The following is a 57671-nucleotide window of genomic DNA, read 5'->3' as shown; positions in this document are numbered from 1 at the left end:
GGCGAATTGCAAAATCAACGTTCCGTTCGTCGCATCATTCGTGTTGTAGAACAGAATGTATAGCGGATGTGCAACGGCAGCCATCCCCAATGAGGCTGGTACCATCACAAACGCTAGCAACTTGAACGCGAATTGAATTTGATTACCAATATTTTCACGGTCACCAATCTCTTTAGCTCGTGCCAACATTGGCAAGGCCGTTTCCGCCATACCAACGGCAAGCGAAACAACCAACATAACCAACTTGTTTGAGTTAAAGGCGAATTGCGCAAACATGGCTTGCATCGTATTGTGCGTTGCTGACGTGAACGCCTTCATGATGTGGAAGAACGTATATTGGTCAATCACTTGCACAATCGCAATTGCAGAACCCGCAAAGATAACTGGCAATGACTGGCGTGCCATGCGAATCATGATTTCGCGTGGGTTGAAGTCTGGCGCTGGAATATTCATCGCCATCTTTTCAGCAAAGAACTTACGACGCTTCCAGATACCAAATACCAAGACGATGATTCCGGCTAGCGCACCCCAGAAGGCAGCCAACGTTGATTCAACCGTGGCATCGACCCATGTCCCGTGATGACCAACCATAATCCAGTACGTCATCCCCAACATGTAGGCCACGCGAATCAATTGTTCAACGAACTGTGACAAAGCCGACAGTCCCATGAACTCGAATCCTTGCACGTATCCACGCAACATTGATAGCGTTGGAATCAACACCAATGCAGCTGATAGTGAACGGATAACCGGCACCACGTTCGGATCTCCTTGCGAGAGAACACCGGCTAGCAAGTACAAGATCGCACCAGCAGCGATTCCTAGCACACCACCAAACTGTAAGGCTTGGCGGAAGATGCGACGCACGGCATCATAGTGACGTGAAACGCCATACTCCGCAACCAAACGTGCCAAGACGTTTGGCAACCCAGCCGTCGCAATCAACAAGGCCACACTATAAATTTGGTAACCTTGTGCATACAATGAGTTGGCAGAATTGAAATACACATTTCCAATCATGGCCACCCATGGAATAACATATAAGGCCCCTAGTACACGTGACGCCAAGCTACCAATTGTCATCCAGGCTGAACCACGCAACATACGTGACGCCGCATTACTATCATCAACTAAATCAGTTTCAATTTCTGGAACGGTCGTTAGTTCATCGGCCACCATAATCGGTGTTTCTGCTGATGTATCGTCTTCTTCTGCGAAGGCTTCCGGCAGAACGCTTGGTTCAGATACCGTCGTCGTGTCACTAGTTTGGCTAGCAACCGGCGCAACATCAATTTCACTAGCTGGTTCATCGAATTGACTTGGCAATTCAGAACTTGCTGGCAATGCCACGTCAGCTGCCGCTTCATCAATTGCCTCGCTTGCGACCGACTTAGGCGTGTCCTCACGAACAAATGTATCTGCAACTTGGTGTACCTTAATCGTCGATACGCCTTCAGGTCGCGTTACCACTTCTGCCACTGAGTGCGACTGCGTAGGTGTCGTTGTCGCTTCTGATGTTATCTTTTCTTCATCACGTGCTTCAAAGATATCATCAATAGTGGCCCCATTAAGGAGAGCAGCCAATTCTTCAAACGTTATATCACGTCGGAATGGTGACTCTTCATACTGGGGTGATTTTTCATCAGCCATGTTGACCGTTCCCCTTTCTTTCATACAAAAAAATGACGCTACACAGACTCGAACTGTGATCTAAGACTTAGGAGGTCCTTGTTCTATCCTGTTGAACTATAGCGCCAAAGTATTCCAAATAACTATTATACACAAGAAAACCCGTTGTTTGTAGTTGATATGTAATATCAACCCAACCAACGGGTATTTCATTTAGGCGACAATGTCTCGCCAATTTGCCAGAATAGCTGACAATTCGAAATCTTTGGCGCGTTCTAATGACTTTGTGGCCAATAAACAACGCATTTCATAACTTTGTAACATCGGTTCAAGGCGGTACCACAGGGCATCAGCGTTTTTGGCAGCCAATTCCCCATAAATACCACCTTCCAAAATTTCGACCGCCCCAGTATTATCAGTCGACAGGATTGGCAAGCCAAAACTCATCGCCTCGACCAATACCAATGGCAAACCTTCCCAACGTGATGTGGCGAGAAAAATCGAGGCTTGGCGATAGTGTTCCGCCAGTTCTTCATCATGTAATCCACCACGATAAATAATTTTGTCCGCGACTTCATTTGCTTTAATTAAACGCTCAAATGACGCCATGTCATCCGGTAAGCCCTCACCAGCAATCGCAATCCGCCAATCATCTGGTAATTTCTTAGCCAAATTCAACATAATATCAATTCCCTTATGCTGAATGGCAATGCGACCCGTGAACGCAATCGTATGCTTGGTTAGGTCGGCTCGTCCTGTCACCGGCATCGTCAACGGATTCCAAATTTTAACAGCCCGGTCAGTCACGGTTTGGAAGCCTTCTAAATCAGTTTCCGTCAATGCAACCACTGTATCGGCCGCTTTGACACCCGTCACAAATTCAGCTCGCATGTCACGGTAATACTGATTAAAGTAAGTATCGATATTATTATGCATCCAAGCAATCGTTTTTAATTCAGGGAGTCGTGACTTCAGGTATGGAATAAAACTCGTTAAGATACCTGCATTTAAAATCACGACATCAATTTTCTCTTCTATCAAAATATCAGCCAAATCTGCCATTTGTTGCTGATAGGTGTGCAATGGATCAGGGCCATTCGTTGGCATGACCGGATGAGGCGCTGGAATTAAACGCCCCTTCAACTCGTAGTAAGATGGCACATCAGCCATCTGGTAAAAAGCAACCGTGGCGAATTCAGTCATGGCGTTACCAACAACAGTTGCAGCTCGCTTCATGCCACCCATTCCCAGGTTCTCAACAGCCATCAAAATTCTCTTTGCCATGCCCTGCACCCCCTTGCTTTGCATACTAAAAGAGGAACCCCCACAAACGCGAGAGTTCCTCTTCAGTATAGCCACTATTGTTTAAAAAGTGGGTCTAGATGTCTTAAAACCTGACATGCAGATTACAAAACAACGTTCACCAACTTACCTGGCACAGCGATAACCTTCTTTGGTTGTCCACCATCCAGTTGCTTTTGAACGGCTTCGTCAGCGATTGCCAACTCAGTCATCTTCTCACGGTCAGCGTCCGCAGGAATCGTCAAACGACCGCGAACCTTACCGTTAACTTGCAAAACGATTTCAATTTCGTCTTCAACCAAAGCAGCCTCGTCAAACGTTGGCCATGGTTGGTACGTCACTGATTCGTCCTTGTGCAAGAAGCTCCACAATTCTTCCGTCATGTGAGGGGCAATTGGGTTCAACAACTTGATGAATCCTTCAACGTATTCAACAGGCAAGTTTTCTGCCTTGTATGCTTCGTTGATGAAAATCATCATTTGTGAGATGGCCGTGTTGAAACGTAGACCTTCGTAGTCTTCCGTAACCTTCTTAACCGTCTCGTTGTAGATCTTGTTCAACTTGTGGTCGTTAACCGTCGTGATGTGGTCGCGTAGCTTGTCTTCATCATCGATGAACAAACGCCATACACGATCCAACCAACGACGTGAACCAGCCAAACCATCTTCTGACCAAGCGATTGATTGCTCCAAAGGTCCCATGAACATTTCGTACAAACGCAATGTGTCGGCACCGTATTCTTCAACCACGTCATCAGGGTTAACAACGTTACCCTTAGACTTAGACATCTTCTCGTGGTTTTCGCCCAAGATCATTCCTTGGTTAGCCAACTTTTGGAATGGCTCCTTGGTGTGGACAACACCCAAGTCGTACAAAACCTTGTGCCAGAAACGTGCGTACAACAAGTGCAACACAGCGTGCTCGGCACCACCAATGTACAAGTCAACGTTCTTCCAGTATGTCTCAGCCTCTGGTGAAACAATTTCCTTATCGTTGTGTGGATCCATATAACGCAAGTAGTACCATGATGAACCAGCCCATTGTGGCATCGTGTTCGTCTCGCGCTTACCCTTGCGGCCGTTTTCGTCAACCACGTTTACCCAGTCGTCAACGTTAACCAATGGTGACTCACCAGTACCTGAAGGCATGATGTTATCAACTTCTGGCAAACGCAGTGGCAATTGGTCTTCTGGTACAAGCGTCTTTTCACCGTCTTCCCAGTGGATGACAGGAATTGGCTCACCCCAGTAACGTTGACGTGAGAAGATCCAGTCACGCAAGCGGTAGTTAACTTGCTTGTGACCAACACCTTGCTCTTCCAACCAAGCGATTGCCTTTTCGATAGCTTCTTGCTTACCCATGCCATCCAAGAAGCCTGAGTTAATGTGCTCACCGTCGCCAGTGTAAGCTTCTTCAGCGATGTCACCACCGGCCAAAACTTGGCGCATTGGCAAATCGTACTTCTTAGCAAATTCGTAGTCACGCGTATCGTGAGCAGGAACGGCCATGATGGCACCCGTTCCGTATGAAGCCAAAACATAGTCACCAATCCAGATTGGCAATTCTTCACCATTCATTGGGTTGATAGCATATGCACCAGTGAAGACACCGGCCTTGTCCTTGTTCAAGTCCGTACGCTCCAAATCTGACTTTGAAGCAATTGACTTCTTGAAGGCTTCGATAGCTTCCTTTTGGTCGTCAGAAACAATTTCTGATACCAAAGCGTGTTCTGGTGACAAAACAAGGTAAGTTGCACCGAACAACGTATCAGCACGCGTCGTGAAGACTTCAACTTCAGCATCTGAATCCTTCACCTTGAAGTTTACAGAAGCACCGATTGAGCGACCAATCCAGTTACGTTGTTGTTCCTTGATAGCATCTGGCCAATCAACATCGTCCAAATCTTCCAACAAACGGTCAGCGTAAGCCGTAATCTTCAATGCCCATTGACGCATTGGGACACGGTAAACTGGGAAGCCACCACGCTCCGTCTTACCGTCGATGATTTCTTCGTTGGCAACAACCGTTCCACCATTGTAATCAGGGGCCCAGTTAACCATGATTTCATCTTCGTATGCCAAGCCCTTCTTGTACAATTGCTCGAAGATCCATTGCGTCCACTTGTAGTACTTAGGGTCAGTCGTGTTAACCTCACGTGACCAGTCATATGACAAACCAAGTGTCTTCATTTGGCGGCGGAAGTTCTTAACGTTCTTTGCCGTCACGACACGTGGATCCTCACCCGTCTTGATTGCGTACTCTTCAGTAGGCAAACCGAACGCGTCGAATCCCATTGGGTGCAAAACATTGAACCCTTGCATACGCTTCATACGTGAAACGATATCAGTTGCCGTGTAACCTTCTGGGTGCCCAACGTGTAGCCCTTGCCCTGATGGGAATGGGAACATGTCCATTGCGAAGAACTTTTCCTTTGAGTGGTCTGATGACGTCTTAAAGGTTTGATTCTCTTCCCAGAAGCGTTGCCACTTCTTTTCTACTTCTTTGTGTTGATATGCCATGATTGATAACCTCACTTTAATGTTCTAACTTTAACAAAAAAATGCCGTTCTTTCAATAAATGAGCGGGTTTATACCGGTGTTTCACACGACTAATAATTAATCCAAATTGTGATACACTTAGTTAATGAAAAAGTAGTGAAAGCGGGTGTCCATATGTTTCAAATGCGTAAGTTTGATTATTTTCAGCTTGCGGTTGCCTTTGCGGGGTTAATCCTATTTATTTTATTAGCAATTGGCTATACCCACCATTTGGGTTATATCGATTGGATTGACCAGTTTGGCTTCAAACATATCCGGCAACCAGTCACGCCAGAACGTTCTTGGTTCTTCCGTAATATCACGCGTGCCGGTAACCCGAAGTGGACGTTGATTGTGATGACGGCAACCGCCATTGTGGCGTTGCTGGTTCGCAAAATCGACGTAGCCGTCTTTATCGTTTTGAACGTCGGCGTCTTCGGCCTTGGCGTCATGGCACTACTTAAGCACGTTTTCCACCGCCCACGTCCTGACATTTATCATGTCATCAGCCAAGGTGGGTTTTCCTTCCCATCGGGTCACGCACTCAATGCCGTGCTATTATATGGTTCATTGATTGTTCTCGTACATTATTACTTGAAACAACACGACCAAGTGCGCTATGCCATCATGACATTGTTCGCCGCACTGGTCGTCGCCATCCCCCTCAGCCGCGTCTATCTGGGTGTCCACTATTTGTCAGACATCCTAGCCGGCTTCGGCCTTGGCGTCTTTTTCCTAATTATGTCGAAGGAACTTATTTTCAAATATCAAACACGAGAGGTTTTCGAACATGCGATCAACTCAGAATCTAGCGCAAATCACGCTGAATGAATATTTAGTACCAGGCGACTTGGCCATTGATGCCACGATTCGTCGCGGTGACATCACGCGCTTCCTCGCTAGCCGTGTTGGTGACACTGGTAAGGTCTTGGCCTTTTCAGATGTTAAGGCTGAAATCGATGACGTTGCCACATCACTTTTCTTGAGTGGTCTACACAACCGCGTTGACCTAATCAGCAAGGACTTCTCAGCCGTTACCAACTATTTGGATCCAACAAAGCCAATCGCTGCTGCCTTGTTCCAAGTGGACGAAAACATGGATACTGAGACATTGACGGCGACCGTTAAGACATTGTTGATGGTCTTGAAGACGAATGGTTTGGTGTTGTTGCTAAGTGACAACCCAGCCAACCTAGCCGACGCCCAAGCTTACGTGGCCCAATTGCCAACGGATTCTTACGGTGTCCAAAAATACGAAGACGTCCTAACCGGCGAAACCGCCTTGTTAGTTCAACGTCGTTAATCAAAAAAACTCCCTGAGCCCGCAGCTCAGGGAGTTTTATTTTTACTTATTAATTGGCTCAAACACTGCCACTGCTTCAACGTGAGCAGTTTGTGGGAATTGATCCAATGGTTGAATGTCACCCTTGATGCGGAAGCCCTTGTCGATCAAGTACTTGGCATCGCGCGCCATTGTTTCTGGGTTGCATGACACATAAACAAATCGGTCAGGATTCATGTCCGCAACGGCATCCAACAAGTCTTCCGTCAAACCACGACGAGGTGGGTCAACGAAGATAACGTCCGGCTTCAAGCCACCGTCTTTCCACTTTTGCATTTGTTCAGGTGCATCAGCTGTGACGAATTCAGCGTTCTTCACATTGTTGTTAGCGACGTTCTTTTGCGCGTCAATCACGGCACGCTCAATCACTTCAACACCCAACACCTTGTCAACGCGGTCAGCAACCGTTAAACCAATAGTTCCGATACCTGAATAAGCATCGATAACCGTGTCAGATTCCTTCAACTCCCCCTTCGTTGCGGCCATGTCGTACAACACTTCCGTCGTTTGTGGGTTAACTTGGTAGAACGAATTTGGTCCGATTTCAAAATCGATATCCAACAACTTATCGTGAATGGCGTCAGCACCCCACAATGTGCGATTGTCACCTGACGTCAAAACGTGCAAGCTACGTGGATTGTAGTTCAAGATGATACTCTTGATGCCGTCAACCGCCTCAGCAATGTCAGCCGCAATCGCATCTTCATCCGTCAACGTTGGCGTTTGCGTGACCAACACCACCATGACTTCGTGACTGTAATAACCGCGACGCACCATGATATAGCGCATTTCACCTTCTTGCGTATCGTCATCAAAAACCGATACCTTGTGCGCGTCCAAAATGTCACGCACAATGCCGATGATTTGGTCGATTTTCTCATCGTTAACGAAGTAATCGTCCAATGGTACAATGTCACCAGGCGTACGCTTCTTGATGAAACCGGTCGTCAACTTACCATCAACATACTTCACTGGCACAACCGTCTTGTTACGGTAGTGAGTTGGATTATCCATCCCAATAGTTGGTGCAACGTCGACATCGATGCCGTATTCTTTGTACAACTTTTGCACTTGTTGTTGCTTCAAACGCAATTGCGCATCGTAGGCCAAATTGACGTAGGGTGCAATACCGGCTTCAAGCAAATAGTCCTTGCCAGATGCCACACGGTCTGGTGACGCTTCAAGAATTTCAACAACCTTGGCACGGCCGAACTTACGGTTGACCTGCGTCACCTCAAATAAAATTTTCTCGCCTTCGAAGGCGTTTTCCAAATGAATTGGATAGTCATCAACCATGATGACCCCCAACCCGGTGTAAAGCACGTCGATGACAACACCTTCGCGTTGCTCACCCAGCTTTACCGGAATAATTGTATTACTCATATTTTCTCTCGTTTATCCTTTTTAGTCGCTTTCCATTATAACTGAACTGAATTACTTCGTGCGACCCCACAAGAAATCAATCATGGCACGGTTCACTTGCTGGTTATTCTCGTGCAATTTACTGTGTTGTGCTTCAGGACCGCTAATCAAGCGTTCTTGATATGACTTTGGGCGATCACCGAGCAAGTATTGCAGCGACTTAGCTGACGTCGTTGATACTCGTCCGTCCGAGTGCGTCCCATCATCCAAATCACCATAAATGTTCAACACATCAACTTGGTTCTTTGGATAATTATCGCGTCGCGCTAACAACCAGTCATAGTACGACACCGTCTTTTCAGGCTTGCCAATGCCATTTAAATGATTATCTGCAACTTGCTTATCAATCCCAACAATACCATCGAAGTGACCAGCGATTGAAACCTGTTTGCGTAACTGTGGTAATGACTTATCTTGACCGTACGTCATTTCATACGTCATTAACCCCAGGTTACCCATCGAATGTGCGACGGCATTGAACGACTTAATGTCATACTTGTGTTGCAACGCCACCACGACATTCTTGATCCACTTGGCATCCGTTTGATAATCCGTATTACGATTATCTGAAAAAACCACTTGCACCATGGGATTAAATCGGTTCTTATCCCAATGACCTGACAACTTCACGTGGCCATCTTTCGTCACCCGCGCCGTTAGCATTTTCTTAGCCGCACCAGACTTTTCAGCTGCTCGGACCAAGTCTTTGGTTGAATTTAATGTGCCACCATACCCGTGAATAAATAAGGTTGGTGTGTTCGAATAGACATACTTGTCTGGATTACGTTTTAACCTCAACGAATGGTTTAAAGCAAAAGCGACCGCAAAAATTGCGACCAACCCCACTATAATACTGACCCATCTTTTCATCGTGCCTCCCCCTTTGCATTCCGAATAAGTGTTTAGTTCATTTTTTGTCCGTGTTCAATGATGTAAGCTACCGAAACCGGCATCATCTTGCCACTATATTCTACCGCTAACGCACGTGCCGTTTCGTCTTGTGTTGGTACAACTGCCACAAAAGATCCGTCATCCAAGCGATACATATCCACTAATTGTCCCGCATCGTTCAACAAGAATGAGAAATCAATCAAGTGATTATAATCGTCAAACTTGAACGGGCGCTCATCCACGCGTTCTTCGTGAACTGGTTCGACTGGTTGTTCTGGCATCCCCGCTGCCAATTGGGCAACCAATTCGAAACGCAGGTTCTTCATATCCAACAATTGCGCTTGGAATGAAATTGGCGCTTCATCAACCACCGAACGCACAAACTTAGGGAGCAAGCGCTTTGGACGCGTGATTGGCGCTGATAGTTCTGAGAAGAAAGCATAAATGCTCATCTTACGATCAATCAAATCATCCAACGTCACTTCAATGTGCACATCATCATTTTCAATGCGCCAAGGCAACTCCTGGCCGTTCTTCAAATCGCGGTCTGAAACCAATGGCGCTACCAGCGTGCCAAGTGTAATCATAATCAAGCCATCAACTTGGTTAATCGTCACATCAAATTGCTTGGTTGCATCTTCAAACAGCATCCCCACCGTTCGTGTTGAAAACATGTTCATCATGCGAATATCTGCTAGGATGCCAGTTGCGGCTTCCGCATTCTTGTCTGTAATTAAATCGACCAACTCGTGGTACGTCTCAAGGCTCTCAAAATCAGTTGGCGTTAGGATTAGTTCGCCATAATCGTCAAACATTTCATTTAGTAACATGTAACACCATTCCAAACTCTTCTTATTTATCATTAATGATACCAGCGTTTGCGATGCAATGGTAATCATGAGACACTACAGGTAGATTCATCAGAAAGAGGGGATATTATCGATGACAAAATATGATAAAGAAGCATTACGTCAACGGCTCACACCTGAAGAATACGCCGTCACACAAGAGGCTGCTACCGAAGCACCGTTCACTGGTAAGTACGATGCGTGGTTCGATGACGGTATCTATGTTGATGTTGTGAGTGGCGAACCTTTGTTCAGTTCAACTGACAAATACGACGCCGGCTGTGGTTGGCCATCATTCACTAAGCCAATCGAGAAAAAAGCAGTTAAGTGCCACCTCGACACCTCACATGGCATGTTCCGAACTGAGGTGACATCAACAGACGCTAACTCTCACTTAGGTCACGTGTTTACTGATGGGCCTATTCAAGAAGGCGGATTACGTTACTGCATTAACTCAGCAGCGATGCGCTTTGTGCCAGTTGATGAGCTAGATCAACAAGGTTACGGCGATTACAAATCATTATTCGAATAACACAAAAAAGACGGCATCTCTGCCGTCTTTTTCATTTACTTCACTGGCACCTTCACGTCACCAGAAAGAATTTGCTTCTTGGCTGCTTCGACTGCAGACCATGCCTTATCTGACATGTTACCGCGTGTCACCGCAACACCCTTATCATCCAAGCCGTAAACCAAATGCTTGCCACCTGGGAACTTGTTTTCATCTGCCATCTTCGTCACGTCAGTCACAACCGTGCCGACACCCTTCGTTGCTGACGTCAACGTGAAGTTTGATGCGCCGTCAGTTGCCTTGTAATCACCATCAGCTGATTGATCAATATCAACCCCGATGACCCAAACCTTATCGGCCTTCGTTTGCTTTTCATTCAAGTCCTTCGCCTCAGTAAAGACACCTGTACCAGCGCCACCGGCAGCTTGGTAAATGATGTCCGTACCGTTTTGGTACATTGAAGCCGCAATCGTCTTGGCCTTACCAGCGTCAGCGAAATCACCAACATATTGCACATCAACTTGAATATCAGGGTTAACTGACTTAGCACCGGCAATAAAACCAGCTTCAAACGTATCAACAACCGCTGACTTCATCCCACCAACAAAACCAAGCTTGTTCGTCTTTGTCGTTTCAGCTGCCGCAACACCGGCTAGGTATGATGATTGTTCTGAGTGGAACGTTACTGAGACAACGTTCTTACGCGTCTTTGCAACATCATCAATAATCATAAAGTTGTTCTTTGGGTACTTCTTAGCCGCCGCATTAATTGATGGCGTCTTTGGGAAGCCAATGCCGTAGATGTTCTCATAACCATTTGAAACAGCTTGGTTGATGTTTGTCTCAAAGTCAGCTGACGTCTTGGCTTGGAAGTATGTGTAACCACCCTTACCTTCCTTAACATCATTCGCCTTTGCCCACTTCGTCAATCCTTGCCAAGCTGATTGTTGGAATGACTTATCATCGATACCGGCTGCATCCGTGATCAACGCAACAGACGTGTGTTCATTCTTAGCTTCAACTGAGCCAGAGTGCATGTAAGCCCCAATTCCTGCACCAACCAACACAACAGCACCAATTCCCAAAACAACTTTACGATTCATTATGAAATCCCCTTAATAGATATAAAACACGAACATTTATTTCGTTTTTAACAACTTAGATATCATAACCCGAACTTACGTCATTGTAAAGGGTATACTTCGTAATTTAATAGTTTTAACTGGCCAGACCCTTACTAACAAACGGTTAAAAGACGAACTTTGGCATCATTGTTTACATAAAGTTCGCATTTAACACAAAAAGTCGAGGCATCGCATTGAATGCCTCGACTTTCCATCATGTATTAATTTGCCAAAATGTTAACAATATACAATCCTAGCTTCTGATGCATCACGTGTGCACGGTGTGTCTCTTGCACAACCGACTTCAACTCTGTGACGTCATCCGTAATCTCGCCTTGGACACCCTTGGCATAGGTTTCAACCATGCCTTGTGAGTCATTCACCGTCCAGGCATAGATTCCCTTACCACGCTCATTCAAATCATCGACCTGGCTTTGCGTCAAATAAGAGTATTCCATCGTGTAGAAATCCGCCTTCGTCACCGGCGCACCGATAAAGTCACCCGGCAAAATCATGCCGACTTGTAGCTTCTTATCTAGCGTCTTCAAACGCTGCACAACTGAATAGTTCAAGCTGTGCATCTGCCAACCATTTTTATCCATTGTTGTTTGGAATTGATCCAAGAATGAATCCGCTAAGTCTGGCGCATTAGTGCGTTCTGTCGTAATTTCGACCAGCAGTTTTACATTGCAACGTTCGGCTGCTTTGGCATATTCTTCAAAACTCGGAATCTTAGCTTGGTGTCCATTCTCATAGACAGTCAGCTTCGTCGCTTCATCTAACGTCAAATCAGAAACTGATTTATTCGAAGCACCCTTTGTCAGCGTTGCCAAATTTGGATCGTGCATCACCACCCATTTACCATCCTTTGTTTGGCGGATGTCCATCTCCACAAAACTTGGACGAGCATGCGACACCGTATCAATCATCGCCGGAATTGTGTTTTGTACACCGTTACCGTCATCCACACCACGATGTGACAAGGTACTAATGGTCGGCTAACGGTATTCACAACGAAGAACAATGACGGTCCCGCTCCTTGGATTAACGCACCAAGCATTAGAATCAGCCCAACAACACGCTTTGTGTGGCGTGGCTTCGTAGCATAATCAACAAGTTGCACAACCTGATAATCACGAGCCATCAACCCAATAATGAACTGCAAACTCATGATGCCAAAGAAAATATCAATCAACGTCGCAAACGTGAAGGTTGCAACCGCTGTTAGCGCACTCACCGTGAATGGTGCGAACCAATCAACAATGTATTGCGCACTCCAAGTCAATCCAAAGACAATCAACGTTAATAAGCCAACCAAAATTGAACCAGCCAACAGTGTCAGCGCTAATTTAATACCTTGCGCCCCGCTCGTTTTACGCCAACTATTTTTGATTGCCAGCCCCGCCTTGTGTTCGGCAAGCATAATTTCTGGCAATACGTAGAAAAAGCGAATTGCGAAGAATAATGCTGCTAAACCAAGCACCCAGATAAGCGTTAACATCCACGGTGTGCCAGTGATAGTCGGCCATACAAATTGTGGAATGATTAAATCCGCCGTTAATTGCGAGTGAAATGCTAGCATTGGGAACGGTAATACGACAATGCCGTAAAACAAAATCAATACCCACGCACCAACACCACCTTGACGCAAACGGTGCAACGCGGTCTTCATGACGCTAGTTGCAGTCGGACGTTGCCCCTCATGTACTGCCGAAAAGCCAATCGTGTAACTGGCCAATTGACTAATAAACACCGTTAATAGAATCAGCACCGTGATGACTAAAATAACCGTGAAGATTGGATTTTGCATCAGCACTTGTCCCACATTTGAAAGGGACATAAACGGCACTTCATCAAGCCATTGGCCGACGTACAGCAAACCCTTCAAAACTGGGACGACGATGACTGAAATTAAAATCGTAATCGAGAAGAACAGCCGACTCAGCGTCCATTTCGATTGCCAAAACCGACGCCATAACAGCGTCCAGATTGATTGTTTCATAGTATTTTTCTCCCCTAAACCCACATGTTTTGCCAAATTATACCAAACAGATTTGTTTATTCGGGTTTAGGGCTCTCGCTATTGATCTTTCTTGTCCTTACGACGCATAATCCACGCCAAGAACATTGCACAGAATGCAAAAATACCAACAAGATATGGTCGTACGTCCGCCACTTTTTCAGTTTGTTCGTCCGTTTCCTCAGGATTAGCTCGACCATCTGTCACTTCTTTACTTGATCCGTTGTAAACAATGCGATCATCAATTGCTTGTCCCTGTCCCGTCGTTCCAGCTATTGAACTCGCAGTCGCGACGTATGGGTTTGATGCACCTGACGCATTCCCATTAGACGAAGTCATCTGATCACCCACCGTAGTTGATAATGAACCAGTTGCTGTCTCACCCAGTGGCGTGATGACAGTATTCTGCGTACCATCTCCGCTCCAAACAGGCGTATCAGTCGCACCGGTTGCCGTACCACCTGTCGCCACTTGAGCATTACTCAAAGGCAACGGCGCTGCCGCTACGTTATTCGTTGCCCCATCATTCGTTGTCACGTTTTTCGTAGCATCAACCGCCACTGTTGCATCATTTTGAGAACCGGTGATTGTTGAAGCATTACTTGTTGGCACCGAATCATTTTCAGCCGTTTGTTCCGGTTCAGGTTGCTCATTGGCAGCCGTTGCTTCATCCACAACCTCTTCCACTTTAGCCACGGTATCCGAGCCACTGGCTTCACTGCTAAACGAACTTACTAAACTAGCTGACAAGTTAGTCAGGTCACTGATTTCGTCATGTGCCCAGTCTTTTGCATTCGCCAAGTTCGTTGCTTCAGCTTCATCAATAATCGTTGCGACCTCATCTGAAGTCGTCGCTGTTGCAACGTGGTTCTTGTAGGATGCTTTTTCGTCATCCGACAAGTACGCCATCTCATCGATTTGCGTCTCAGCTTCTGCTTGTTGTTGCGCTAGCTCGTCAGCCAATTTGGCATCTGCAATGATTTGCTCAACCGCTGCCACTGTATCCGCATTCGAAATCTGATCAACAAACGATTGCTTCTTATCATCAGACAAATGCTGTAACTCATCAATCTCAGTCGATGCGTCAGTCTTAGCATTTGCCAAGTTTTGGTCCGTCGCTTCAGTGACGATTGGTGCGATATCAGCAACATTCTCAGTGTTAGCAATCTGTTGCTTAAAGTCGGTCTGCTCATCTGATGACAAATAGCTCAAATTATCAATCGTCGCTGTTGCATCTTTTTGCGCTTCCGCCAACGCTGAATCAGCTGCCTGCTTTGCATCAGTGACCGCTTGTTCAACTGTCGCGACATCCGTCGCTTGATTGACTTTGTCCGTATACGTCGTTTGGTCAGTTTCAGACAAGTTCGCTAGGTTGCCAATCTCAGTTGTCGCTACGTCTTTGGCACTGGCCAAATTTTGGTCAGTTGCGTCATCAACCACGGCATTAACCCCCGCAATATCAGTCGCATCTGAGATTTGTTGGTTATAAGCTGACTTCTCATCATCAGTCAAATAGGTCATGTTATCAATTTCGGCCTGTGCATCTGATTTTTGTTCTGCCAACTTATCAGCCGCCTGCGCATCGGCAACAATCTGCTCAATGTCACTAGTTGACTCAGCCAGTGACACTTGATTATCAAATGATTGCTTCATATCTGCATCCAAATTAGCCAGCTCAGCAATTTCACCATTTGCCCAATCCTTGGCATTAGCCAAATTTTGGTCGGTCGCTTCAGACACAAGCTTCTCAACATCAGCAATCGTCGTGGCATCAGCTACTTGTTGCTTAGCATCATCCTTTTCATCCGTCGACAAGTACGTCATATCGTCAATTGTTGTGCCTGCGTCTTTTTGCACTTCCGCCAATGCCGCCTTATCAGCATTCTTCGCATCAGTTACTGCTTGTTCAACAGTCGCCACATCCGTCGCCTGATTAGCTTGGTCTGTGTATGTTGATTGGTCGGCCTCAGACAAATTGGCTAAGTTGCCAATCTCAGTTGTCGCGCTTGCTTTAGCATTTGCCAAATTCGTGTCAGTTGCTTCATTAACAACAGCATTAATACCTGTTGCATCAGTCGCATCTGAGATTTGTTGCTTATAATCAACCTTCTCGTCATCAGACAAGTAGGTCATTGCATCAACGTCCGCTTGTGCATCGGTGAGAATTTGTTCAACCGTTGCGACATCACCAGCCTGCGTCACTTGATTGGCGTAATCAGTCCGCTCGGTATCTGATAGATTAGCCAGACTGCTAATTTCAGTTGTGGCTGAATCCTTAGCATTAGCCAAATTCGTGTCAGTCGCTTCGCCAACAACATTGTTCACACCAGTTGCATCAGTCGCTTTGGTAACCTGATTCTTATACGTTGATTTCTCATCATCTGACAAATAAGTCATGGCATCGATTTCAGCTTGCGCATCAGCTTTCTGTCCCGCTAATTCATCAGCTGATTTGGCGTCAGCAACGATTTGCTCAACCGCGTCCGTCGTATCTGCATTCGTTACTTGTTCCACAAATGTTTGTTGCTGACTATCATCAAGATTCTTCAAACCTTCGATTTCATCTGAACCTGATTCCTTGGCGTTGGTTAAATTCTGATTGGTCGCCCCAGTAACAATCTGCGTCACATCAGAAATGGTCGTTGCATCTGTTACCTGTTGCTTGAAGTCAGTCAGCTCATCTGCTGATAAGTACGTCAAATCAGCAATCGTTGTATCAGCTGCTTTTTGCGCTTGAGTTAACGCCAACTCAGCCGCATCCTTTGCATCCGCGACCGCTTTTTCAACAGTCGCCACATCCGTCGCCTGGTTAACTTGTTCTGTATATGTTGTCTGATCAGCTTCAGACAAGTTCGCTAGCCTGCTAATCCCAGTCGTTGCTGAGCCCTTAGCATTCGTCAAGTTATTGGCAGTCGCATCCGCAACCGCCTTATCAACATCAGCAATCGTTGTTGCGTCATCGATGGCTTGTGTCGCAGTCGACTTTTCCGTATCTGACAAATACGTCAACTCTTTAATTGTCGCAGTTGCGTCAGCCTGTGCATCCTGCAAAGCACTTTCGTCAGCAGCCTTCGCATCCGCCACGATTTGTTCTACCGCCGCTACCGTTTCAGCATCTGGCAACTTAGAAATAAATGACTGTTGGGTATCAGTATCTAAGTTATTCAACGCACTAATTTCATTTGTTGCCCAAACCCGTGCATCCGCCAAATCAGTATTCTTTGCTTGCACAACAATCGCATCAACATCGGCCACTGTTTTGGCATTAGCAATCTGATTCTCAAAATCTGTTTTCTCGTCTGATGACAAGTAGTTCAACGCATCGACAGTCGCTTTCGCCTTATCTTGCGCATCCGCCAACACGGCTAAATCAGCTGCATTTGCATCAGCGACAATTTGTTCAACATCCGCCACTGTTTTGGCATCAGCCAATTTATCGACGTACGTTGCTTGATCATCTGATGCCAAGTTAGGTAATGTACCGATTGCTGTTGTTGCCTGGTCTTTAGCATTTTCAAAATTCGTCGCTGTGGCTTGCGTAACCACATCATTCACGTCAGCAACAGTCGTGGCATTTTCAACATCTTGCTTGTATCCCGCCACTTCATCCGTCGACAAATAACCCAACGCATCAATGGCAGCATTCGCCTTCGTACGTTCAGCTTCCACAACGGCTACATCGGCCGCTTTAGCATCGGCCACAATTTGTTCAACTTGCGCCACAGTCGTAGCTGTTGGTACCTGATCGGCGTAACCTTGTTTGGCATCAGCATCCAGGTTAACTAACTTGGTGATTTCATCATTCGCCCAGGATTGGGCATTTGCCAAATTTTGATCAGTTGCATCAGACACAACCGCATTCACACCAGCCACGTCAGTTGCACTCGCCACTTTCGCTTTGTAGTCATCTTTTTCAGCAATCGACAAATAAGCCATGCCATCAATTGCGGTCGTGGCCGTCGTTCGTGCGTCAGCAAGTGCCGTTGCATCTGCTGTTTTAGCAGTCGCTACGATTTGCTCAACTTGCTCGGGCGTTGTTGCGCCTTGTATTTGCGTTGTGAATCCTTGCTTCGAAGCATCATCTAAATTCGTTAGGCCGGCGACTTCGCCAGTTCCCCACGTTTTAGCGTTTGCTCGATTTTGGGTTGTTGCGGCCGTCACCACATTATTCGCATCTTCAACTGTCGTTGCGCTCGCAACTTGTTGCTTGTATGCTGTCTTTTCATCATCAGACAAATAAGTTAGCGCATCAATCGCAGCATTCGCATCTAACTTCGCTTGTGCCAACTCGTTTGCCGATTGCGCAGTCGTGACAATCCCATCAATCGCATCTGTACTAGTTGCAGCCTCGATCTGACTCTTATAATCTGCGCGTTCGGCATCCGTCAATGCAGTCAAAGCATCAATCTGTGCGTTTGCATTTGCCTTCGCTGTCGTTAAATCAACTAAGACATCAGTCGAACTGGCTACACCAGCAAACAAATCAAGATTAATTGCATCCGAACTCGCAATCGCTCCCTTAACCTCGACTGGTGATGTCGAGCCATCCGGCGTGATTGTCGTCGGCACCGTGACCGTTGTGCTACCTAAAACAGCAGCATCTACCAATTGATTAACAGTATCGCCCGTTCCTGAAGACAAGCTGGTAATAGTCGGCGTCAACACACCATCAATGAGCGGTGACGTTATCGAACTGATATCAACACCCAGAACACTAATACTTTTCACCGTGTTCAACAAATCTGTCAGCGTATTGGTAAGTGTTTGGCTTAAAGCCGTTCCCAATCCACCATCCAAGTCAACCGACAAATACTGACTGCCATCTGGCAAAGTTTCTACTGTCGCTTCACTAGGATCAACCGTGTAATCCGCTGTAACAGCACCATTCTTTAAATTGTCTAATGTTTTATTCAGGTTATCTATAACTTCAGAACCAATTGCCGCTTTTATGATTGTTGTATCCAATCCAGTTAAGACCAATTGCAACGCATTCACAACTGGATCAAGTACCGTCCCTAGTCCGCCGATTACTTCAACGTGCACCTTAATTGGTCCAGCCGCCTCAATATCGGTCCCAGCCGGCACCTGCAGTGCCACCTCACGAGATGTATCACCAACTAACGAAACATCAGCCGCACCACTTGCATCCATCGTGAAATCAACATTTGTTGGTTGCCCAACTGGTAGTGATCCCGTTGCATTCGATGTCGTATCGACGTTCGTAAACAATTGTCCATCCACGACCGCTGCGTCAGCCGTTCTTTGGACCAAGTGAACGCCATTGCGATCAACCGAAATATCCGGAAAGTCTAACGCTACGCCCCCGCCTAACGTCAAACAGGAAATCCCGGCAATCACCCACATCTTCTTGGACTTATACATCCGCTTGCGTTGCTCGGATGCCCCCAAGGCTTTGTCTGCCTTATTCATTTTTCAAACCCCCACTGTTATATACTCTCTAACGTGTTCCGACCCCGTCCCTCTCGGAGCTCACTCACCACTCCACAAGGTCAATACAGCTTAGTTTTAACACATATTCAGTAGCGGTACCAAAGATAGCTATCGCAACAGTGTCACCCACCAAAAACATGCGCAAACCGTGATGAAGCGTAGAAAAAAAGCGTTGCACAACGAGAATTATTCTCGCGGTGCAACGCTCGTATATCGACATATGTCTTATTTTAAAATATCCCGTTATTTTCAATTAAGGATTCAAATAACAATTTAAAAATGGTCGCTAAGCACATTCTGCCTAGCGACCATTTTCTTTATCTTATCTATTACTTGTTAAAGTATGCCTTCAAAGCATCAACCTTATCCAAACGCTCCCATGGCAAGTCCAATTCAGGACGACCGAAGTGACCGTATGCGGCAGTTGCTTCGTAACGAGGCTTGCGCAAATCCAAGTCCTCGATAATTCCGGCTGGACGCAACTCGAACAAGTCACGGATTGCGGCTACCAATTCGTCATCAGAAACCTTACCCGTACCGAACGTGTTCACGTTAACTGAAACTGGCTTTGCCACACCGATAGCGTAGGCAACTTGGATTTCAACCTTTTCGGCCAAACCAGCTGCAACGATGTTCTTGGCGATGTGACGTGTTGCGTAGGCAGCTGAACGGTCAACCTTGGTTGCGTCCTTACCTGAGAAGGCACCACCACCGTGACGAGCGTATCCACCGTACGTATCAACGATAATCTTACGACCAGTCATACCGGCATCACCCTTAGGTCCTCCGATTACGAAACGACCAGTTGGGTTGATGTAGTAACGCGTCTCGTCGTCAACCATGTCGGCTGGCAAAACTGGGTCGATGATGTACTTACGAACATCGGCACGCAATTGCTCCAATGAGATTGACTCACGGTGTTGCGTTGACAAAACAACAGCGTCGATACGGATTGGCTTGTCGTTTTCGTCCAATTCAACCGTCACTTGTGCCTTGGCGTCAGGCAACAAGTATGACAACTCACCTGAACGACGAACGTCAGCTTGCTTCTTAACCAACTTGTGTGACAAAACAACTGACAATGGCAAGTATTCGTCCGTTTCGTTCGTGGCGAAACCGAACATCAAACCTTGGTCACCGGCACCGATTTGGTCCAATGGATCAACACCACCATCTTCACGGTGCTCGATAGCTGAGTCAACACCTTGCGCAATGTCAGGTGATTGCTCGTCCAACGTTACCCCAACGTGGATATCGTCAGCCAAGAAACCAGCTTCCTTATCATCGTAACCGATGCGCTTCAATGTGTTACGAACAATTTCGTTAATGTTAACGTAGGCCGTCGTTGACATCTCACCGAAAACGTTAACGTAACCAGTCGTTACTGACGTTTCAATGGCCGTACGTGCTTGTGGATCTTCAGCCAAAACGGCGTCCAAAATGGCATCTGAGATTTGGTCTGAAACCTTATCTGGGTGTCCTTCTGAAACTGATTCTGACGTGAACAAACGCTTTTCTGACATATAATCTAATCTCCTAAAATAAAAAAACTCTTGTGAAATTAAATAACCCCGACATACCACTCGTAGGCGGCATGTCGGGGTTCAGTCGATATGCGCCTATCTGCTAGAAAGTACCACATCGCCCGAAACGGGTAAGTTGGCGTCAGATCAAAGGGTCTAGTCCCTCCCTGAACTCTCGATAGGAAAGTCGAATTTATTTACTTTTTAATACTTAAATTACTATACGTGGTTTTGAACAATCGCGCAAGCTAAAAAGTTAACTTATTTTTAGTTACCCATTGCGCTGACGTCGCTGTCAGTTACTGTCACGTTGCCAAAGGCTTGTCGAACAGCATCAAGGTCATGGTTTGCCAACCAATCATTAACATCGATGAAAAGGTCGTGCATGCCGTCACCATTACCGCCACTATAGCGGCCAGTAATTTGGCTCACACCGCCATCCCCAGCTAATGAGTATTGCACGCCAATACCATTTACGCCAACGCCAAGGTGCAAGCTCCCTTTACCAGATCCAACACCACCAACCGTTCCAGCTGTAATGCCGTTTACATCAGTGGCCGGCTTGTTATATCCCGCCATAACCACCTGAGCAATAATCTCGGCACGGTCAGTACGACTTAGGTCCGTTGCGACAACCCCAGGCGTGCTTCCTGAAAAGTCTGACGCCTTGGTTGAACTTGCTGAGCTGGCGCTTGATGAACTTGCGCTACTACTTGAAGAAGAAACCGCGCTCGAAGCTTGGCTTGAAGACGCCTTTGACACTGACTTAGCTGAAGATGCAACCTTGGCTGGTTCATCGTTAGTCTTAGGATGCGTCAACTTGTACGTCAGGGCGCCAGCCACAACGGCAACGACGACAGCCAACAACAAGAACAACGCTTGCTTGCCCTTGCCACTAGACTTCTTTGCAGCAGCCTTCGGAGCTGACGCAACCGGCGCTTCTACCGGCGCCTCTTCAGGTTCAAAATTACGTGCAGCAGCTGCACGATATTCTTCACGGCGCGCAACGCGACCATGTTCTTGGCGGAATTTATCTTCCCATTCTTGACCAGTCATGGATTTCCCTCCTGCAAATTATAGATACTTCGCATCGAATTCAGAGTCCTGACTCGTCAAAATCTTCGGACCCTCTTCGGTAATTGCAATCACGTGCTCATATTGGGCTGACCATGAGCCATCCAACGTCGTCACCGTCCAACCGTCTTCTTCAGACGTTTCAACTTCCCACGTTCCCATATTGACCATTGGCTCAATCGTAATGGTCATACCAGGCTTCAAACGCAGTCCGCGACCCGCAACACCATAGTGGAACACATTTGGATCTTCGTGCATCGTTGGTTGAATACCGTGACCAACATAATCACGGACATTACCATAGCCGTTTTCATCTTCAACAAAGGCATTGATTGCAGCCTCGATGTCACCCAAACGGTTACCAACTTGCGCTTGTTCAATGCCGATGTACATTGCTTCTTTGGCAACATCCATCAAGCGTTGGGCTTCAGGTGAGACTTCACCAACGGCATATGTCCAAGCTGAATCTGAATAATAACCATCCAATTCAACCACCGTATCAACGGTGACGATGTCGCCTTCCTTAAGGAAAAGTGCCTTACGTGGAAACGCGTGCGCAACCTCTTCATTCACTGAAACCGTCGTGGCGTATTCATAGCCTTCAAAACCGATTTGCGCAGCACGTCCACCGTGACTCTCGATGTATTGGCGACTGAATTCTTCAATCTCCCAGGTAGAAATACCTGGCTTAATAATGTCACGTAGTCCTTGGTGCATACCGGCAATGATGGCCCCAGACTTACGCATTCCCTCGATCTCACGAGGTGACTTAATCGTAATCATAATAATCTCTCTTCACTAATCTTCTATTTTTATTCTACACGTACCACTTACAAAAAAGCCACGCAAACGCGTGGCTTTAAGAGTTTCTCAGTAAATAACCGTTGCCAGTTGTGACGTCAAAAATAGATCAACGTAAGCACGGTCCAACAACATCTTCGTATCATTCATTGACATGAATAGGAATTGCAAGTAACCACGTACCAATTCATCATCAGGCAAAGCTGACAACTTTGGCAAGCGCTCTGATAACTCTGGCGCTGACAAAATCATTTGCTCATTCGCACGCGCAATACGTGGAATGCTCTTGCGAATCGTTTCTGCCATTTAAGCAACCATCGCATCATCAATTTGAAGTGTAATACCCATTTCTATGTCCTCACTTAACTTTTGTCAGTAGTTATTATAACCAAAAAAGTTGCAATAACGATTTTTCAAGGGAAAGTCTTGAAATATTGCTTTTGTTTTTGCACCAACTGAGTAGAATAAGAACCAAACGGAGGGGATATTATGGCAATTCAAACAGCAATTTTTGCAGGCGGATGTTTCTGGTGCATGGTCGAGCCATTCGAAACCATGGCTGGCATTCAAAAGGTACGCTCAGGTTACACTGGCGGTTTCGTCGCCAACCCAACCTATGCACAAGTCGCATCACATCAAACTGGTCACACAGAAGCCGTTAAAATTTGGTTCGATGATGATGTTGTTTCATATGGCGATTTGGTTGAACTATATTGGCAGCTCGCCGATCCAACGGATGCCATGGGCCAATTTGCTGACCGTGGTGACAGCTACCGCCCAGTGATTTTCGTGTCGAACGACGAACAACGTCAGATTGCTGAAGCGTCAAAACGCGCCTTAAATGACTCCGGTCGCTTCGACGCACCAATCGTTACAAGCATTGAAGACGCCCAGCCGTTCTACGATGCTGAAGAAGAGCATCAACAATTTTATAAGAAGAATCCTTTGCGCGAGTACATGATGATGGTGCCACGCAAAGCCTACCAAAAGAAATATTGGTCTGATAAGAAGTAATCAAAAGCCGGTCTCGTCTGCATTGACGAAACCGGCTTTATTTTTAATAAATCACATGGAAATTAGTTGGTTGGGCAATCTTAATATCTGGGTGACTCATAATGTAATCACCAATCAAATCAGCCGTTTCTTGTTGCACTTCACGAACCACCTTATCCAGTGAGAAGGATGCAAAATTACCCGCACCCCCTGCACGGTAGTTATTCATTGCAACTTCGTATTCGCCTGCCAAATCAATTGGTTCCCCATCGACAAGCACTTCAATCACGCGTTCACCTTTACGACGGCGCAAATCAAATGTGTAATCAATGCCACTCCAAACATCATAGTTATAGTGTTCAACCTTAGGCTCCAAAAACGCCGGGTTAACGGTTGGTTGACCGTTATCATCCACAACAAAGTAGCGTGCATTCACTTCAAGCGCATCCACAATATCTTGTCCCGTCAACTTTTCGACAACTAGCGTATTTGGATAAATGTAATTCGTCATAATGTCACGCAACGTCACTTCATCAGCCAATCCCTTCACTTCGTTGTTAAACAACGCCGTATTAGCAATCGTCGTTTGTGTGGCATCCATTTGAACTTGGTTAACCAAGGCAATGAATGGGTGACTGTGCAAACGCGCTTCGAAGTGATCCGTCACTTGCATGTTGTGACCAACGTGACCGACCGCCGTATCAAGCCAGTGGTTTGTCGCAACGTGAACCGGCTCAACAACTGCCTTCACCGCATCGTTCTCAGGAAACACCGCTGTCGCAATCAATTGCGCATCACGGTTGGTAATTTGACGCTCGTCGTTCAATGTGAATGTCATCAAACCAACTTGGTCAGCGCGATAGCCAGGTTGCGTTGTCGCAACATGATTGATAACCGCTGCCAGCGTACGATGTTGGTGACCAGTCACAACAGCATCAACACCTGACACTTGTAGCAATTGGTATCCTTGGTTTTCACCCGTCAAACGTTCCAACGGTTCACCAGTCTCCAAATCTTCAGCAAAGCCACCGTGATAAGCCAATACCAACACATCCACTTGTGGACGCAATTCGGCAACATAACGCGTGGCTACTTCGACCGGGTCAGCAAATGTTAAGCCATGGATGTTAGCTGGTTGCTCCCAATTTGGCACGTACTTGGTAATCAAACCAATGACACCAACCTTCACCCCGCCACGTTCAATAATCGTGTATGGCCGACCGATAAACGGCTCACCACTTGTTTCATCGAGCACATTGGCATTCAACAGCAACTCGTTTTGTCCTAAAACGAGTTCAAGATAATCACGACCATAATTAAATTCGTGATTACCCAAAATGCGCACGTCGTATCCCATCGTTTCAGCCAAGTCATCATATAAACTTACTGCTGATCGATCGACTTTCTCAATGTAATTCGTTAATGGTGACCCTTGAATAAAATCACCGTTTTCAATTGTGATGATGACATCTTCTGGGGCAGCTTGTTCACGCAACGTTTCAATAACTGTCGCTGCGCGGGTCAAACCCAACCCATCATTTTGTAATGGTCGACGGAAATCATCAGCCCGAAAATAACCGTGGACATCAGAAGTCGAAATAATAGAAACTTGCATGTTTACTCCTTTAAACAGAGAAGGCCACCGAGTAATCGATGACCTTCTAACCTATTAGACTAGGCGCTTACGCAATTGACCTGACAAGAAGTCAATTACCGTCACCATGATGATGATGCCTAGCAAGATGATACCAACCTTTGGCCATTGACGTGTTTGCAAGGCAAAAATCAATGGCGCACCGATACCACCGGCACCAACCATACCCAAAATAGCCGCTGAACGAACCGCGATTTCAAATCGGTATAGCGTGTAATTCATAAATTCAGGCATAACTGCTGGCAACGTTGCCAATGTCAAACCATCAAGCGCTGATCCGCCAGCTGCCACGATGGCTTCGTTCGGTCCGCGGTCGATGTTTTCAACCGCTTCTGAGAACAACTTTCCCAACATACCAATTGAGTGAATCGAGACTGCCAATACACCAGCGTAGGCACCAGGACCAACCGCCTTGATGAACATGATGGCCATCACGATTTCTGGGAACACACGGATAACCGTCAAAATCACCTTACCCAACGTTGAACGTGGCGTGAAGAATTCCTTCTTTGTGCGGGCTGCCAAGAAGGCAAATGGTACTGACAAAATAGCTGAGATGAACGTTCCCAAGAAGGCAATGGCCAGCGTTTCAACCAGCGCTGTAATCAAATCTTCGCCATCCCCTGTATAAACGTAAGACCAATCCGGATGGAACAATCCTGTGAAAATAGCCTTCGTAATCAATAGTGCTTGTGGCTTAACTGATGACATTGGAATCCCAGAAAAAGCCCAGGCAAACAATGCAACAACCAACACTGTAATAATCCAAGGACGATAACGGTGCCAAGGACTTTGCTTAACTACTTGCATTATGCCAACGCCTCCCGCAATCGATTTGAAATGCCGTCAACAATCACCACGACAACCAAGATGGCCAAGATAACCACGGCCGTGCGATCGTATCGGAACATTGAAAGTGTCTGACTCAAGAACAATCCAACACCACCGGCTCCCAAATATCCAAGCACCGTTGAGGCACGGACATTGATTTCCAATGTGTATAGGAAGTAACTCAAGAATTGGTTGAACACTTGTGGAATAACCGCAAACACAATCGTTTGTAAGCTGTTGGTACCCGCGGCCGTCAACGCTTCAATTGGCCCTTCATCAATTGTTTCGATTGCTTCGTAGAACAACTTTGAAATCATACCAAAACTGAAGATTGTCAAAGCGCCGACACCGGCCATCGGACCGATACCAACAATCGCAACGAACAACGCTGCCAACAACAAGTCAGGCAAGGCACGAACCAAGTTCAAGAAGAAACGGACAATACCACGGACAATCGTGTTCTTCATCAAATTACGGGCTGCCAACAAACTGAATGGCACCGCAATAATCGTTCCCAACAAAGTTCCGACCAAAGCCATTTGAATCGTCTGTAGGATTGGTGTAATCACCGCCGTGACATATGACCAATCCGGATTCATCATCTTAATCAAGATATCCATGAATTGTTCCCAACTGAAGTCAGTTGAAACACCCGTCATGCGTCCTGATCCAAACAAAATTAATACAACTAGAAGCGTTGCCAGTAGACCCTTGACGTGCCATTTTTCGCTGAAACGCTGTTCAGGTAAACTTACATTCATCGTCTATTCTCCATCTGTTGCTTCAGCGTAAATACCGTCAAAGTCATTCTTGTTAACTTCTGCGATCGGCTTGTCATAAACAAGTTGACCAGCACGCAAACCAATGATGCGCGTTGCGTATTCCATTGCAAGTGGCACACTGTGCAAGTTAACAACCACTGTCATGCCCATTTCCGTGTTCAAACGCTTCAAATCATCCATAACCATCTTGGTTGTCTTTGGATCAAGTGATGCGATTGGTTCATCGGCCAAGACGACCGTTGGTGATTGCATCATGGCACGTGCAATGGCAACACGTTGTTGTTGTCCACCTGACAACTCGTCCGCACGCGTGTAGTACTTGTCGAGCATGTTAACCTTATCCAAGTTCTCGGCAGCCTTCGCCTTATCTTCCTTAGAGAATAGACCAAACGTACTCTTGAACGTTGAGTAGTAACCCACGCGTCCGGCCAATACGTTACGCGCAACTGATGCACGCTTTACCAAGTTAAAGTTTTGGAAAATCATGGCGATGTTACGACGCAATTCGCGAAGCTTACGTCCCTTCGCAACCGTGATATCTTCACCATCAATCAAGATTTCACCTGACGTCACATCGTGTAGTCGGTTGATAGCACGCAACAACGTACTCTTACCGGCTCCTGAAAGACCAACAATCACAACGAACTCACCTGAAGCGATGTCCAAGTTAATGTTATCCAAACCAACCGTCCCTTTCGGATAAATCTTTGAAACGTTTTTAACTTTAATCGTGCATTTTTGGGCTGTCATAATAACTCTCCACTCTTGTTTAACCTTGTTAACCAAATCCAGCGAAATCTGCTGAACCGTTTTACATGATATGTACGAAGAACGGACCTCACTGGGCAATGCCAGTAAAGCCCGTTCTTCTCGTTTTATTTAGAAATCAAGCTTACTTGATGTCTTCAATTTGCTTTTGGTAGTCGCGCACGATGTCAAAGTTTGAATCCTTTGACTTCGCAACACCGGCCCAGCTGTAGACATCGTTCAAAACCTTCTTACCCTCAGCCGTCTTTGATACCTTGATCATGGCGTTTTGGATAGCCTTTGAATCCTTAGCTGAGATACCCTTACGCAAAGCAATTGTATCGTTAGGAATCTTTGACGTGTACATCAAAGCACGCGTTTGCTTGAAGATATCTGGGTTGTCCTTCTTAACAACGTTACGGGCATCATCAAAGATAAATGCTGCGTCCGTGTCGCCGTTCAAGACTGACAAAACACCTTGGTCGTGACCCTTAACCGTAACTAGGTCAGAGTTCTTCACAACGTTCATACCCTTCTTCTTCAAGTCAACGACTGGGAACATGTAACCCGCGTCTGAAGTCGTATCTTGAACGGCAATCTTCTTACCCTTCAAGTCCTTAACTGACTTGATCTTTGAGTCCTTCTTTACCAAGACAATCGCGCGGTAGTAATCAACAAGCTTGTCCGTGTTTGAACCGTCGCCCTTCTTGTCGTTAATACCGTAACGCTCTGATTGCAAGATAACCTTGGCACCGTATTGCTCGTGTGCGTGTACGTATGGGTCAGGTGGCAAGAATCCCATATCCACCTTCTTTGAACCCATCGCCTCAACAACCGTGTTGTAGTCAGTTGAGATAGTTACGTGCACTGGAATCCCCAATTGCTTCTTTAGCAACTTTTCCAATGGCTTAGCCTTCGCTTGAATCGTGTCAGCTTGTGATGATGGAACGAATTGGACGTTCAACTCCTTCAAGCTAACCTTCTTTGATGCGGCATCAACTGATGCAGCAGGCAATGCGGTAACAAGTGTTGATGCTGCAATCGTAAGTGCAGCCCCTGCAACAAGCTTTTTAAACATGTCCCTCTATACTCCTTAATGTATGTCCCCTTAAAGGTTGAATTAAGGATAACACCGAACTTTCTTCATGACAATATGCATTTTGTTCATATTTATAGTTAAACGTTTTAAAAAAATATATGTATTGACTATTAATGTTCGGTAAGTAGAATGTCGATTTATTTATCCGTAAATTGGGACTTCAGTCGTGCTGCAAAGCTTATTCGCAGACTCTTTGTATCATACATATGCAACGTTACTTATTTTTAATTAGTTGTTAAAAAGCAGTTATTCGTATGTCGAATATTCCGCTTTATAATTCAAAACATGAAATGGGTTATTAATTATGAACAAACCATGTCGTCGCTTCGTTAAGCGCACACTTATCACTCTCGCAGCCTTGACTGCTGTTTCTACTGCCGGATTCGCGGCTTTGAATCTGAACGTCACAAAATTTACCGATAACCAAGCTGCGACTGGCATAGCTAACCTTGCTAGTACGTTGTCTCATACAACTGACACACTAGGCAAAACCGCAAACAGTCTCAAGGGTGAAAAAGACGAACACAGCAAGGATAACAGTATGGCCATCTCCGCCGTCGCTGAAGCAAACAGCTACATTGATGACGCAAACACTTACGCAACAAGCGTTAACAGTGCTGTTTCTGCAGCTGATGCTGCAAAGGACAACGCAAGCAGTGCCATCACAAACGCTCAAGATGCCCTAAATTACAACGCACAATCTACCACTACAACGTCTAAAGTTAACTAATAGCCATGATGAAAAGGCGGATATCAGCGATTGTCGTGACTGCAGTCATCACACTGATTGCGACAACGACTATATTTGCTAGTGCTTATTACAGAATTCTGACCCTCAACGGCGATATAAATGACGCCAACCGCATTCGCGATTTAACAGCAACCATGACCGCTCAAACTGAACAGCTGAACAAGACGGTCGCTGCCCTGCAATCTGCTGAAGGCAGCTCTGATTTATATGCCGTTTATTTCAACAGCATGCCACAATACGGTTCGTACACACCAATTGCAACGCCACCATTTCAAAATGTTGGGCAAATCTATTGGTCCAGTAGTTATAATAAGTTGGTTTCAAGCAATGGTAACCAAACATTTATTTGGTACGGTAACGTTTGGTTACCGGTTACTAATGACACCAACGGTAAGGTTACTGGCACTAATATGTCCGTATCAGATGCTATGAATCTTCTAAAGCAAAATTATTATACAGAGCATTTAACCAACATAGGACGAAATGGCGCCACCACTCCAGGTGCAACCGTTCCTGTTGATTTCCAGAACCAAACTTATTATGTAACTCTCTCAAACGTCCATTGGGACACTAACGCTAACACGTTAGTGGCAATCGCTGTTTGGCGTAATCTCATACCAGCTTCAGTGAAGTATGAAATGACACCATATAGTGGAAAATGGGTAACTAATTTTTAAACCAAAAGACGCCGATCAGGTCTATCCAACCTGGTCGGCGTCTTTGTTTAGAATGTCAAAATCGTACGTCCCTTATGCGTATGTGCTGCAAACGCATCAAGTACATCTGGCAACTTTTCAAAAGGCACTTGTTCAACCGGCAACTCATGCATCACATGCCAATCAGTTGCAAAACGTTGCCACAATAATTGGCGCGTTGGCATATCAGCTGCCACTGAATCGACGCCTAAGATGCTAACACCACGCAAAATTAGCGGGAACACTGACGTTGGCAAATCCACGCCACCAGCATTACCTGTCATGGCGATTGCACCATTGTAGTGCAGCATAGCAATCAACTTAGCTGCTAACTCGCCACCAACCGTATCGATGACATAATCATACGTTTGCGACAAAAGCGGCTTATTCGGTAATGCCAAAACATCATCGGCTGTCATCTCATCTTCACCACCGCGGTGCACAATCGGCGTCACATTTTGGTAGCCGTCAGCTTGCAGCAACGCTAGTGCCACGCTACCAACACCACCAGCTGCCCCGGTCACCGCAATCTTGGGTTGATCAGCAACACGCATCCCCAACCCTTCCAACTTCATAATAGCCAAACCAGCTGTAAACCCAGCCGTTCCAATTGCCATAGCATCTTGCGGAGAAAGACCATCTGGCAACTTCACCGCCCACTCTGCTGGCACTTGCACTTGCGTCGCAAAACCACCATCGTGACGAACGCCTAAATCATAGCCAGTTACTAGTACTTCATCCCCAACTGCAAATGACCCTGATTTTGACGCTACTACCGTCCCGCTAACATCAATTCCCGGCACCATTGGATATTGGCGAATCACGCCACCCTTAGGCAAACTCGCCAAGTAGTCTTTGTAGTTCACACTCGAAAAAGCCGTTTGAATTTGTATCTCCCCAGCTGATAGTTCAGGCAATTCGTGTTCGACAAAATCGCCTTGCACAACGCCTTTGGTATCAGTCATCACATATGCTGTTGCTGTCATCTCATTGTCCCCCAAAACCTGTTTCTTCCAATATATCATGAATAAACAAAAGCCACTGTCGCAAAAACGGCAGTGGCTTGATTCATTAATTTTGTTTACGGAAGCGGGCCGCAATAGCTGCCTCATCCGGGTGATAGTAGTGATAACGAGAAACTGGTAAATAAGCTTCATCCCCACCAATCTCAATTTGTTCACCTTCATACACCGGCTTACCGTCATGGATACGTAAATTCATCGTCGCCTTTTTCGTCCCAAACGAATCGAGCGTCTTCATTTCTTCTAGCTTATCTGCGAAAATCAACAACGCCTCAGATCCCGGGAAAAGGTGATTTGAGAAATCATTTTTCAAACCGAACGCCATTACCGGAATGTCCAAATCATCCACGATGTGCGCTAATTGCATAACTTGTTCACGCGTCATAAATTGCGCTTCATCAATCAACACAATCGCTGGTTGCTCAGCTTGACGCGCCACCATTTCGAAAAGGTCGTCCGTCGCATGAATAATGCCAGCGTCTTGCTTAAGGCCAATGCGCGATGAAATTTCACCGACATTCGTGCGGTCATCTAATGCTGAAGTCAGGAGCATCGGCTTACGTCCCTGCACCTCATAATTATGGGCCACCTTCAGAATTTCAATCGACTTTCCCGAAGCCATCGTGCCGTATACAAACGTTAATTGCGTCATAGCGTCCAACCTTTCACTCTCAATGATGCTGTGTCTTCATTAAGCGTACTAGATTAGTCAACTAGCCTATTGCGCTTGTTCTACCGTATCAGTTGATGCTGCCATCGTCGGCACGCCAATCGCAGCAGCTTCTGCATCAGAAATCTTGCCAGCGTACAAGTTACCTGTTTCCGCTTCCTCCAAATTCAATGAACGACGTAGGACATTCGTCGCACGTTGTTCTTCTTGCCGTGACACAACTTCTGTAGATCCCGATGCCAAGTTGTATCCCTGCCCTTGAATATAATCTGACTTGATATTCTTTGTGGCATTTAAATACTTCGTGCCAATCGTTGTCATATCGCCAAACGTCAAATCAGTCTTCACTGATTTAGATAGTGATGTCATGAAGCCATCCGTCAACAATGATGCGGGGTTGGCCTTAGCCTTATCAACAACCGCTTCAAGCACCAACCGTTGACGTTGTTGACGACCATAATCCCCGCGCGGATCATCGTAACGCATCCGTGAGAAAGCCAATGCTGCCTTACTATCCATCTTGGTATACGTCTTCGTCTTACCATCTTCACCAGTGTGCGTAAATGTACTGCTGTTCTTTACGAAACTGTACAGATTTCCAGGCGTTGCATGCGCAGTATCTGGATTAAAGTCAAACGTGAGCGGTGATTTAACTTTCACGCCACCAATTTCATCAACAACTTGCTCCAAACCGCCCATGTTAACGAGTGCGTAATAGTCAATCGGAATATTCAACCAATCTTGCACCGTTTCAATCGCGGTCTTGGCTGATCCCAATTCATACGCAGCATTAATCTTTTGTGGGAACGTATCTTCATACCCAGGCACAGCAACCAAAGTATCACGCGGAATCGACATAATCGTCGTTTCCTCTTTTTGCGGATTAATCGTCATAATCATCATTGAATCCGTGCGTCCCTTGTCATCACGACCGAGTTCACCCGTATCAGTCCCCATCAACAAAACGGAAATTGGCTTACCATCTCGAATTGCTGCGGATACATCACGTGACTTTTTCATACCAGCATCTTGATAAGTCTTGTCGACCACCGTCTTTGCACGCATCGACGTAAAGCCCACAACACCGACCAACGCCAACAATACAACGACTATCCCTGTACCAATAACGCGTCCCCATCGTACACCGTGGCGCTTGCTAACACGTGATTGTTCACTTCCATTCTGCTCTGTCATGTTCACTAAACTCCTCTACTTAAACTAATATAGGCTTAAGCATACGGAGTAGTTGTATCTAACTTGTATCGCAAAAGAAAAAGCTCGCAATTTTGCGAGCTTCCTTCTAAACAAGTGTGATTACTAAACTGGCATTTGATTTTGCTAGTCGATAATTAATGCCTGATACAAATTGTTGACTAATTTCACCATCAGCCAGACTTTCCTGATGACGCAACGTCACGTTGATGTTGTTGCGCCAATTTTGCGCAATCGTTTGCAACGGCAAATCAATATTGTCCCCAAACCATTGCAGATTCAAAATTAAATTGTTGCTGGGTACAAAATAAAAATCGATCTCATTTGTTTTACTCATCGCACTAACATAATAAGTTGTCACAACCTCACCATTGGTTGAGTGATACACCCGTTTTTCAACATCAAGTATCTGTAAATCATTAGGAATGTCGCCGACAACTGGTGCCAGTATTTTCTTTAAGTCAACCCCGCCTGCTTCGTCGACGTCACTTTTAAACTTAATCGGATTGGCGTATTCAGTCACAACGGTCAAGGCCTCAGCGTTGCTTAATGGCATTTGCTGCTTATTGGGCAAACTATATGCCGTCTGATGTGGTGCCTGCTGACTATAATGATTATCTTGCCAGTGCACAAACAGTTGGAGCATGCCAATTACTAGGAAGAAAAAGAGAATCGCCAAGCCGAGCACAAGCCAATTTTGCTTTTGTTTCATCGTTCAATATCTTGCGCCGGCACCTGAATGCTGACGGTCACTCCTTCCCCAGAATTATTCTTTAAGGCTACACGCCACCCCAAAGCCGTACTAATTCTTTTGACAATCGACAATCCTAAGCCAAGATGATCATCTTCACCAAGCTCACTATCTGTCACGAACGGTTCAAACACATCATCAACGGCTTGTTCATCTAATCCATGACCATTATCAGTTATCGTAATTGTCAGTCCCGTTTCATCCAAGTCTTCTGCCACCGTAATTCGACCACCTTGTTGCGGTAATGCTTTGACGGCATTATCCAACAGATTGACCAGCATTTCTGAAACCAAGCCCATATCTGTATGCGAACGATAGTCGGCCTGATGTGCATACTCAAATTGGAACCCGTGAGCTGTTTGTTGTCGAATGCCAAGGGCAATATCTGTCACCTTTTCGTGCAACATCTGACTACTTATGGTTTCGCGCTGTAAAGTCACGTGATCATATTGAATCAACTGACTGATACGGCTACCAAGCTGCTTTAATCGCGTACTTTCATCCACAATATAACGCACCGCCTCTTGCTTCACCTCTTCAGTGACATTCGATTCAGCGATAAGCTCGGCATACCCCAAAATAATCGTCAGCGGCGTATTAATTTCGTGAGTCAAATGACTCGCAAACTCTTTTTGAAACGCCGCATTTTCACGTTCAGATGCCACCATTGCCTGAATTTGATGTGCCATCTGGTTAAAATCATTTACCAATTCTGTCAATTCATCATGACGCATCGGCTTCAAGGGCTGATAACCCATCGGATCTGTCTGAAACGACTGACTGGCCTGACGCAATTGATGGACTGGCACCAAGATTTGCTTCGTTAAGATATAAATAATTGCCGTCGATACTAAGAACAACACCAACAAGTTAACCTGCACATCACGAAGCAATCGCTTTTGCGCCACATAGACCGAATTCAAATCCGTAAACGTGCTAATATAATACGTCTTACGCAACAGTTGCACCTTAATTGTCGCCACGACATACTTTCGATTACCATCTAACAAATATTGAATCTGTTGTTTATCACTATCTAGCAAATTCAAACGGTCAGCTTGCTTAACTGCCATGTCCTCGTGGTAAATCAGCTTTTGCTTCGCATCCCAAATCAACACATTATCTTGCGTTGTGCCGACGAACTTAATGACTTGTCCTTCTTTAATGCCTTTATCTTGTTGATAGTCCAGCTGTTGCACTTGTCGCGCCGTCTGCTTATTAAGGACCGCAGCACTTGATTCCTTTTCCTGCAGACCACTTTCAAAACTGCGATGCAATACCAACACACTATTGATCGATAGTGACGCCACCAAAATGACAATGAAAGCAATGAACAATTTAATCGAAATTTTCATAGCGTCTCCATTCGATAGCCAACGCGGAACACCGTCGTAATCCGGTCAGCTAGGCCCAGCTTTTTTACGTAGTCGTTGCACATGCAAATCGACAGTTCGGGTATCCACCATGTCATCTGCAAAATCCCAGATGTTTTCATAAAGTGTTTCACGCGCTAAAGTGACCCCTTGGTTGCGCACGAAATAAACCAACAGTTCAAATTCCTTATTCGTTAAATCCACCAACTCACCATCCCGACGAACCGTTTGTTGGGTGACATCAATTACCAAATTATCATACTTAATGATTTCATCGGCATGGCCATACACGCGACGCATGACCGCTTCAACCCGACTCTTCAGTACTTCCAGGTGGAATGGCTTTGTGATGTAATCATCCGCTCCCAGTTGCAAACCCTGCACAACATCCGCTACCTCAGTTTTAGCTGTCAAAAAGATGACTGGTATTTCCTTATCTGTGATATACGGCAAAACGTCATAACCACTCATCTTAGGCAACGTGATATCCAATAACACTAGATCAATCTTTGTCGATTGCAGGCTTGCAACGGCATCTTCACCAGTGAACGCTTGTACGATATCATACGTATTCATCAAACTCATTTTGACAAGCTGGTTAATTCGCACACTGTCGTCGACTATTAGAATTGTTCGCTTCATGACAACTGCCTTCCTTCACTAATTCGTAATGACAGTCTATCATACCTCACGTTTGTATCTCAGTTGTATCTCACGCAAAGAAAAAGCGCTCGATTTCTCGAACGCTCGTTGTCTCTTTTAGAAGAACAATCCAATTGTGTAGTGAATAGCAATCGTTAGCAAGCCGATGACCACATTACGCTTAACCGCTCGGCTAGCAAAGCCCTTTCCAATCAACGCACTCAAGTAACCTGTTAGCGCCACTGCCACCGTCGTCGCTAGAATGGTTGCCCAGAATTGCCAACGAATTGGTGAAAAGTATAGCGCCAACAATGGGAACGCCCCACCAATCGCCGCACAGAACAATGATGAAAACGCGGCTGCCCAAGGACTGACATAGTGACCCAATTGCACATTATATTTCGTTGATAGAATCGTTTCCAAAGGCGACTTAGCCATCAATTCAGTCGCGATTTCTGCAGCCGTCGCTTCAGAAACCCCACGGTCTAGATAGAATTGACGAATGTCTGTCGCCACACCATCTGGATCAACACGCAAACGTTGTGTCTCAAGGTCAACGACGACCTTTTCCGCGTCCGCTTGTGAGCTAACTGATGCATACTCACCAGATGCCATCGACAAGGCACAGGCCAACAAGTCAACCAAACCAGCAATCAAAATCGTGAACTGATTGGTCGTGGCAGCGCCGACCGAAAATAGAACACCAACAACTGTTAGAATTCCGTCATTTGAACCGAGCACACCGGCACGAATGGCGTTCAAACGCTCTTCCATCGTTTGATGTGTCTTAACTTTTTTCATAGTTGCACGCTCCTCCTATCGACCAATCAACGTTCCAATGTAGAACGTCACAATCATTGTGAACACACCAGCGACGACATTGCGTAGCGTCGCTTTCTTCTCATTTGCCCCCGACAAGTGGGCCGCTGAATAACCCGTAATCGCCAATGCAATCAAAACGGCCACTCCAGTTGCAGCAACACGAATGCGTGGTGGCAATAAGGTAATAGCCAGCATTGGCAATAATGAGCCCAGCGGAAATGATACCATCGAAGCAATCGCTGCTCCGACAGCTGACATCTCGTGGTGCAACGTAAAGCCATAACGCTCACGAACCGTCGTTCCAAGCGGATCCTTCGCCATCATTTCTTGTGTCGCCTTGTTTGCTAGGTGTTCAGAAATACCTTGCGCCTCATACTTCTTTTGTACGAACGCAAACTCGTCATCATAACGGTTATTCAATGCATCATTCTGCACCGCTTCCGCCTTAATTTGTGCGTCATTTTGCGAGTGTACCGAAACATATTCTCCCATCGCCATTGAAACCGTACCGGCTAGCGCTCCAGCGAAACCGGCAATAAAAATAGCGAATGAATTCGTCGTTGCACCGGCCACACCAATAACAATCCCGGAAACCGACAAAATCCCATCATTCGCACCCATCACGGACGCACGAATCAAATTATTTCGTTGTGCTAATGTTTGTTTATCCTTTGCCATCTTATTCACTTTCTACTTTTTAAAACTAAAAAGCGCCTTTGATTATGTATCACACACAACCAAAAGCGCTTAACCTTGCCTAACGACGGGCAATCAATGATGAAATCTTAGCGTGTCGCGCAATGTACACTGCTTGTGATCCCAATGATGGCCACATACCTTGCTTTGAGTGCGCGCCGACAATCAGTAGGTCAGCCTTAATTTCAGGTGCCAACTCCATTGCTAGTACTTCACCAGCTTTAGCACCATCGGCCAAAACCGTCTCGACATCAGTCACACCTTGGGCAATAGCGTATGCCTTATACGTTTGCAAGTTCTTTTCTAAATCTTCACGACGCTTATTCACAGCTGACAAGCTCAAGACGTCTGTTGTTGAAAGATCCCCAAGTTCCAACACAGTTGCAATCGTCAACTTTGCTTGATCTTCTAGCGCCTGATGGACAGCACTTGCTAATGCAACTTGTCCTTGTTCTGATTCATCAACCCCAACCAAAACGTGTTGGTAGGCTGTTTGAATATCTGATAGTTCCAAAGCCATTTCATTATCCCCCGAAAATTAAAGTAACTTGCCCACAATTTGAATTACCAATTGAATGTTCAAACCAGTCAACAACAAGAAGACCAACCAGGCGACAATCGTCATCCACTTTGAAATGATGAACTCTTCACCCATAATCTTCTTTGAACTCGTCATCCAAATGAGCGGTGCCATTGCAAATGGCAAAGCAACTGACAAGAAGACTTGTGAGTACACAAGCAATTGATCAAGCTTATCTTCAGCACCACCGTAAATCAATGTAAAGGCGACAACTGGAATCAACGCCAATCCACGCGTAATCACACGACGTAGCCACATTGGCACGCGCAAGTGCAAGAATCCAGCCATGATAATTTCACCGGTCAACGTACCCGTAATGGTTGAGTTTTGACCTGAAGCCAACAATGCAACGGCAAACAACGTTGAAAGAACTGGTGATGCAATCGCCCCCGCAATCGTCTTGTCACCCAAAGCGTTATACATTTGTCCGAAAGTTCCAACTGAATCTGCGTGGCCAAAGAACATCGCAGCCCCCAAAATCAACAACATTGAGTTAATAACAAAAGCCATTGAAAGTTGGATGTTTGAATCCCAAGCCATAAAGCGAACAGATTCCTTCAATTCTTCCTTGTTCTCGCGGTTAACCTTACGCGTTTGGGCGATAGATGAGTGCAAATACAAGTTGTGCGGCATAACCGTCGCACCAATAATACCCAGCGTCATAACCAATGGTGAATCTGCGCCTGCCACACCGTGTGTGTTAACAGCTTGAATCTTTGGCAAGTAACCGCCAAACATCGCTGCAATATCAGGACGAGATAGGACAACAAGATACAAGAATACAAACAAGATTGTCATAATCAACGTAATAACAATCGCTTCAATCTTTCGGAACCCAAAACGCATCAACAACAATAGCAACAAAACATCAAATGCCGTTGTTAAAACAGATACAATCATTGACCAACCGAACAACAAGTGGAGTGCGATGGCACCACCGATTACTTCGGCGATATCAGTGGCCATCAACGCCAACTCCGTAATGATCCATAGCGCAATACCGCCACCCTTGCTGGTGCGGTTACGTGTTGCTTGCGCCAAGTCTTCACCAGTGACCATTCCCATTTTTCCAGCCATATACTGGAGCACCATGGCAATCAATGATGAAATCAACACAATTGACAATAGCAAGTAGTGATATGTTGCACCACCTGTTACTGACGTTACCCAATTACCCGGATCCATGTAACCAACCGCCACCAAGGCACCTGGTCCAGAAAACGCCCAGAGCTTACGCCAAAAAGAACCGTTCTTTGGCGGCACAATTGACCCGTTAACTTCTGCCAAACTGGCATCGTCTGCGGCGTTTTGAATCAACCCGTTCTTACCGTTTGTCACATTTTCCATGACAAAACCTCCAAATTATAAACTTGGATTGCGGTCTCAGTACTATTCAGTTTTACGCTTATCGCTAAATATTTAGTGGTATTCGTATGCTAAATGCTAAATAAAAGTCATAAAGAATTTCGTCCAACTTGGCTGTTGAAAGCTTATGACAATAATTTAACCGAGCCACTACAACCCATCTCCTACAATTTAGCACTGTTTTCAAGCCAAAAGAAAAAGTTCCCCTATAAAAGACGGCGAGTAGCGATAATCAAGAAAAAATAGTCAATTATCAGAAACGATACCGAATCATCGGAATGTTAGATGCAAAAGAAAAGACGTTCGATTTCTCGAACGTCTTACTTGTAACCCGAAGGTCTTTAGATTATGCCGTCGGTGGGGGTCGAACCCACACTCCCTTGCGGGAACTGGATTTTGAGTCCAGCGCGTCTGCCTATTCCGCCACAACGGCATGATTATTATTAGATAAGACCTGAGGCCTGCTTGGAAACCCGAAGATTTCCGATGCCGTCGGTGGGGGTCGAACCCACACTCCCTTGCGGGAACCGGATTTTGAGTCCAGCGCGTCTGCCTATTCCGCCACAACGGCATATCTAATATTAATCGGATGATAGAAAGTTTAAAACTTTCAAGGGCGGTAGATGGGAATCGAACCCACGCATGTCGGTACCACAAACCGATGTGTTAACCACTTCACCACTACCGCCATTATCTATCAAGCAGGGGTAGAGGGAATCGAACCCCCACCAACGGTTTTGGAGACCGTCGTTCTACCGTTAAACTATACCCCTATAATGGAATGTATTATTAAATTCCAATGGCGCGGGAGGGAATCGAACCCCCGACACTACGAGCTTCAATCGTATGCTCTACCAACTGAGCTACCGAGCCATTTAAACGGTCACAACGGGATTCGAACCCGTGATCTTTCGCGTGACAGGCGAACGTCCTAACCAACTAGACCATGCGACCAATGGACGTTACAGGGATCGAACCTGTGACCCCCTGCTTGTAAGGCAGGTGCTCTCCCAGCTGAGCTAAACGTCCATTATGTTTTGTGCTTTGCGATGTCCCTCGCTCAACAACAAAAATTATTATACATACCTTCTGAACACTTTGCAACCCCTTTTTTAAAATAAAAAGCACACAATGCATTTTCATTGTGTGCTTTTCGTATGAAACGTTGATATATCAACGTTTATTATTGTTCATCTTCCTTCTTTTTTGTTGGCAAGAAGAACCATCCAAGGAACATACTGAACAACAAAACAGTTACAAGTGTAAATGGTTGCAAGTTCCAGTCCTTGCTAAATCGTTCGCCTAGATAGTATGGACGATCCCAGAATCCACTACGAGCATCATTAGTCTTCGTTTCATCATCCGACTTAATAATGCGGTCTTGGATGCGAGCACCACGGGTTGCCTTACCTTCAGCCAACAAACGTTGACCAACATAAGCTGCAACACCTTGGACTGGTGCTTGCGTTGGCAATTGCTCACCAACTTGAGTTGCCACCGCTTCAGTCGCTTGTGCAATACCTGATACTTGGGTTGGCAATACAACCGTCTCAGTAACCGTGTATGGCAACATCGCTGTTTGTGGTACTGATTGACCACTACCCAGCGCTTGAACGATTGTCGCCGTCGTTGAAAGACTATTAGCAATATCCTGTGCTTCACGCAAAAGCTGTTCTGCACGTTGCGTTGCTTGGTTACCAACAACTTGGTCAACACCAATTTGGTTCGTTGCTGCGTCAATTTGAGCTGGCGTTTCCGCTGTCTCAATTGCTACCAACTGAGCACGAGCATCTTCAAGGGCTGATTGCACCTTATTCAATTGATTCTTGGCTTCAGCCAACTTGTCGGCAAGTTCTTGATTACCAGGATGGTTGTTAACCAAATCTTGCAATTGATCCACAATATCTTGAACACGAGAAGCATCATCACGCAACTCGTTAATCTTGTCGCGAACAGCATCTTCTGCTTCTGACTTGGCATCTGCCATATCATCAGCAACCGCCTTCTTAGCGTCAGCGACATCCTTATCTGCCGCCTTAACCGCATCGGTTGCCTTTTCACCAGCTTCTTGGGCGACATCATTGATTGCCTTAGCATCATCAGCCGTCTTAGCTTGGTTAACATCAATTAATTGATCAACAATCGTTTCCTTGGCATCCTTTGCGTCAGCCAATTGTTGCTTGGCATCATCCAATGCCTGTTGAACCTCAGGTGTATTTGGATGATCCTTCGCCAATTGCGTCAACTCATCAATATCCTTCTGAATTTGCTTGATTTCATCATCAACACGGTCCAATTGTTGTTGGATCGCATCCTTGGCTGCTTCCTTAGCATCAGCCAGATCATCCGCTGCCGTCGTCTTAGCATTCGCCAAGTCTTGGTCAGCTTGCTTACGATCAACATCGGCAGCCGTTGTCTTATCAGCAATGTCATCAGACAAATCAGAAACTTCAGCCAAAGTTGTGGCTTGAGCCAGAGCGTCCTTGTCAGCTTGCGCATCCTTATAACGACCCTGTGCCTCAGTCAATTGCTTATTGGCATCAGCCAACAAATCGGCAATCTTCGTGCTATTTGGATTATCAGCAGCAATCTTTGACAACGCTGCAATGTCATCCTTAATCTGCTCGATATCTTCTTGAATAGCGGCCAAATCGGCATCCGCTTGCTTATTCGCATCATCAATGGCGTTATTCAAGTTATCGGCAGACTTCGCACCAGCATTTTGCAAATCAGTATCGGCAGCTTGACGAGCGGCTTCGGCTGCCGCGACGTCAGCATCCCCTGCAGCCGTCTTTTCATCAACTTGTGCCAGCGTCTTCGCATCATCAACAGTTGCCAATTGATCCTTGGCATCAGCCAATGCTGACTCAGCCTTGTCCAATTGGTTTTGGGCATTCGTCAACGCAGCACCGATTTCTGAATCACCTGGGTTCTTCGCAGCAATGTCTGACAAGCGGTCAACAATACGTTGCGTCTCATCCACATCATCTTGGATAGCTGCGATATCATCCGTCAAATCTTGCTTAGCAGCTGACTTTGCAGCAGCCAAATTCTCGGCAGCCTTCGCTTGTGCGTCGGCCAAATCTTGGTCAGATGTTTCCTTATCCACGCCAGCCGATGCATCATCATGGCTCAACGCATTGTTAATATCTGTGATATCAGCCAACGTTTCAGCCTTGGCAATCGCATCCTTTTGCGCTTCAGCGTCTGACAATGAACTGTTTGCATCAGCCAATTGTTGTTGTGCATCCGCCAACTTGTCAGCAATTTCCGTATCGTTTGGATTATCCGTCACAAGTTGTTGCAACTGGCGAATATCCTCGTCGATACCGGCAATATTTTGGTTAATTGACGCGATAATCTTATCAGCATTCGTCGTCGCCTTATCTTGTGCGTCCGTCAATTGCTTGTTCGACTCAGCTTGGGCCTTATCAACGTCGTCTTGGGCTTGCGTTGCATCCCCATTTGATAGCGTCGTTTGCTTATCAGCTGAGGCAACCAAATCAGCAACATCTGCCAACGTTTCAGCTGACGCAATTTGGTTAGCTGTATTTTGCACGTCAGCCAATGATTGATTAGACTCGCTCAATTGTGTCTTAGCATCCGCCAACAAATCGGCAATCGTGTTATTACCAGGGTTCTTGTCAGCCAAGTCTTGCAAGGTTGCAATATCATCCGTGATGTCTGAGATATTTTGCTGAATTTGCTTAATATCGTCAGCCAAACTCGTATCAGCAGCCGTCTTAGCCGCTGCCAAGTTCTCGTTGCTTTGCGTTTGCGCACTCTTAACATCGTTATCCGCTTGTGTCTCAGCCGTTGTTGCATCCGTTTGATCAGATGCTGCCTGTTCAACAAGTTCGGCCACATCAGCCAGCGTTTCAGCTGATGCGACATCGGCAGCTTGTTGCTTAGCATCTGCCAACTTGTTTTCAGTTGTCGTTTGTTGCGCCTTCGCATCTGCCAACAAGTCGGCAATCAATGTATCGTCTGGATTCTTCGCTGCGATATCTGTCAATGTTGCGACATCATCATTGATGTTTGCCAATGAGTCTTCGATGGCAGCAATGTTATCCGCAATCGACTTGTCAGCCGCATCCTTAGCCGCCGCCAAGTTTTCGTCACTCTTCGTTTGCGCATCCTTAACGTCCTGGTCAGCCGTTGTCTTGGCTGTGTCGGCCGTCGCTTCAGCTGTTTCGGCCGTTGACTGCGCTGTTGCCACATCGGCTGGAATCTTGGCATCGTTAACGGCTGCCAATTGGTCTTGCGCATCTGACAAAGCATCTTCAGCCGTCGTCAATTGGTTTTGTGCATCCGCCAACTTATCCGCAATCTCTGTGTCATCTGGGTTCTTCGCTACCAAATCCTTCAAGTCCGCAATGTCCTTATTGATGGCCACAATGTCATCCGTGATGTTGTCGATTGACGTATTGATGGCCGTCTTAGCTGCCGCTTGGTCAGCTGCCAAATCCTTGGCAGCTTGTGCCTGGGCATCCGCCAAATCGTTATCCGCCGTCTTTTGCGCCGTTGCTGCGTTTGAAACTGCCTTATCAGCAATTGCTTCTTGGGCAGCCACATCAGCCAACGTTGTTTGACTGTCGATAGCATCCTTTGCGTCTTGCGCTGCTGTTTGGGCGGCTTGGGCATCCGTCAAACGCTCTTGTGCGTCTGCCAAATCTTGGGCAATTTGATCATTCGTTGGATTATCCTTGGCAATTTGCTCCAAATCAGCGATATCTTGCTCAATTTGCAAAATATTGTCACCAATCGTTACCAATTGTTCCGTGATTTGGTCCGTGGCTGCTTCCTTAGCTGCTGCCAAGTTTTCAGCACTCTTCGTTTGTGCGTCCGTCAAATCTTGATCCGCATTTGTTTGCGCCGTCGTACCAGCCGCCTTATCAGTTGCTGCTTGATCAACCAATTCTTGCACATCGGCCATTGTTGTTTGGTTAGCAACATCGGCCAATTGTGTCTCCGCGTCAGCCTTAGCCGCTTGGGCATCCGTCAATTGTTCCTTCGCATCAGCCAACTTTTGCGCAATTTCACTATCATCAGGATTCTTAGCCGCGATATCCGTCAATTGTGTGATGTCATCCGTAATCTTCGTGATGTTATCCGTAATTGACGCAATGTCTTGGTTAATCGTATCTGTCGCCGTCTCCTTAGCATTGGCTAGGTTTTCAGCATGCTTGTCTTGGGCATCGGTCAACGCAGCAGCGGCATCCTTTTGAGCCGTGTCAGCAGTTGTACCAGCTGTCGTCGCCTTTTCTTCGGCTGCCGTCACTTCTGCAGGTGTCGTTGCATCAGCAATCTCCTGCAATTGATCTTGCGCCGTCGTCAACGCTGTCTTAGCATCCGTCAAATCTTGTTGTGCCTTAGCCAAATCAGCCGCAATTTGCGTATCGTCAGGATTCTTAGCCACCAAATCCTTCAAGTCAGCGATGTCATCATTAATGGCATTGATATCATCTTGAATGCCTGAAATCGTTTGGTTAACAGCCGTCTTTGCAGCTGTTTGGTCAGTTAGCAAATCTGCTGCTGCGGCATCCTGTGCTTGCTTCAAATCAGTATCCGCTTGCGTATTCGCACCATCGGCACTCTTAGCAGCGTCAGTGGCGGCATCAACTTGGTCTTGGACCTCGGCCAACGTTGTTTGACCATCAAGCGCATCCATTGCTGCTTGGGCATCCGCCTTATCTTGCTCAGCCTGGGCCAATTGGTCCTTGGCATCAGCAAGCTTGTCGGCAATTTCCGTGTTAGTTGGATTATCCGTCGCAATTTGCGTTAACTCGTCAATGTCCTTATTGATGGCTGCAATGTTGTCATCAATTGCCGTCAATTGGTCATCGATTGTCACCTCAGCTTGTGCCTTGGCATCCGCCAAATTATCAGCACTTTGCTTTTGGGCATCTTCAACGTCAGTTTGCGCTTGATTTTCATTCTCTTGAGCTTCGGAAACTTGATCAGCTGCGTCAGCCACTACATCGGCAACATCGGCCAACGTCGTTTGATCCTTAACCTTATCCAAATCAGACTGCGCTTGCGTCTTGGCCGCTTTGGCTTCATCCAATTGCGTTTGCGCGTCATCCAACAATACCGCAATCTTCTCATCATCTGGATTCTTATCAGCCAAATCTTGCAACGTCGCAATATCATCGGTGATGTTCTTGATGTTGTCATCAATCGTCGCGATGTTATCCGTGATCGTCGTCTCAGCCTGTGTCTTAGCGTCCGCCAAGTTTTGGTCAGACTTCGTTTGAGCGTCCGTCACATCTTGTGCTGATGCTTCAGCTGCCTGAGTTGCTGTGTCACCATCAGTTGTTGCTTGATCACGAGCAGCTTCAACTTCAGCTGGCGTCGTTGCATTTTCGATAACCGACTTTTGACTCGTCGCATCAGTCAATGCATCTTGCGCCGTCTGCAATTGTTCCTTCGCATCAGCCAACTTATCCGCAATCTCAGTATCATCCGGATTCTTAGCAGCAATATCCGTCAATTCGGCAATGTCATCATTGATATCAGCGATTTGATCCTTGATATTGTCGATTGTGTTATCAACTGCCGTTTGTGCAGCTGCTTGGTCTTCAGCCAAATCACCACTGGCTTGAGCCTTGGCGTCCGCCAAATCTTGATCAGCCGCCTTACCAGCCGTATCAGCATCACTAACGGCGTCTGTTGCAACTTGCTCTTGGTCAGCAATGTCAGCCAACGTCGTTTGTGAGTCAATAGCATCCAATGCCTTTCGGGCATCGTCCTTAGCTGTTTCAGCGGTCGTCAATTGCTCCTTGGCATCAGCCAACTTATCTGCAATCACCGTGTTATCAGGATTATCCGTCGCAATTTGCTCCAACGCTGCGATATCGTCATTAATCTTAGCGATGTCATCATCGATGCTTGAAATTTGGTCAGTAATCGCTGCCGTCGCGTCCTCCTTGGCATCGGCCAAGTTGCTATCTGATTGCGTTTGCGCATCCGTCAAATCACCTTGGGCATTTGTCAAAGCGTCCGCTGCGGCCTTTTCATCAGCCGTACCAGCGTCAACTTGCTTCTGCACATCAGCCAATGTCTTGGCATCATCAACCGTATCCAATTGGTTTTGTGCATCCGTCAAAGCGTCCTTGGCGTCCGTCAATTGTTGTTGCGCATCTGCTAGCTTATCAGCAATATCTTGGTCATTAGGATTGTTATCGGCAATCTCTTGCAATTGGTCAACGATGTCAGAAATTGAAGCCACATCCTTCGTAATCGCATCAACGTTATCTTGCAATGACTCCTTGGCGGCCGTCTTCGCATCGGCCAAGTTGCTATCTGATTGCGCTTGCGCATCTGTCACATCCTTGTCAGCCGCTACTTGGGCAGTATCACCCGCTGTTGCTGCTTCAGTCGCCTTATCTTGTGCAGCCGTCACTTCAGCTGGCGTATCAGCATTTTCAATCGCTGCCTTTTGATCAGTTGCCGTCGACAAAGCATCTTGCGCATCAGCCAATTGTTGCTTGGCATCAGCCAACTTGTCGGCAATCGTTGTGTCGTCAGGATTATTGGCTGCAATATCCGTCAATTCGGCAATGTCATCATTAATTTGATCAATGTTGTCATTAATATCGCTAATTGCTTGATCAACTGCGGTTTGTGCAGCCGTTTGGTCAGTTGCCAAATCAGAAGCTGCCAAGTCCTTCGCATCAGCCAAATCTTGGTCAGCTTGGTCCTTGTTACCAGTCGTTGAGGTTACGGCATTCGTCGCAATTTGCTCTTGTGCATCAACATCAGCTGGCGTTGTGGCACTATCAACAGCCGTCAAAGCATCTTGGGCGGCCTTTTGAGCCGTCTCAGCTTCAGTCAATTGCTGTTGCGCATCCGCCAACTTATCCTGAATCGTCGTGTTATCAGGGTTATCCGCTGCAATTTGCGTCAATTCAGTAATATCGCTGTTGATACCATCGATATTCTTTTGAATCGTCTCCAAATCAGCATTAATTGCGTTCTTGGCGTTTGTTTGCGCGTCAGTCAAGTTTGCGGCTGCTTGTTCGTCAGCGGTCTTTTGATCAGCTTGCGCATTCTCCAAATCTTGTGCTGCCTTATCAGCGTCTGTTTGACCCGCATCAACTGCTGTCTGGACATCAGCCAGCGTCGTTGCGTTATCAGCATTATCCTTTTGCGTTTCAGCATCGGCCAATTGTGTCTTGGCATCCGTCAATTGTTGCTTTGCATCAGCCAACGCATCAGCAATCACTGTATCGCCAGGATTGTCGTTTGCCGTTTGCTGCAAGTCATCAACAATCGTTTGGATATCGTCAATGTTCGACGTGATATCTGCAATGTTTTGATCCAGTGCCTTATCAGCCGCATCCTTGGCTTCAGTCAAGTTACTGTCAGACTTGGCTTGGGCATCTGTCACATCCTTGTCAGCCGCATCCTTGGCATCCGAAGCTGACGTGCCAGCATCAGTCGCTGCCGTTTCAGCGGCCGCCACTTCAGCTGGCGTTGTCGCTTGTTCGATAACCGTCTTTTGGTCTTGCGCTGTATCCAACGCCGTCTCAGCCGTTGCTAATTGGTCCTTGGCATCGGCCAACTTATCAGCGATGTCTTGGTCATCTGGGTTCTTAGATGCGATATCTTCCAATGCCTTAATGTCATCTTGAATATCACCAATTTGGTCTTCAATTGTTGAAATAGTTGAATCAACCGTCTTTTGCGCAGCCGCTTGGTCAGCAGCCAAGTCAGAGGCTGCTGCCGTTTGAGCATCGGCCAAATCATCCGCCGCTGTCTTTGCATCTGTATCAGAAGTGCTCTTGGCAGCATCAGTTTGCGTTTGCACATCAGCAATTGTCGTTTGATCAGCAATCGCATCCTTGGCAGCTTCAGCAGCTTCCTTTTGCGCTTGGGCATCGGCCAACTGCGCTTCAGCATCTTTCAACTTGTCAGCAATTGTTGTATTGTCTGGGTTATCAGTCGCGATTTGCTTCAAGTCATCAACATTGCTTTGAATGCTATCGATATTATCTTGAATGTCCGCAATGTCTGCATCGATTGCTGTCTCGGCAGCTGTCTTAGCATCTGCCAAGTTATCCGCCGACTTATCAGTTGCCGTGTCCAATTGTGTTTGCGCATCCGTCACAGCCTTATCAGCTGCGGCTTGATCAGCTTGGGCGGCATCAGTAATCGTCGTCACATCTGCCAACGTCTTCGCATCATCAACTGCCGCCAATTGGTCTTGTGCATCTGTCAAAGCATTGTCAGCAATCGTCTTTTGATCTTCAGCATTTGCCAAAGCATCAGCAATCGCCGTATCACCAGGATTCTTATCAACCAAATCTTGTAGTGATTCGATTGTATCTGCAATCGTTGCTTGGTCCTTTTCGATTTGATCAATATTTGCTTGAATGTCCGTCTTGGCTTCAGCTTGCGCATTGGTCAAGTTATCCTCAGATTGAGATTGTGCAGCCGTCACATCCGTACTTACAGCATCAGCCGCTGCCCGGGCGGCATCCTCATCCTTTTGACCTTGCGTTGTCAAAGCATCAACACCCGCTACGGTCGTTGCAGAATCTACAGCCTTCAATTGTGCCTCGGCATCCGTCAAAGCGTTATTAGCAATCGTTTGTTGTGCCTGAGCATCAGCCAACTTATCCGCAATCTCTTGATCATCAGGATTGTTGTCCGCCAGCGTTTGCAGCGTTGCGACGTCTGATGCGATTTGTGCCACGTCTTCGTTGATAGCGTTGATGTTGTCTTGGATGGCATCCTTGGCAGCTTCTTGAGCGGCCTTCAAATTGGCATCGCTCTTAGCTTGGGCAGTCGTCACGTCTTGTGCTGACTGCGTGCCAGCCGCTTCAGCATCGGTTTGATCACCGGCTGCAACTGCCGTAACTGCCGCAACAGCAGCTGGCGTCGTTGTATCAGCAATCGCTTCCTTTTGCGCTTGTGCGTCTGTCAACGCTGCGTTGGCGTTATCCAATTGCTTCTGCGCATCAGTCAATGCATTTGCAATATCCGTGTCACCAGGGTTGTTATCCGCCAACGTTTGAATCGTGGCGATATCCTGTGTGATTTGGTCAATTTGATCTTGAATAGCTGCGATGTTGCTATCAACCGTGGTTGTTGCTGCCTCTTGGGCGGCCTTCAAATCAGCTGCTGCCAAATCCTTTGCGTCAGCTAGGTCCTTGTCAGCTGCTGTTTGTGCTGTGTCTGCAGTAGTCGTTGCCGTTGTCGCAGTGTCTTCCAAAGCCGTTACGGCTGCTACTGTGGTTGCTGCATCGATGGCCGCTTGCGCATCCTTGATAGCTGTTTGTTGCGTTGTTGCTGTCGTCAATTGATCCTTGGCATCAGCCAACTTCGCTTGGATTTCATCATTATCTGGATTATCAGCTGCAATCTGCGTCAAAGCAGTTATATCGTCATTGATTTGCGCAATGTTATCCGTCACTTGCGTCAGTTGATCACCAATTGCGGTTTCGGCAGCTGATTTTGCGGCTGCCAAATTAGCGTCAGCCTTCTTTTGCGCATTCTCCAAATCAGTTGTTGATTGTGTCGTTGCATCAGTAATTTCACCTGCAGCGGCCGTCGCAGCATCGCGTGCTGCCTGCACCTCTGCTGGCGTTGTTGCATCTTGCGCATCCGTTGCTGCTTGTGCCAACGCTGTCAATTGATTATTTGCGGTCGTTAATTGTGCCCGTGCATCATCTAACGCTGCCTGAATATCCGCATCCCCAGGATTATCATCGAGCAATTGTTGGATGGCATCAATATTTGATTGAATTGTCTTGATGTTGGCATCAGCATCATCAAGTTGTTGTTGAATTGCCGTTGCAGCAGCTGCCTTATCGTCCGCCAGCACCTTTTCAGCTTCAGCTCGAGCCGCCGTTACCGCATCATTAGCGACAACCAGCATACCTTGCACGTCCTTACCAGCCGCATTAACCGCCGTTTGTTGGGCGATAACTGCTTGCACTGATGTCAAATCCGGCACTTCTTGGGCAGCCGTATCAACCGTCACTTGTGCAGCCTTGGCATCTGCCAAAGCCTTTTGCGCATCAGCCAACGCTGTCGCAATTGTTGTATTACCTGAGTAATCCTTAGCTAATTGCTCCAATTCGGCCACGTTGTCAGCCATCGTGTTCGTGGCCGTCGTATTGTCACTCGTAACCGCAGTCGCAGCAGACGTTGCAGCTTCCTTAGCCAAGGCCAAGTTTGACGCCGCACGCGTTTGTGCATTCGCCAAGTCAGTATCAGCGATTTGTTGCGCTGATGCCGCAGCTGCACTGTTTTGATCAGTACCAACTACCAGATTGTTGGCATCTGCCATCGACATCGTGCCACTATTTAAACTTTCAAGGGCCGCTTGGGCTTGTGAGAGCGCCGTCTGCGCATTCGTCAAACGCGTCTTAGCATCAGCCAACCAGTTGGCGATATCTGTGTCGTTAGGATTGTCCGCCGCGATTGCCTCAAGTTGCGTAATGTCACTCTGAATTTGGGCAATGTTGTTGTTAATTGAGTCAATATTAGCTTGGACGCGCTTCTTTTGTGCATCCAATACTGCAGCATTGTAGGCTGCCAATGCCGTTTGATAATCGGCCAACGTTTGCGCATTATTTACAGCCGTTAAAGCATCTTGCACTGATTGATCACTTGCAACAACACCGGCATCTTGTGGCGTGTCTTCATACGCAACTGTGTGCGCAATGTTGTCTGAACCAAAACTACCAGCAGCAATTGATGTCGCCTTGTTACCATCAACGAATGATACCTTGCCGTCTTGCTGCTTGATGCTTTGTTCGGCATAATCCGTGAACGCATTCTGGTTAACAACATCCGTTGACCCGTCTGGGTACGTCGTGGTCATGTTAACGGCCTTTTGAGCGTATGCGACCGTGAAACTTGGCACGGCCAATGCACCGGCACTAGTCATGTTGAAGGCACCAACAATCGTGTACGTGCCATCACCGTTGTCCTTGTAGTACATTGACTTCGTTGAATCGGTATCCAACACTGTTCCGTCACTAGCCGTAATCTTAGCCGTAAATCCATCTGGCACCTTAATCGTGTTCGCTGAATAAGCCCCGTCTGTGACACCAGTCAAAGACGTTGCAGAACCACCGATAGCCGTTGAAAGCGCCGTCTTTCCGGCATCATTCAACCCATCTGGTTGTGTATAGCTAATAGTTGCTGTTTGAGCCGCTGGCGTCAATTGGACGTAGACTGTCTTATCAGATGATCCAAATGTTGCTGATGACAGGTCAGCACCGAGCTTGGTCGTGAGCCCCGAATCTGAATAAACGCCCGATACAGCACCGGTATATCCAACCTTCGTTGCGTTTGACAAAGCTGTCGTATAGTCAGCATAATCCGCTGCAGCCGTTGCTTTTTGGCCATCATAATTCGTACCAGCCGTTCCAAGTTCAACAGAAGGCACGGTTGAAATAACCTTACCGTTCTGGTCAACAAAGACCGTCGTCAGCTTGGTGTTTTTCGCATATTGCACATTAATAATGTTATTGGCATCGGTGTCAGAAACTTTCAATGGACCTGTCGTTGATTTCGACGTGCCATACGTTGTACCAACATACGTATATCCAGAAATGGTTGCTGGCGTAAATGTGTGTGCCGTGCCGGTTGGGTTCGTTGACGCACCAGACGTAACCATTGCCAAGGTATCGTTGACGTTAGCCTTGATTTTAGTGCTAGATTGCACACTGATGGCATTACCTTCTTTGTCGACGTAGTTAACCGTTGTGTCAGCTGTTGGCAACGTTAAGTTGAAATCCTTAACCGTCACACCTTTTTGTGAATACTTAGCCCCATCGGCTGACTTAAAACCAACTGACATCGTTGAATTAACACCATCAGTAATCGTTATTTGTTTAGTAGCTGTATACGTACCGTTATCGGCTGTAACAGTTAGCGTTCCGACCCCATTAGCATACGTATATGTTGCCGTCATCGCCGCTTCCAAATTAGGGTTAGAAGGCCCAGCCCAATCAGGGTCAGTTACATCTTCCGGACCATTTCCAGTAAACCCCATAAGCGTGGAACCATTTGACTTATCAAACGCTTGGAATCCTTCCGATCCATTTACCACGTTCAATTTTCCGGCAGAATCAGTTGTTCGGAATCCTGCTACTTGATTTCCATCCTTACCATTGCTTCCCAAAAGACTACCACCAGTACCATCAGTCGGATTCACAATGTTTGTCGGGTCATTAAACTCGTTACCGGTCCCGTTTTGATAAAAGTCAATTCCCCATTCAACAGCATTAGGGATTCCTGCACCGCCACTGTCTCCACCAATTCCTAGTTGTCCACCACCCGTTCCTCCGGCGGTACCTAGTTTATCTGGTGCAATAGGGGCTAGTACCAGCCCCAAAAAGTCACCAGCATTATTAGAAGGATTTCCACTAACAAGTCCAGTAGTTCCCCCTGAGTTATACTTCGTCAAATTCAAATTGAACTTCAGCGTCCAACTTGACGTCATATCCAACTGCTTGTTAAAAGCAATCGCACCTTGGTCATTTCCTGAAGCATTAGTCAACGTTGTAAATGTTGCACTACCGCTTCCTAAAGTTCCGGACAAAGACCCTGATGCATTAGAAGCACCAGTACCCGACAACGTAAAGTTCGATGTCACCTGTTGTTGCGTTGAGGTGAACGCGTGGTTTCCGCCATTCGCATCTGTCACCGTATTAACTGCATCAGCCGATGCGGAACGCGAGTCAAATAAGATATCCCCAATCTTTGTAATTGGTGACGAACTCTTCTTCACTTTCACTGATGAGCGTGGTTCGTTATTACCAGTCTCATTTTGAATCTCATCAACAATTTCCGGACCGACAATACTTGCCCCAACTGTCAGTGCGGTCATCCCCGCAATAACCCACGCGGATCTCTTTTTCGGCGTTTCTGACGCCTTTGCAAATTCGTTTTTATTCATTGTTTCCGCCTCAATAGTCACTCAATATTTTTGTGTATACTCAACCCTAAGAATTTCGATACTTTCCCTACCTTGAATAATACGGGGCTGGTTTTTCTTTTCAGTGATAGAAAACAGAATTAAAGTGGTTAAATTTTTGTCCTTATCGCGTGAGCAAATTTCTTGACATCTCTGAAAGTTCCTTATTGAATTGCAAGATGTTCACATTTCGCCTATAATATGTATTCGTGGTATAAAACTTTAAATATATTTTGGTAGTGTAGCCAAGTGGTAAGGCACCGGTCTGCAAAACCGCCATCGCGGGTTCGATTCCCGTCACTACCTCTAAAGAAAAGACCCAATCGGAAGTGTCGCTCCGATTGGGTCTTTTCTTTTTGTCGTGAAATTAAAACAAGCTCCCGAGAAATCATTTTGAGATCTCAGGAGCTTATTTTTTATCGTTTACTTATCATCGTTCTTCTTGCGCTTGATACCAATCAAACCACCCAAGGCAGCTAGCATTGATGCCACAGCACCAGCAATCAAACCACGCTTCTTAACATCCGTTCCGTCAGTTGGCTCACTTGTTTCCGTTGGCTCAGCCGTCACATTAATCGGCGTTGCACGGATAATCTTCTCATCAGCCTTAGTACCAGCGTCGTATGGCAAAGCATTTGCCTCACTAGACGTTGCCGGTGTTCCTGACACTACCGATGTAGCTGAACCTGAATCTGTTTGCGACGTTGGTTCTGCCACGTAGGCTGCTACGCCTGGTGTCACAACCGTCGTTTCGATTGATTGTTCTGCACTTGGTGCAACTGCATCAGTCGTGACAACATTTGATTCTTGCGTTTGCGTCACAACTTGATCCACAGGTTGTGGTGTCGTTGTTGTTGCGGTCGCGCGGTCGTAAGCCGTTTGGGCTGTTGCCATCGCGGCGCTTGCCACATTGGCCAATGATGTTGCTTCAGCAAATGCTGATGTTGCAACGTCTGCGGCACTTGAAGCAATTGCTGTTTCACTAGCAGCCACGGCAGCAGCACTCGTTGCAGCTGACGCAGCGCTCATTGCTTCGCTGGCAGCACTGGCGGCCTTAGTAGCATATGAATCAGCAGCTGATTGATCACCAGCTTGGGCAGCCGATGTTGCCAATGAGGCATAAATCGAGGCAGCTGATTCAGCAGCTTGGGCCGTACTGTGCAACGCATTTGCTTCAGAAGCGGCGGCGCTGGCAGCTTGGGCAGCGCTTTGAGCCACTGCACTCGCACTTGACGCAACACCAGCAGCACTGTCCACAGCTGATGCGGCACTAGCGGCTTGTGATGCAGCCGAAGCGACCGTTGCATCAGTTGTCTTTGATGCCAAGTTAGCAATAGCATCTGCTTGTGAGCGACTTTGGTTAGCCACACTGCCAATTGCTGTTGCAGCACTTGAGGCTGTCTTAGCATATGAACTTGCGGCCGACGCATCAGTCGTTGCTTGCGTAGCGGCTGAACTCGTCGTTGCTGTTGCTGAGCTGGCAGTCTTAGCAGCATCCCCAGCTTGGTTCATCGCAGCTTCCTTATCGGCTGCTGACTGTGCAGCAGCTGCTCTTGATGTTGCAGCAGCGGCACTTGAAGCCATCTCATTGGTGGCTGATGCCGTTGAAGTTGCACTTGACGCAACTGACGCAGCGCTTGAAGCAGCTTCAGAAGCTGACTGTGCAACACTAGCGGCACTTGACGCAACCGCTTGAGCTGAACTTGCAACAGCGGCAGCACTGGCAGCTTGGCTAGCTGCTGAACTTGCAGCGCTAGAATCTCCAGCTTGCGCATATGAACTTGCGGCGGCTACAGCTGAGCTAGCAATGTCATTGGCGTTCGAGGCAACCGTTGCGGCGCTTGACGCAACCGCATTAGCACTTGAGGCCGTACTTGCCTGACTTGCAGCAACTGAAGCAGCACTTGAGGCCGTACTTGCGGCACTTTGCGCAACACTAGCAGCACTTGAGGCTGTTGAGGCAGCTGACGTTACCGCACTGTTGTTTGGATACTTGGCAGCATCTGATCCAGCATTCGTTGCAACACTTTGCGCCTTTTCGGCAGTTGAACTAGCTGTTGACGCTGTCTTATCAGCTTGGCTAGCGGCCTGACTTGCGCCAGATGCAACTTGACTTGCAGTTGATGCTTGTGAAGTTGCATTACTGTTATTCGCATCTGCTTGGCTCGCAGCGCTGGCAGCTTCATCAGCAGCTGATTGCGCTGCTGTAGCTGTTGAGGCAGCCGAAGCGGCGCTTGTGACGACATCATTTGCTGAGCTTGCTGTACTTGCGGCCGTTGATGCGGCATCGTTTGCTGCACTTGCAGCTTCGTTAGCAACACTTGCCGTACTTGCGGCTGATGTTGCTGTACTCTGAGCAGCACTAGCTGTTGCAGCGGCGCTTGAGGCAAGTGACGCATATGACCTTGCTGCTGACGCATCACCAGCTTGCGCGGCACTTGAGGCGGCTGACGCAGCACTTGATGCCTGCTTGTCAGCTGTCGAAGCGGCCGTTGCAGCGCTCTTTGCCACGCTATTCGCTTCATTAGCAAGACTAGCAGCTGAACTTGCCATGCTGGCGGCGCTTGACGCAACACTGTTGGCAGATTCTGCAACCGAAGCAGCACTAGTTGCCACTGAGGCAGCGCTTGAAGCAGCGCTGTTGTTTGGATACTTACCTGCATCCGCTACCGCACTCGAGGCAGTTGACTTGGCCGCTTCAGCAGTTGCATCCGCGTCACTGTCCGTCTTGCCAGCTTGCTCTGACGTAGCAGAAGCTGCCGAACTTGCAGCTGTGGCAGCTTGGCTAGCTTGATCTGCCTCTGATTGGGCAACTGCTGCCGTTGAGGCGGTTGCTGCTTCGCTAGCAGCCATCTCATTAGCACTCGTTGCCGTTTGGGCAGCACTTGACGCAACACTATTCGCACTTGAAGCAGCATCATTAGCAGCACTTGCAGCCGTGGCGGCGCTTGAGGCAACCGCTTGAGCTGACTTAGCAGCCGTGGCCTCTGATTGGGCAATCGCTGCATATGAACTTGCAGCGCTCTCGTCGCCGGCTTGTGCATATGAACTAGCCGTTGAGGCTGCTGAACTTGCTACCGCATTAGCCGATGTCGCTCCCGAAGCAGCCGAACTCGCAGCTGCGGCAGCTGACGTTACCGCACTGTTATTTGGATAAGTCGTGGCATCGTTAGCAGCACTTGACGCTGCATCAGTAGCATCTGAAGCTGCTGAGCTTGCGTTATTAGCCACTTCATCGGCAACCGACGCTGCACTTGAGGCAGCGCTTGTTGCGGAATCAGTAGCATCTGAAGCAATATCCGTTGCTGTGTTTGCAAGACTAGCTGATGAAGCCGCCTTAGCCGCTTCGTCTGCTTGTGATTGCGCATTAGCAGCAGTCGACGCCGTTGTTGCGGCACTTGAAGCCGTTGACAAGGCTGCGCTGGCAGCTTCACTAGCACTATCGGCCACGGTTGCGGCTGATGTTGCTGTACCTTGGGCTTCAGATGCGACGCTGGCAGCTGAGTTAGCTACTGATTGCAGTGATGTCACAGCATCGGCAGCACTCGAGGCTACTGCGACGTATGAACTTGCAGCACTCTCATCACCCGCTTGAGCAGCTGAAGAGGCAGCCGTTGCAGCGCTGGCAGCTGAGTTAGCTGCTTCACTGGCAACTGCGTTTGCATTTGATGCAACCGATGCTGCGCTTTCTGCCTTCGTTGCAGCACTACTTGCTGTTGACGCTGCGCTTGACGCAACAGCATTGGCGCTATCAGCTTCACTAGCTGCAGCAGATGCAACTGGAGCAGCAGATGTTACCGCACTATTGTTTGGATACTTTGCTGCTGAACTTGCGGCATCCTTTGCGGCTGAGTCAGCCGTGCTGGCAGCTTATGATGTTCCCTCGGCAGTTTCTTGCGTATCGTCAGCAACCGAATTAGCAACACTCGCACTGTTTGAGGCAGTTTCAGCTTGATCGGACGTTGCAGACGCAGCACTTGAGGCGACATCAGCCAAACTTTGGGCATCATCCGCCTCAGACTGTGCATCAGCAGCAATCGATGCCGTTTCAGCAGCTTCCGAGGCAACTGCATTCGCACTACTTGCTGTTGATGCTGCCTCACTAGCAGCACTCGAAGCAGTCATCGCTTTGCTATTAGCACTCTCGGCAATTGCTTGTTGGGCAACCGCTTGGCTCGCAGCTGCATCTGCGGCTGAACGGGCTTCGCTAGCGGCAGACAAGTCACCTGCTTGCGCATATGATTCGGCAGCACTAGCTGCGCTGCTTGCCAATACTTCTTGACCGGCAGCTGCCTTGGCTGCTTCTGAAGCCTGACTAGCGGCATCACTTGCAATCTTGCTTTGGGCATCCGCGACGCTCGCGGCGCTACTTGCTGTTGACGCAGCATCATCTGCCACGCTGGCGGCACTCGTTGCCGTTGAGGCAGCTGATGTTACCGCACTGTTGTTTGGATACTTTGCTGCATCTGCATTTGCACTTGTTGCTGCGCTATCCGCCTGACTAGCAACCTTATCAGCCGTTGAGGCAGCTGATTCCGTCGCGCTGGCGTTATCTGCCGTTTGACTGGCAA

At 47.0% G+C, this 57671-nt stretch carries 38 protein-coding genes and 9 tRNA genes (2 of these 47 only partly in view); 7 read left to right on the top strand and 40 right to left on the bottom strand.

What is annotated here, in order from left to right; all coding sequences use genetic code 11:
- From ACAW68_00805 to leuS, 4 genes are all read right to left on the bottom strand, one after another.
- A protein-coding gene (locus ACAW68_00805; protein ID XGA16145.1) for an oligosaccharide flippase family protein crosses the window boundary here: on the bottom strand, window positions 1-1650 show its 5' portion. It extends 489 nt beyond the left edge of the window; only the first 1650 of its 2139 coding nucleotides appear in the window; it begins with the start codon at window positions 1648-1650; the stop codon falls past the left edge of the window.
- 33 nt (window positions 1651-1683) lie between these two features.
- Window positions 1684-1756: transfer RNA gene (locus ACAW68_00800), tRNA-Arg, on the bottom strand.
- An 86-nt stretch (window positions 1757-1842) separates the two neighbouring features.
- On the bottom strand, window positions 1843-2913 hold the full coding sequence (locus ACAW68_00795; GenBank protein XGA16144.1) for a glycosyltransferase: 1071 nt from the start codon (window positions 2911-2913) through the stop codon (window positions 1843-1845).
- Between the two features lie 122 nt (window positions 2914-3035).
- Window positions 3036-5450 (bottom strand): leucine--tRNA ligase, encoded by a 2415-nt coding sequence (gene leuS, locus ACAW68_00790; GenBank protein ID XGA16143.1) that lies wholly within the window; start codon window positions 5448-5450, stop codon window positions 3036-3038.
- Window positions 5451-5604: 154 nt separating this feature from the next.
- Here leuS and ACAW68_00785 point away from each other — a divergent pair, with 154 nt between their 5' ends.
- Window positions 5605-6300, top strand: coding sequence for a phosphatase PAP2 family protein (locus ACAW68_00785; protein ID XGA16142.1), 696 nt, complete (start codon window positions 5605-5607; stop codon window positions 6298-6300).
- Window positions 6260-6772 carry an rRNA methyltransferase gene (locus ACAW68_00780; protein ID XGA16141.1) on the top strand — a complete coding sequence of 171 codons (513 nt, stop codon included), beginning with the start codon at window positions 6260-6262 and terminating at the stop codon, window positions 6770-6772. The genes ACAW68_00785 and ACAW68_00780 overlap by 41 nt, the downstream gene beginning before the upstream one ends.
- 42 nt (window positions 6773-6814) lie before the next feature.
- Here ACAW68_00780 and rlmD read toward each other — a convergent pair whose 3' ends face one another.
- From rlmD to ACAW68_00765, 3 genes are read right to left on the bottom strand one after another with little or no spacing between them, the layout of a single operon-like run.
- Window positions 6815-8194, bottom strand: coding sequence for a 23S rRNA (uracil(1939)-C(5))-methyltransferase RlmD (gene rlmD, locus ACAW68_00775; GenBank protein XGA16140.1), 1380 nt, complete (start codon window positions 8192-8194; stop codon window positions 6815-6817).
- A 51-nt stretch (window positions 8195-8245) separates the two neighbouring features.
- Complete coding sequence (locus tag ACAW68_00770) at window positions 8246-9103, bottom strand: alpha/beta hydrolase (protein XGA16139.1); 858 nt, start codon at window positions 9101-9103, stop codon at window positions 8246-8248.
- Between the two features lie 32 nt (window positions 9104-9135).
- On the bottom strand, window positions 9136-9954 hold the full coding sequence (locus tag ACAW68_00765; GenBank protein XGA16138.1) for a hypothetical protein: 819 nt from the start codon (window positions 9952-9954) through the stop codon (window positions 9136-9138).
- A gap of 112 nt (window positions 9955-10066) precedes the next feature.
- Between ACAW68_00765 and msrB the strand changes: the two genes are divergently transcribed.
- The gene (msrB, locus tag ACAW68_00760) at window positions 10067-10504 is read left to right on the top strand and encodes a peptide-methionine (R)-S-oxide reductase MsrB (GenBank protein XGA16137.1); all 438 of its coding nucleotides are present in this window, start codon (window positions 10067-10069) and stop codon (window positions 10502-10504) included.
- A 35-nt stretch (window positions 10505-10539) separates the two neighbouring features.
- Here the strand turns inward: msrB and ACAW68_00755 are convergent, their stop codons facing one another.
- The 8 genes from ACAW68_00755 to ACAW68_00720 form a co-directional block, all read right to left on the bottom strand.
- Window positions 10540-11586, bottom strand: coding sequence for a BMP family protein (locus ACAW68_00755; GenBank protein XGA16136.1), 1047 nt, complete (start codon window positions 11584-11586; stop codon window positions 10540-10542).
- A gap of 242 nt (window positions 11587-11828) precedes the next feature.
- Window positions 11829-12590, bottom strand: coding sequence for a glycerophosphodiester phosphodiesterase family protein (locus tag ACAW68_00750; GenBank protein XGA16135.1), 762 nt, complete (start codon window positions 12588-12590; stop codon window positions 11829-11831).
- Window positions 12533-13609, bottom strand: coding sequence for a glycerophosphoryl diester phosphodiesterase membrane domain-containing protein (locus tag ACAW68_00745; GenBank protein XGA16134.1), 1077 nt, complete (start codon window positions 13607-13609; stop codon window positions 12533-12535). Before ACAW68_00745 ends, ACAW68_00750 begins: the two co-directional genes overlap by 58 nt.
- Before the next feature lie 78 nt (window positions 13610-13687).
- On the bottom strand, window positions 13688-19057 hold the full coding sequence (locus ACAW68_00740; protein XGA16133.1) for a KxYKxGKxW signal peptide domain-containing protein: 5370 nt from the start codon (window positions 19055-19057) through the stop codon (window positions 13688-13690).
- 350 nt (window positions 19058-19407) lie between these two features.
- The gene (gene metK, locus ACAW68_00735; protein XGA16132.1) at window positions 19408-20601 is read right to left on the bottom strand and encodes a methionine adenosyltransferase; all 1194 of its coding nucleotides are present in this window, start codon (window positions 20599-20601) and stop codon (window positions 19408-19410) included.
- A gap of 267 nt (window positions 20602-20868) precedes the next feature.
- The gene (locus tag ACAW68_00730; protein XGA16131.1) at window positions 20869-21657 is read right to left on the bottom strand and encodes a hypothetical protein; all 789 of its coding nucleotides are present in this window, start codon (window positions 21655-21657) and stop codon (window positions 20869-20871) included.
- Window positions 21658-21675: 18 nt separating this feature from the next.
- Window positions 21676-22458 (bottom strand): type I methionyl aminopeptidase, encoded by a 783-nt coding sequence (map, locus tag ACAW68_00725; GenBank protein XGA16130.1) that lies wholly within the window; start codon window positions 22456-22458, stop codon window positions 21676-21678.
- A gap of 87 nt (window positions 22459-22545) precedes the next feature.
- Entirely contained in the window at window positions 22546-22782 is a 237-nt protein-coding gene (locus tag ACAW68_00720) for a hypothetical protein (GenBank protein ID XGA16129.1), read from the bottom strand.
- A gap of 183 nt (window positions 22783-22965) precedes the next feature.
- Between ACAW68_00720 and msrA the strand changes: the two genes are divergently transcribed.
- Window positions 22966-23490 carry a peptide-methionine (S)-S-oxide reductase MsrA gene (msrA, locus tag ACAW68_00715; protein ID XGA16128.1) on the top strand — a complete coding sequence of 175 codons (525 nt, stop codon included), beginning with the start codon at window positions 22966-22968 and terminating at the stop codon, window positions 23488-23490.
- A 43-nt stretch (window positions 23491-23533) separates the two neighbouring features.
- Here the strand turns inward: msrA and ACAW68_00710 are convergent, their stop codons facing one another.
- The 5 genes from ACAW68_00710 to ACAW68_00690 form a co-directional block, all read right to left on the bottom strand.
- The gene (locus ACAW68_00710; GenBank protein XGA16127.1) at window positions 23534-25084 is read right to left on the bottom strand and encodes a bifunctional UDP-sugar hydrolase/5'-nucleotidase; all 1551 of its coding nucleotides are present in this window, start codon (window positions 25082-25084) and stop codon (window positions 23534-23536) included.
- A gap of 54 nt (window positions 25085-25138) precedes the next feature.
- Window positions 25139-25933 carry a phosphonate ABC transporter, permease protein PhnE gene (gene phnE, locus ACAW68_00705; GenBank protein XGA16126.1) on the bottom strand — a complete coding sequence of 265 codons (795 nt, stop codon included), beginning with the start codon at window positions 25931-25933 and terminating at the stop codon, window positions 25139-25141.
- Window positions 25933-26715: a phosphonate ABC transporter, permease protein PhnE gene (phnE, locus tag ACAW68_00700; protein XGA16125.1), complete on the bottom strand. Its 783-nt coding sequence runs from the start codon at window positions 26713-26715 to the stop codon at window positions 25933-25935. Before phnE (ACAW68_00700) ends, phnE (ACAW68_00705) begins: the two co-directional genes overlap by 1 nt.
- 3 nt (window positions 26716-26718) lie before the next feature.
- Window positions 26719-27486, bottom strand: coding sequence for a phosphonate ABC transporter ATP-binding protein (phnC, locus tag ACAW68_00695; GenBank protein ID XGA16124.1), 768 nt, complete (start codon window positions 27484-27486; stop codon window positions 26719-26721).
- A 142-nt stretch (window positions 27487-27628) separates the two neighbouring features.
- Complete coding sequence (locus tag ACAW68_00690) at window positions 27629-28561, bottom strand: phosphate/phosphite/phosphonate ABC transporter substrate-binding protein (GenBank protein XGA16123.1); 933 nt, start codon at window positions 28559-28561, stop codon at window positions 27629-27631.
- Between the two features lie 325 nt (window positions 28562-28886).
- Between ACAW68_00690 and ACAW68_00685 the strand changes: the two genes are divergently transcribed.
- The gene (locus tag ACAW68_00685) at window positions 28887-29312 is read left to right on the top strand and encodes a hypothetical protein (protein XGA16122.1); all 426 of its coding nucleotides are present in this window, start codon (window positions 28887-28889) and stop codon (window positions 29310-29312) included.
- Window positions 29313-29347: 35 nt separating this feature from the next.
- A complete protein-coding gene (locus tag ACAW68_00680; GenBank protein ID XGA16121.1) occupies window positions 29348-30010 on the top strand; it encodes a hypothetical protein in 663 nt (220 codons plus the stop codon).
- Window positions 30011-30057: 47 nt separating this feature from the next.
- Here ACAW68_00680 and ACAW68_00675 read toward each other — a convergent pair whose 3' ends face one another.
- The 18 genes from ACAW68_00675 to ACAW68_00590 form a co-directional block, all read right to left on the bottom strand.
- Window positions 30058-31014: an acryloyl-CoA reductase gene (locus ACAW68_00675; GenBank protein XGA16120.1), complete on the bottom strand. Its 957-nt coding sequence runs from the start codon at window positions 31012-31014 to the stop codon at window positions 30058-30060.
- 85 nt (window positions 31015-31099) lie between these two features.
- A complete protein-coding gene (locus ACAW68_00670) occupies window positions 31100-31702 on the bottom strand; it encodes a thymidine kinase (protein ID XGA16119.1) in 603 nt (200 codons plus the stop codon).
- Window positions 31703-31768: 66 nt separating this feature from the next.
- The gene (locus ACAW68_00665) at window positions 31769-32914 is read right to left on the bottom strand and encodes an LCP family protein (protein XGA16118.1); all 1146 of its coding nucleotides are present in this window, start codon (window positions 32912-32914) and stop codon (window positions 31769-31771) included.
- 106 nt (window positions 32915-33020) lie between these two features.
- On the bottom strand, window positions 33021-33644 hold the full coding sequence (locus tag ACAW68_00660; protein ID XGA16117.1) for a hypothetical protein: 624 nt from the start codon (window positions 33642-33644) through the stop codon (window positions 33021-33023).
- Complete coding sequence (locus ACAW68_00655; protein ID XGA16116.1) at window positions 33641-35038, bottom strand: ATP-binding protein; 1398 nt, start codon at window positions 35036-35038, stop codon at window positions 33641-33643. The genes ACAW68_00660 and ACAW68_00655 overlap by 4 nt, the downstream gene beginning before the upstream one ends.
- A 45-nt stretch (window positions 35039-35083) precedes the next feature.
- Complete coding sequence (locus ACAW68_00650; GenBank protein XGA16115.1) at window positions 35084-35698, bottom strand: response regulator transcription factor; 615 nt, start codon at window positions 35696-35698, stop codon at window positions 35084-35086.
- 117 nt (window positions 35699-35815) lie between these two features.
- Entirely contained in the window at window positions 35816-36499 is a 684-nt protein-coding gene (locus tag ACAW68_00645; GenBank protein XGA16114.1) for a VIT family protein, read from the bottom strand.
- A 15-nt stretch (window positions 36500-36514) separates the two neighbouring features.
- Window positions 36515-37198, bottom strand: a complete 684-nt coding sequence (locus ACAW68_00640; protein ID XGA16113.1) for a VIT family protein — start codon at window positions 37196-37198, stop codon at window positions 36515-36517.
- A gap of 79 nt (window positions 37199-37277) precedes the next feature.
- The gene (locus tag ACAW68_00635; protein XGA16112.1) at window positions 37278-37736 is read right to left on the bottom strand and encodes a universal stress protein; all 459 of its coding nucleotides are present in this window, start codon (window positions 37734-37736) and stop codon (window positions 37278-37280) included.
- Between the two features lie 18 nt (window positions 37737-37754).
- Window positions 37755-39143 carry an Nramp family divalent metal transporter gene (locus tag ACAW68_00630; GenBank protein ID XGA16111.1) on the bottom strand — a complete coding sequence of 463 codons (1389 nt, stop codon included), beginning with the start codon at window positions 39141-39143 and terminating at the stop codon, window positions 37755-37757.
- Between the two features lie 367 nt (window positions 39144-39510).
- Window positions 39511-39594 (bottom strand) — tRNA-Leu (locus ACAW68_00625).
- A gap of 54 nt (window positions 39595-39648) precedes the next feature.
- Window positions 39649-39732, bottom strand: a tRNA-Leu gene (locus ACAW68_00620).
- A gap of 44 nt (window positions 39733-39776) precedes the next feature.
- Window positions 39777-39849, bottom strand: a tRNA-His gene (locus ACAW68_00615).
- A 14-nt stretch (window positions 39850-39863) separates the two neighbouring features.
- Window positions 39864-39934: transfer RNA gene (locus tag ACAW68_00610), tRNA-Trp, on the bottom strand.
- 27 nt (window positions 39935-39961) lie between these two features.
- A tRNA-Phe gene (locus ACAW68_00605) sits at window positions 39962-40034 on the bottom strand.
- A gap of 7 nt (window positions 40035-40041) precedes the next feature.
- Window positions 40042-40115: transfer RNA gene (locus tag ACAW68_00600), tRNA-Asp, on the bottom strand.
- A 2-nt stretch (window positions 40116-40117) separates the two neighbouring features.
- Window positions 40118-40190, bottom strand: a tRNA-Val gene (locus ACAW68_00595).
- Between the two features lie 154 nt (window positions 40191-40344).
- Window positions 40345-53082 (bottom strand): hypothetical protein, encoded by a 12738-nt coding sequence (locus ACAW68_00590; protein XGA16110.1) that lies wholly within the window; start codon window positions 53080-53082, stop codon window positions 40345-40347.
- 253 nt (window positions 53083-53335) lie between these two features.
- Between ACAW68_00590 and ACAW68_00585 the strand changes: the two genes are divergently transcribed.
- A tRNA-Cys gene (locus tag ACAW68_00585) sits at window positions 53336-53406 on the top strand.
- A gap of 117 nt (window positions 53407-53523) precedes the next feature.
- On the opposite strand, the gene ACAW68_00580 is transcribed toward ACAW68_00585, so the two are convergent.
- On the bottom strand, window positions 53524-56631 hold the full coding sequence (locus tag ACAW68_00580; GenBank protein ID XGA16109.1) for a phage tail protein: 3108 nt from the start codon (window positions 56629-56631) through the stop codon (window positions 53524-53526).
- A 339-nt stretch (window positions 56632-56970) separates the two neighbouring features.
- Window positions 56971-57671: the final stretch of a KxYKxGKxW signal peptide domain-containing protein gene (locus ACAW68_00575; protein XGA16108.1), read on the bottom strand. 11467 nt of this gene lie beyond the right edge of the window; 701 of the gene's 12168 nt are visible here — the last part of the coding sequence; its start codon lies beyond the right edge, outside the window; the stop codon is at window positions 56971-56973.

It is taken from the genome of Weissella confusa (assembly GCA_041871065.1).
Taxonomy (GTDB): domain Bacteria; phylum Bacillota; class Bacilli; order Lactobacillales; family Lactobacillaceae; genus Weissella; species Weissella confusa_A.
This window is presented reverse-complemented; position numbering and strand designations above follow the sequence as displayed.

Bases quoted from the DNA above. Each gene is read 5' to 3' on its own strand.
- ACAW68_00795 (XGA16144.1), bottom strand. From the start codon at position 2,913: ATGGCAAAGAGAATTTTGATGGCTGTTGAGAACCTGGGAATGGGTGGC.
- leuS (XGA16143.1), bottom strand. From the start codon at position 5,450: ATGGCATATCAACACAAAGAAGTAGAAAAGAAGTGGCAACGCTTCTGG.
- ACAW68_00785 (XGA16142.1), top strand. From the start codon at position 5,605: ATGTTTCAAATGCGTAAGTTTGATTATTTTCAGCTTGCGGTTGCCTTT.
- ACAW68_00780 (XGA16141.1), top strand. From the start codon at position 6,260: ATGCGATCAACTCAGAATCTAGCGCAAATCACGCTGAATGAATATTTA.
- rlmD (XGA16140.1), bottom strand. From the start codon at position 8,194: ATGAGTAATACAATTATTCCGGTAAAGCTGGGTGAGCAACGCGAAGGT.
- ACAW68_00770 (XGA16139.1), bottom strand. From the start codon at position 9,103: ATGAAAAGATGGGTCAGTATTATAGTGGGGTTGGTCGCAATTTTTGCG.
- ACAW68_00765 (XGA16138.1), bottom strand. From the start codon at position 9,954: ATGTTACTAAATGAAATGTTTGACGATTATGGCGAACTAATCCTAACG.
- msrB (XGA16137.1), top strand. From the start codon at position 10,067: ATGACAAAATATGATAAAGAAGCATTACGTCAACGGCTCACACCTGAA.
- ACAW68_00755 (XGA16136.1), bottom strand. From the start codon at position 11,586: ATGAATCGTAAAGTTGTTTTGGGAATTGGTGCTGTTGTGTTGGTTGGT.
- ACAW68_00745 (XGA16134.1), bottom strand. From the start codon at position 13,609: ATGAAACAATCAATCTGGACGCTGTTATGGCGTCGGTTTTGGCAATCG.
- ACAW68_00740 (XGA16133.1), bottom strand. From the start codon at position 19,057: ATGAATAAGGCAGACAAAGCCTTGGGGGCATCCGAGCAACGCAAGCGG.
- metK (XGA16132.1), bottom strand. From the start codon at position 20,601: ATGTCAGAAAAGCGTTTGTTCACGTCAGAATCAGTTTCAGAAGGACAC.
- ACAW68_00730 (XGA16131.1), bottom strand. From the start codon at position 21,657: ATGACTGGTCAAGAATGGGAAGATAAATTCCGCCAAGAACATGGTCGC.
- map (XGA16130.1), bottom strand. From the start codon at position 22,458: ATGATTACGATTAAGTCACCTCGTGAGATCGAGGGAATGCGTAAGTCT.
- ACAW68_00720 (XGA16129.1), bottom strand. From the start codon at position 22,782: ATGGCAGAAACGATTCGCAAGAGCATTCCACGTATTGCGCGTGCGAAT.
- msrA (XGA16128.1), top strand. From the start codon at position 22,966: ATGGCAATTCAAACAGCAATTTTTGCAGGCGGATGTTTCTGGTGCATG.
- ACAW68_00710 (XGA16127.1), bottom strand. From the start codon at position 25,084: ATGCAAGTTTCTATTATTTCGACTTCTGATGTCCACGGTTATTTTCGG.
- phnE (XGA16126.1), bottom strand. From the start codon at position 25,933: ATGCAAGTAGTTAAGCAAAGTCCTTGGCACCGTTATCGTCCTTGGATT.
- phnE (XGA16125.1), bottom strand. From the start codon at position 26,715: ATGAATGTAAGTTTACCTGAACAGCGTTTCAGCGAAAAATGGCACGTC.
- phnC (XGA16124.1), bottom strand. From the start codon at position 27,486: ATGACAGCCCAAAAATGCACGATTAAAGTTAAAAACGTTTCAAAGATT.
- ACAW68_00690 (XGA16123.1), bottom strand. From the start codon at position 28,561: ATGTTTAAAAAGCTTGTTGCAGGGGCTGCACTTACGATTGCAGCATCA.
- ACAW68_00685 (XGA16122.1), top strand. From the start codon at position 28,887: ATGAACAAACCATGTCGTCGCTTCGTTAAGCGCACACTTATCACTCTC.
- ACAW68_00675 (XGA16120.1), bottom strand. From the start codon at position 31,014: ATGACAGCAACAGCATATGTGATGACTGATACCAAAGGCGTTGTGCAA.
- ACAW68_00670 (XGA16119.1), bottom strand. From the start codon at position 31,702: ATGACGCAATTAACGTTTGTATACGGCACGATGGCTTCGGGAAAGTCG.
- ACAW68_00665 (XGA16118.1), bottom strand. From the start codon at position 32,914: ATGACAGAGCAGAATGGAAGTGAACAATCACGTGTTAGCAAGCGCCAC.
- ACAW68_00660 (XGA16117.1), bottom strand. From the start codon at position 33,644: ATGAAACAAAAGCAAAATTGGCTTGTGCTCGGCTTGGCGATTCTCTTT.
- ACAW68_00655 (XGA16116.1), bottom strand. From the start codon at position 35,038: ATGAAAATTTCGATTAAATTGTTCATTGCTTTCATTGTCATTTTGGTG.
- ACAW68_00650 (XGA16115.1), bottom strand. From the start codon at position 35,698: ATGAAGCGAACAATTCTAATAGTCGACGACAGTGTGCGAATTAACCAG.
- ACAW68_00645 (XGA16114.1), bottom strand. From the start codon at position 36,499: ATGAAAAAAGTTAAGACACATCAAACGATGGAAGAGCGTTTGAACGCC.
- ACAW68_00640 (XGA16113.1), bottom strand. From the start codon at position 37,198: ATGGCAAAGGATAAACAAACATTAGCACAACGAAATAATTTGATTCGT.
- ACAW68_00635 (XGA16112.1), bottom strand. From the start codon at position 37,736: ATGGCTTTGGAACTATCAGATATTCAAACAGCCTACCAACACGTTTTG.
- ACAW68_00630 (XGA16111.1), bottom strand. From the start codon at position 39,143: ATGGAAAATGTGACAAACGGTAAGAACGGGTTGATTCAAAACGCCGCA.
- ACAW68_00590 (XGA16110.1), bottom strand. From the start codon at position 53,082: ATGAATAAAAACGAATTTGCAAAGGCGTCAGAAACGCCGAAAAAGAGA.